Here is a 56487-nt window from a genome sequence, read left to right as displayed (position 1 = left end):
AACCAGTCGCGGCCATTCGCCAGGTTGATGCCGAAGTCGCCGCCGCCGACGCCGTCTTCATGCGCATATTCGGTGCTGGCGATCACATGCACCGTGTCGTTGAGCAAGCTGGTGCCGCCCGCCAACTGGATCAGCACCTGCTGATCGTCGCCATAGGTGGTGACGCCGCCCTGGATATTGCCCTTGATCCCCTTGAACCGGGTATCGGTGATGAAGTTGACCACGCCGCCGACCGCGTCCGAGCCGTAGGAGGCCGAGGCACCGCCATTGACCACATCGACCCGCTTGATCAGCAGCTGGGGGAACAGGCTGATATCGGGAACGCCGGTCACGTTCGCGCCGACGACACGCTGGCCGTCGAGCAGGGTCAGCGTGCGGATCGCGCCGACGCCACGCAGCGAGAAGGAACTGAGCCCCTGCTGGCCGCTCGACGTGCTGAACGTGTTCGTCGCGGTGCCGGTCGACCCCTGGAGCGAGGGAAGCTGAGCGACCGTGGTGAAGACATTGGGCTGGGCGTTGGCGGCGATCTGCTCCTCGCCGATCACCGTGGTCGGGGTCGGTGCGGTAAAGCCGCCGGTGGTGATACGCGATCCGGTCACGATGATGTCGCGGGTCGCACCTTCATCGACCTGTTCGGCCGGAGGCGCGGGGGTCTGCACGGTTGCCGGATCGGATGAAGCGTCCTGCGCTGCCTGGTTCGGCGGAACCTGCGCCCAGGCCGGTGCGGCCATCATTCCGCCCGCCAGAACCATCAGGCTGGCCGCGCCCAAGGCGTGACGGCGCAGCCGCCGGGTATGCGTTCCCGTCTTCATCATGATCCTCATCCCTTTTGATTCTGTTTTATCTGGTAACGTTACCAGCACTCATTTCCTGTTTTTGCGTTCGTGTCAATGTTGCAAAATGATACGTGCGTTAGGCAGGGGCGCGTGAAGCCGCAGGCGGAGAAGCTTCCCGCCCGGACGATATTAGAAAGTGGCAACGCGCGAACCGCTGGGAAACTCCTCCCCTGCAAGGGGAGGTGGCAGGGCGAAGCCCTGACGGAGGGGTGTCACCCTCTCGATAGCGGGACACCCCTCCACCATGCTGCGCATGGTCCCGCTCCCCTCACAGGGGAGGAAAAGAAGGGGTTCAATCCTTCGGACAGTCCGCGCAGCGACCGCGCACCTCGATCACCGGACGCTCGGGGCGAAACCCTGCGCCGACGGCGGCATCGCGGACCGCGCCGGTCAGGCGGTCGTCGTCGATATGCGTGATCTGCCCGCATTTGTCGCAGACCAGGAAGATGCAGTCGTGCAGGCAGTCGGGATGCGCGTTGGCCACATAGGCATTGGCGCTCTCCACCCGCCGGGCCAGGTTCGCGCCGACGAACAGGTCGAGGATGCGATAGACGCTGTTCGCCGCCACGCGCCGCCCCTGCGACTGCGACATGACATCGGCGATGTCATAGGCCGAGGCGGGCTTGTCGAACCCGGCCAGCGCCTCGAACACGCTGGCGCGCATCGCCGTCCACTGCTCCCCGGCACGCTCCAGGGTAGCCTTGGCCGCGACGGAGAGATCGGCCCCCTGGGGCTCCTGATGGGTGTGAGCATGCGCCATGGAGGGGATTTAGGCGGTGCCGCCCCGGCGGGCAAGGTCCGGGCAGCGGGGGTCCGGGCGGCGGGGCATTCGGCCCACTATCGCGGGCGCGCGCGAAACCCTATCATGGCGTCATGCTGCAACCGAGCCCCGCCTTCATGATCACCGCCCGCCCCCGCAGCCTGGCCCGCTGGCTGTTCGCGGTCGCCGGGCTGATCGTCGCCATGGTCGTGGTCGGCGGCATCACGCGCCTGACCAATAGCGGCCTGTCGATCACCGAGTGGAAACCGATCACCGGGATCGTGCCGCCGCTGACCGACGCGCAGTGGCAGGCCGAGTTCGCCAATTACAAACGCATTCCCGAATATTGGACCTTCAACCGCGACATGACGCTGGCGGGGTTCAAGGCGATCTTCTTCTGGGAATATCTGCACCGCGTGCTGGGCCGGGTGATCGGCATGGCCTTTGCCCTGCCCCTGATCTGGTTCTGGGCGCGCAAGGCGATTCCAGTCGGCTACAAGCCCCGCCTCGTCGCGCTGCTGGCGCTGGGTGGATTGCAGGGGGCGATCGGCTGGTGGATGGTCGCCTCGGGCCTCGTCGAGCGGACCGATGTCAGCCATATCCGGCTGACCGTCCACCTGCTGACCGCCCTGTTCATCCTGGCGGGGATCGTATGGACGGCGCTCGACCTGATAGCGCTGCATCGCAACCGGCTGGCGGCGCCTGCCCGGCTGACACTGCTGGGCGCAGGCGCGGTGCTGACGCTGTTCGTCCAGCTGATGTTCGGGGCGCTGACCGCCGGGCTGGATGCAGGCTATGCCTTTTCCAGCTGGCCGCTGATGGGCGACGCGTGGTTCCCGGCGGGTACGCCGATGATGTCGCCCGCCATCGCCAACGTCTTCGACAATCCGGTCGTGGTGCAGTTCATCCATCGCTGGTTCGCCTTTGCCGCGGCGGGGCTGCTCGTCTGGATGGCCGCACGGGCGATCCGGCATGGCGCGCTTCGCGCCGGATGGCTGGTGATCGTGCTGGTCATCGTCCAGATCGGCCTCGGCATCGCGACCCTGCTGTCGGGCGTGCAGATCGACATCGCCGTCGCGCATCAGGCCAATGCCGCGCTCCTGCTGATCGCCGCGACCGCCGCCGCGCATCGCCTGGGCAGCCCCGGCCAAACCCATAAGGTATCATAATACCCGTCAGCAAAGTCCCACTTTGCTTGACATTTTGGGGCCTCTCCAGCATTGGACCCTCGTTCGCGCCGCCCGGGTTCACGGGCGGCGTGTTGCATTTCAAACCGAAAGGTCTCACGCCCATGAAGGCGCTCATGAAGACCACCAAGGCGGCCAAGCCGCACGAGGTGGAGAAGAAGTGGCATATCGTCGACGCCGACGGTCTGGTTGTCGGCCGTGCCGCCACCATCATCGCGAACATCCTGCGCGGCAAGCACAAGACGTCGTTCACCCCGCACGTCGATTGCGGTGACAATGTCATCGTCATCAATGCGGACAAGGTGCGCTTCACCGGCAACAAGCTGGGTCAGAAGGTGTACTACAAGCACACCGGTTATGCCGGTGGTATCAAGGGCATCACCGCCGCCAAGGTCCTGGAAGGCCGCTTCCCCGAGCGCGTCCTGGAAAAGGCCGTCGAGCGTATGATCCCGCGTGGCCCGCTGGGCCGTCAGCAGATGCGCAACCTGCGCATCTTCGCCGGCACCGAGCATCCGCACGCCGCTCAGAACCCCGAAGTCCTCGACATCGCGTCGATGAACCGCAAGAACAAGGTGGGCGCATAATGTCCGATAACCGCCAGTCGCTCGCCGATCTCGGCGCCACCCTGAACCAGCAGGCCGCTGCCGCTCCGGCGCAGACCGCCGCTGCCGGCGAAGCGCCTGCCGCTCCCGCCGAGCGCGTCAGCACCACCCCGCTGCGTCAGCAGGAGCTGGACAAGTTCGGCCGCGCCTATGCGACCGGCCGTCGTAAGGACGCGGTCGCTCGCGTCTGGCTGAAGCCGGGTTCGGGCAAGATCACGATCAACGGTCGTGACCAGGAAGTGTATTTCGCACGTCCGACGCTGCGTCTCGTCATCAACCAGGTGTTCGGCATCACCGAGCGCGAAGGTCAGTATGACGTGATCTGCACCGTCAAGGGCGGCGGTCTGTCGGGCCAGGCCGGTGCGGTCAAGCACGGCATCAGCCAGGCGCTGACCAAGTTCGAGCCGGTTCTGCGCGCTCCGGTCAAGGCCGCTGGCTTCCTGACCCGCGACAGCCGTACCGTCGAGCGTAAGAAGTATGGCCGCGCCAAGGCGCGTCGCAGCTTCCAGTTCTCGAAGCGCTAAAATGCGGGCCGCCTTGGATGGCCCAAGCCATCCAAGGACAGGCCACGGCGGGCGGCAGGAACGGCAAAGCCGTTCATGTCCGACGGCGTGGCAGCACGAAGCACGAAGGAGCGGTCCGGCAACGGGCCGCTCTTTTCGTTTGGGGCGGACTTCATGCGCCCGACAGGACGAACGCACCCATGACGAACCCCTTGTGGATTCCCGCCACCATCGCCGCCGCGACCTTTCAGGTCGGTCGCAATGCCCTGCAACGCGGGGTCATGGCGTCCTCTGGTCCTTGGGGCGCCACGCTGGTGCGGTTCCTGTTCGGCCTGCCCTTCTCGATCCTGTTCGTCACGCTCGCCCATTTCGTCATGCCGGGGGCCGATCTTCACTGGAGCGGGGCCTTTTGGCTGTCGGCCATCGTGGGTGCCGCGTCGCAGGTTCTGGCGACGGCCGCGCTGCTCGATGCGATGCAGCGGTCCGGCTTTGCGGTCGGCACCGCGCTTCAACAAAGCTCGCTGCCGCTGGCCGCGCTGCTCGGCCTGATCGTCTATCATGACCGGATCAGCGGCGTGGCCTGGATCGGCGTCGCCATCACCACCGCCGGACTCGTCGCCCTGTCCTGGCCGCCGCCCGAGCAGCGCCGCGCCTCGCTGATCGGCGCAGCGATGGGGCTGGCCTCGGGGCTGTTCTTCGGCTTCTCGCTCAATGCGTTCCGCCATGCCGCACTGGCGCTCGACCCTGTCCACCCGGTCTTCGCCGCGCTGGTCTGCGTCGCCGTCGTTCAGGCGATGCAGACGGTCGCGCTGGGCCTGATCCTTGCTTGGCGCGACCCGGCGACGCTGGTCGAGGTGGCGCGCCGCTGGCGGCCTTCGCTGGGCGCGGGGCTGTGCGGCGCCTGTGCTTCGGCGGGATGGTTCGTAGCACTCGCTTTGTCTCCCGCCGCGCCGGTTCGCGCGCTGGGCATCATCGAGGCGCCCATCGCCGCCATGGCCGGGCACCGGCTGTTCCGCGAGCGACTGGGCGCGCGGCAAATCCTGTCGGGAGTCGCGATCATCGGCGGGGTATTACTGACGACGCTGTTCTGACCCGTGCGTTCCGGCAGCGATGTCATGGCGGCTTCATAAGACAGCCATTTGCGCCGCCCCATGTTGGTTCGATCAGGCTCGTGGAGGAAGGGACATGCAGGTTCGTTTCGCAACCCGTCATTTGCTGCTGGTCTTGGCGAGCTTGGCGCTACCGGCCGCCACCTCTCCGCCGCCGCCTGTAGACCTGTCCGGTCTCGCCCCCGGCTGGCGGCTTGTGGCGACCCAGGGCGCGGATGAAGAAGACCCCGGCGGCAATACCGCACCGGGCAGGCTCCACCTCTGCCTCACACGCGACGGCGGCAAGACTTGCCGCCCTGCGCTCGACGACCTGCTGATCAGATCCGGCCAGCCGAGCGCGTTCGACGAGGCGCATTATCTGGAAGCGGCCCGGATCGTCCGCCCTCGTGCCGACCAAGCCTTGCTCTGGGTGCAGGTGGCCAGTGTCCATGGCGGCAATGGCGACCAATGGGTCGGCCGCATGGCACTGTCCTATGACCGGGCAACGGACCGCTTCGTGCCGGTGTTCCGCCAGCAGACGGGGCGCAACAACAATCAGGAGGTGCGGTTCATCGAGCAAGGTCCGTTGCGTGGCGCGATCGTCTCTGCCGTGCCGACCTCCGACGCACCGTTCGGCTTCTGGATTACCGTGAACCGCATGAATGCGGGCGGTCGCTATGCCCCGGTCCTGCACTATCGCAGCGGGACGCGTTATGGCGACGGCAATCAGTTGGCGGCCATCGACTCGGAGATGCCCGAGACCCTGCGCCGGTTGAAGCTGTGGCAACCCGGCCAACCGCTTCCCCTGCCCGATCACGCCTGCCCCAAACCCCGGCTGATCGCGCAAGTTCTGTGGTGCACCGATCCGCCCGCTTCGGCACCGCGCTAGAGCCGGACGATGGCGGTGGCGATCCGCTCGGCTTCCTCCGGGTCATGCGTGACCATCAGGATCGGGATGCCGCTCCGGTCGCGCACCGCCTCCAGCGCGTTGAGGATATCCCCCCGCCGCGCCCGGTCGAGCGATGATAGCGGCTCGTCGAGCAGCAGCACGCGCGGATTGCTGAGCAGGGCCCGCCCGATCGCCACGCGTCGTGCTTCGCCGCCGGACAGGCTGCGCGGCCAACGGTCGAGCAGATGGCCGATGCCCAGCATCGCGATGACGCCGTCCCAATCGCTGCCGCCCCGGCCCATGCCATAGCGTAGATTGGCCGCGACCCGCCGATGCGGGAACAGGCGCGGTTCCTGAAAGACATAGCCGATACGCCGATGCTCGGGGCGGACATCGATCCGGGCAGCGGCATCGAACAGCGTCTCGCCCGCGACCCGGACATGGCCCGTATCCGGCCGGACGAGCCCGGCCACCATTTGCAGGATCGTGGTCTTGCCGACTCCCGACGGCCCGAACAGCACGGTCGCGCCCGGCCCGGTGGCGAAGCAGGCCGCGATCTGCCCCTCGCCACGCCGCACCGTGACGTCGACGTCAAAGGACATGCAACCCCCGCCCCATCCGCCGCGCCAGCCATTCGGAGGCGACCAGCGCGACCAGCGACAGCACGACCGACACGCTGGCCAGTCGCCATACCATCTCCTCGCCGCCCGGCCGCTGAAGCGCGGAATAGATAGCGAGCGGCAGGGTCGCCGTCTCTCCGGGTACGTTGGAGACGAAGGTGATCGTCGCCCCGAATTCCCCGATCGAGCGCGCAAAGCCCAGCACCAGCCCCGCCAGGACACCGGGCGCACAGAGCGGCAGGGTAATGGTGGCGAAGACCCGCATCCGCCCCGCCCCCAATGTCCGGGCGGCCTGTTCCAGCCGGGGGTCGACCGCCTCGATCGACAGGCGAATGGCGCGCACGACCAGTGGCAGCGCCATGACCCCCGCCGCGATCGCCGCCCCGGTCCAGCGGAACAGCACGCTTACCCCGAACCACTCCGCGAGCCAGCGCCCGACGGGACCCTCCGGCCCGAAGGCGAGCAGCAGTACCCAGCCGGTGACGACCGGCGGCACGACCAGCGGCAGATGGACAATACCGTCGAGCAATACCCGCCCCGGAAACCGCCACCGCGCCAGGGCCCAGGCCAGGACGAACGCGATCGGCAGCGTCACGAGCATCGCCGTGCCGCCGACCAGCAGCGACAGGCGAACGATCCCCCATTCCTCGGCCGACAGCATCAGGCCGTCATCGCGTGGCGAAACCGTAGCGGCGGAAGATCGCCTTGCCTTCGCCCGACAGCAGGAAGCGGCGAAAGCCCTCGCCCTCCGGGTTGGTCGAGGCTTTCAGCCGGGCGAGCGGATAGGTGATCGGCGGATGGCTTGCCACGGGAAACATGCCCGCCACGCGGACGCGCGACGAGGCCTTGGCGTCGGTGGCGTAGACGATGCCATAAGGGGCCGCGCCCCGCTCGACGAGGGCGAGTGCCGCGCGGACATTCTCGGCACGCACGACATGGGGTTCGACCATGGTCCAGGCGCCCAGCTTTTCGAGCGCCGCCTTGCCATATTTGCCCGCAGGCACGCTGTCGGTGTCCGCCATGGCCAGCGGCCCGGCGGACAGCGTCCTGCCGAGCGTGCGCGTCGTCACCTGTCCGCCCTTGCCCAGGAGCGCGATGACGACCAGGCGGTTGCCCAGAAACGCGGTGCGGGTCTTGTCGGCGAGCAGGCCGTCCTTTTGCAGGACGTCCATCCATTCCTCATCGGCCGAGGCGAACAGATCAGCCTTGCCCCCCGCCTGCACCTGCCGCGCCAGTGCCGAGGAAGCGGCGAACGAGATGATCGGGCGGGGATGGCCCTTCTTCGCCCAGGCATCGGCGGCGGCGGTCATCGATTCCTGAAGGCTGGCGGCAGCGAGGACCAAGGGCGCGCGGTTCTGAGCGAGAACTGGCGCCGACACGCACAAGGCGCCGACCAACGCGGCAAATCGCAATCCCATCATCGGCGTCCCCTTTTCGCCTTGATGGCGTCGATGGGCTGCAACGCACAAGGAACGAATTTTATTCCTCTGATTTCCCCCAAATTCCTCCCCTGCAAGGGGAGGTGTCAGGCTGCAAGCCTGACGGAGGGGTGTAACGGCCAGTGAGTATTCCCTCATGAGCCGCGACACCCCTCCACCATCCTTCGGATGGTCCCCCTCCCCTTGCAGGGGAGGAATACCAGATTACGCCTCGTCGCCCATACGGAGCGCGGCGATGAAGGCTTCCTGCGGGATGCTGACGGAGCCATATTCACGCATCTTCGCCTTACCCTTTTTCTGCTTTTCCAGCAGCTTGCGCTTACGCGTTGCGTCGCCGCCATAACACTTCGCGGTCACGTCCTTGCGCATCGCGCTGATCGTCTCGCGCGCGATCACCTTGCCGCCGATCGCCGCCTGGATCGGGATCTTGAACAGGTGGCGTGGGATCAGTTCCTTCAGCCGCTCGCACATGCCGCGACCGCGCGTCTCGGCGGTGCCACGGTGGACGATCATCGACAGCGCGTCGACCGGCTCTTCATTGACCAGGATCGACATCTTCACGAGGTCGCCCTCGCGATAGCCGATCTGGTGATAGTCGAAGCTGGCATAACCCTTGGACAGCGACTTCAACCGGTCGTAGAAATCGAACACCACCTCGTTGAGCGGCAGTTCATAGGTCGCCTGCGCGCGCCCGCCGACATAGGTCAGGTTCTTCTGGATGCCGCGCCGGTCCTGGCACAGCTTCAGGATCGAACCGAGATATTCGTCGGGGACATAGATGGTCGCCTCGATCCACGGCTCGCTGATCGACGCGATCTTGTTGGGATCGGGCATGTCGGCCGGATTGTGCAGGTCGATCTGGCCGCCGTCATGGCTCAGCTCGATCTGATAGACCACCGACGGCGCGGTGGTGATCAGGTCGAGGTCGTACTCGCGAGTCAGACGCTCCTGAATGATCTCCAGATGGAGCAGACCCAGGAAGCCGCAACGGAAGCCGAAGCCCAATGCAGCCGAGGTTTCCATCTCAAAGCTGAACGAGGCGTCGTTCAGCCGCAGCTTGCTGATCGACTCGCGCAGCTTTTCGAAGTCGTTGGCGTCGACCGGGAACAGGCCGCAGAACACCACCGGCTGGACTTCCTTGAAGCCCGGCAACGCCTGCTCGGTCGGCTTCTTGGCGTCGGTCAGCGTATCGCCGACCCGTGCCTGCGCCACGTCCTTGATCTGCGCGGTGATGAAACCGATCTCGCCCACGCCCAGCTCGGTCAGCTGCTCGATCTTGGGCCGGAAACAGCCGACGCGGTCGATCAGATGGGTGGTGCCCGCCTGCATGAACTTGATCTGCTGCCCCTTTTTCAGGGTGCCTTCCATCACGCGGACGAGGATGACGACGCCCAGATAGGGGTCGTACCAGCTGTCGACCAGCATCGCCTTGAGCGGCGCGGTCGCATCGCCCTTGGGTGCGGGGATGTTCTTGACGATCGCTTCCAGGATGTCGCCGATGCCGATGCCCGACTTGGCGCTGGCCAGCACCGCGCCCGAGGCGTCGATGCCGATCACGTCCTCGATCTCGGCGCGAACCTTTTCGGGTTCGGCGGCGGGAAGATCGATCTTATTGATGACGGGCACGATCTCATGGTCGTGCTCGATCGACTGATAGACATTGGCCAGCGTCTGCGCCTCGACGCCCTGCGCGGCGTCGACGACCAGCAACGCGCCTTCGCAGGCGGCCAGCGACCGGCTGACCTCATAGGCGAAGTCGACATGGCCCGGCGTGTCCATCAGGTTCAGCGTATAGGTCTCGCCGTCCTGTGCCTTGTACGCCAGGCGCACGGTCTGCGCCTTGATGGTGATGCCGCGTTCCTTCTCGATCTCCATGTTATCGAGAACCTGTTCGCTCATCTCGCGGTCGGTCAGGCCGCCGGTGAACTGGATCAGGCGATCGGCGAGCGTCGACTTGCCATGGTCGATATGCGCGATGATGGAGAAGTTGCGGATCTTGTCGAGCGGCGTGGACACGGGGGGAATGGTTTCCTGAAAAGCTATTCGATCACGCCACTAGCAAAGATGCGGGCGGATGCCAAAGTGCTCTAGCGCGGCGATGCAATTTGCATAGCGGCTTTCGCCCTGCCCCTCGATCAGGGCGTATCGAACGCCGCGCCGATCCAGTTCGGCCCGCGACCATTCGAAGAAGCGCTGCCGCTCCGCCAGTGTGCCGAACAGCCGGGTGCCGTCCTCTATCCAGGGCAAATCAGGCGCGAAGAGCAGATAGATGTCGGACAGCCGGTCCCACCGGGCGAACCACGGATCGCGCGTCCCGAACAGCATGTCGGCCCAGACGGCGGTCATCAGCGGATCGGTATCGGTCACGACCGGCCAGGGCCCGTCCGCCATCGCGCGGGCCAGCATCGCGTCATGCCCCTGCCCGATCGCCACCAGATCGGCCATGGTGAAGTCCGTGCCATGCGCCTCGGCATAGTCGCGGCCATATTCGGGCAGATACCGGCCGCACAGAGCCTGGGCCAGGCGTGGCCCGACGGTCGACTTGCCGGTGCTCTCCGGCCCGTGAAGACAGATGCTGGTCACGCCCGCTGCCGCCATTCGCGATACCCCCACAGGCTCAATCCCAGGAAGATGACGTAGAGGATCGCGGTCAATGTCAGCCCCTTTACCGCGTAAAGCACGACGGACGAGAGATCGACGACGATCCACAGCAGCCAATTCTCCAGCCGCCGCCGCGCCAGCAAGATCTGCGCCGCGACGCTGGTGACGGCATTGGCCGCATCCCAGAACGGCATCGCCGCATCGGTCCAGTGCGCCATCACCGCGCCCCAGCCGAGCGCGGCGACCGCGATACCCGCGAGCCACCCGCCACGCTCAGGCGCGGACAGCCTGTCGACCGTCACCTCACCCGCCTGCGTCACGCTGCGCCGCCAGACGATCCAGCCATAGAGGTTGAGCGCGAAGAAGAAGAGCTGCAACGCGGCGTCGCTGTACAATCGCTCGCGCCAGAACAGCAGCGCATAGAGCGACACCATCACCAGCGCGACGGGATAGTTCCACAGGCTGCGCCGCACGACCAGCGTGACGTTCGCGACACCGAGGATGAAGGCGATGGATTCGAGCCAGGTCATGCCACCCGGTCGAGCCGGGGCGCCCTGTCAGGGGCGGTTCGCTATCGATGGACTGGACCGCGTCAGGCGGTGAAATGGTCGGGGAGAGAGGATTCGAACCTCCGGCCCCTGCCTCCCGAAGGCAGTGCTCTACCAGGCTGAGCTACTCCCCGACTAGAGAGTACGGACCGCTTTCGAAGCCTTTCGGGAAGGCCGATCCGTGCTGGAGGCGCGCCAATAGCCAGCGGCTCGGATGGGTGCAAGAGGTTTTTTATCCGTCGCCTGATTTATTACAGATTCCGCCCCAGCCGCCCCGCCAGATCGACGATATATTGCCATGCCACGCGCCCCGAACGGCTGCCCCGGCGGGTGGCCCAGTTGACCGCCTCATGCCCGTCGAACGGCAGGTCATGGCGTGCTGCATAGGCGCGCACGATCGCCAGATACCCATCCTGATCGAGGGCGTGGAAACCCAGGCTCAGCCCGAACCGGTCGGCGAGTGCCAGCTGGTCGTCGACCACGTCGCGCGGATTGATCGCGCTGTCCTGCTCGCTCAGGTCGCGAGGCAACAGATGGCGGCGATTGGCGGTGACGAGCAGTCGGACATGCGCAGGCCGCGCCTCCGCCCCGCCATCGAGCAGCGAACGCAGCTTGCGCGCCTCGCCCGCTTCGTCGAAGCCCAGATCGTCGATGAAGACGGCAAAGGCGCGGTCGACGCCCTCCAGCATCGCGAACATATCTGGCAGGCTATCGAGCGTATCGACCGACACCAGGGCCAGCCGCCCCGGACGATCCGCCTGGACGGCGGCGACGCCCGCCTTGACCAGCGCCGACTTGCCGGTGCCGCGCGCGCCCCAAAGCAGCACGTCCTGTGCCGCATGCCCGTCGGCCAGACGGACCAGATTGGCGAGCAGGGCCTCGCGCTGCTGGTGCAACCCCTGCAACAGATCGAGCGGCACCGGCGCGAAACTGCGCGCGGCATGCAGCGCCCTGCCGCGCCAGATATAAGCGGGGTGCGCCAGCGGATCGGCGGACGGCGCGGGCGGCGGGGCCAGACGCTCAAGAGCAGCGGCAATACGTTCCAGGACGGGGCTGGCTGGAAAGGGGCTGGCGAGATCGGTCATGGCGCCGCTGGTACGGCACCCCTCCCCTCCTGCCAAGCGCGCGGCGTCAGAGCTGGGCGCGGTGCGCCAGGATCATGGGGTTGCCCGGTGCAAGGGCCAGCGCCTTGTCGAACAGCTGCCGAGCGCCCACGGGCTCGCCCGCCACGGCCAGCGCGCGGCCATAGGCATCGGCCACCCCCGCATTCATCGGCGCTAGCCGATAGGCCGCTGCGGCGTAACGCCGCGCAACCACCCCATCCCCCGCCTCGGCATAGGCAATGGCGAGATCGTGGAGCAGCGCCACGTCCCGCACACCGAGCTGGGTGCGCAGCCCCTCCAGCGTCTCGATCGCGTCATCCCATCGCCCGGCGGCCATCTGCCACTGGGCGAGCAGGCGGCGGGCGGGCACGCTCTGCGGATTCTGCGAAAGATACAGGCCCAGGCTGACCGCCGCATTACGGGCGCGCCCGGTTCGCTGATAGCCATCGACCAGCCGCAACATGGTCGGCTCGTCGAAGGTCAGGTCCGCCGCCCTGGCATAAGGGCCCAGCGCGGCGGCATGTTGCCCGGCGGTGGCCAGGGCATCGCCATAAGCCAGCTGCGCCGCCGGAGCACCGGGGCTCGCGCGGACCAGAGACTGGGCGACCCGGATCGCCCCCGCGCGATCGCCCTGACTTTCCAGCCCCCGGATCAGGCCCAGCGCATAGGTCGGATCGGTCGGAGAATCCGCCGCCGCCATCTTCAATTCGCCGACCGGGCGATCGGGCCGGAAGATCGCGGCGTCGCCCCGCTGCCCGGAGGCGACTCGGTCGCTCAGCACCGATGCGTTCTCGGGGTCGGCCATCATGCCGAGCCGCAGCGCATATCCATCCGCATCGGCCCGCGTCAGGATCGGGCGCAGCGTCGCCAGTGCGGCGGGTCGGTCCCCCGCGCCCAGTTGCGCCGCCGCCAGCAGTTCGCGTGCCGCCACGTTCATGGGCTGCATCGTCACCAGCCGCGCCCAGGCGCGCGCGGCCCGCTGCGGCCGTCCCTGCGCATAGGCGATGGCGCCCTCCAGCATCGCCGTGCCGGGCCGCATCCGCAGCGCGCCGCCGGTGAGCTGGAGCAGTTGTTGCGCCAGCGCATAACGCCCCGCCCGCGCCGCGATGACCGCCTGGAGATAGAAGGCGTCGGGGTTGCCGGGCTGCGACACCAGCGCCGATCGGGTCGCCGCCAGTGCGTCGCTCGCCCGCCCCAGATCGCCGAGCGTCGCGGCATATTGGATCAGGGCCCGTAAATGATAGGCATCCCGTGCCAACGCCGCCCGGAACCAGGGCAGCCCCGCCGCCAGGCCGTAGCGAGCGCGCAGCACCTCGCCCTGCAGGGTCAGTGCATCGGGATCGGCCGGAGCCAGCGCCGCCGCTCGCGCCGCCGCCCGGGACGCTCCGTCCATATCGCCCGCGCCAAAGCGGCTGCGCCCCAGATCGGTCCAGACGCGCGCATCATCGGGATAGAGGGTGACCAAGCCCTGCAGCGCCTGTCGCAGGGGAACGCCGCCATCCTCCTGCGCCGCCACCTGTGCCGCGATTCGCGCCATCGCCGCGTCTCGCTCGGCAGGCATATGGTCGACCGCATCCTGCGCACCCGCCAGATCGCCCTGGAGAAACCGCGCCTCGGCCCGCGCCGCCAGCGTCTGGGCCAGCGGCACGCCGTCCTTCAGCGCGCGGTCGAGTGCGGCATCCGCCGTCACACCCTCGCCCAGCAACAGGCTTGTCCGCGCCAGCATCATCTGCGCCGCCTGCGATCGGGGAGCCGCTTCGGCCGCCTGCCGGGCCTGGTCATGCGCCGCGTGGTAATTGCCCGCTTCCAGCGCGGCCGTGGCACGCCGCAGCGCCTGCGCCGGATCGACCGGCGGCTTGCCGGTATAGACGAGCGCCAGCAACCCGGCCACGGCCAGACCGATGACACCCAGCACGGCCAGGATACGGAGACGCCGCTGGATCGAACGCCGCCACCAGATACGCCGCTTGCGTCGCATCATCGGATAGGGATGCAACCGCCGCCGGTCACGCCCCCTCGGTATCGCCCTCCTGTCCTCGCTCACGATCAGCGCGCGCCCGAGGGCCAGAGGATCACCCGCAACGTCTGAAGAAGGATCAGCGCATCGAGAAAAGGCGAATAATTCTTGGCGTAATACAGGTCATATTCCAGCTTGTGCCGCGCATCGTCGATCGACGCGCCATAGGGATAGTTCAGCTGTGCCCAGCCGGTGATACCCGGCTTCACCATATGACGCTCGGCATAGAAAGGGATTTGCTGTTCGAGCTGCTCGACGAATTGCGGGCGCTCCGGGCGCGGACCTACGAAGCTCATCTCACCCATCAGTACCGACCATATCTGCGGCAGCTCATCGATCCGTACCTTGCGGATGAAACGTCCGACACGGGTGATACGCGGATCGTCCTTCTCTGCCCAGACTGCCTGCCCGGCCAGTTCGGCATCCTGCCGCATCGAACGCAGCTTGGGAATGTCGAAGGGCTGGTTGAACAGGCCGACGCGCCGCTGTCGATAGAAAGCGGGCCCGCGCGATTCCAGCCGGATCAAGATCGCCGTGACCAGGATCACCGGCACCGCGAAGACGAGCAGGATCAGGCTGACCGAAATATCGAAGGCGCGCTTGGCCATGGCCGACCACATGCGGCCCGATGCAAAGCCATCGGAGAAGATCAGCCAGCTGTGGCTGACCGAGGCCAGGTCGATACGGCCCGTCTGCTGCTCCAGAAAAGTCGAAATTTCCGATACATGGACCCCGGTCGTGCGAACGCGCAGCAAGTCCTGATAGGGTAGCGCGCCGCGTCGCTCCTGAAGCGCCAGCACCACCTCGCCCGCTTCGCGTTCGAGCACGAAGGCCGACAGGCTCGGGATGGCGGAACGCGGCACGGCGCGCGGCACCGCATCCTCGTCCGGGCGCATCGCGATCGCGCCGGCGATCACGAAATTCGATCCCGGCTGTTCCGCCAGCGCGGCGATCTGTGCCGCCCGCGCGCCTGCACCGATCAGGACCACCCGCCGCTTGAACCGGTCGCCGCCCAGATATCGCCCCAATATACCACGGACCACGACCAGCAGCACGGACGCGAAGACCATCGAAAAGAACAGGCTGGACCGCCAATAGCTGACGCTGGGAAAGAAGAAGAAGATCAGTGACAGGAAAATCACGCCCAGCGAGATCGCCACCATCAACCGCGCCGCCGCAAACCGCAGCGACAGGAAGGACGCCGCCGTATAAGCCCCCACGGCGAGCAGCGAAATCTGAAGCGGGATCGCGAAGCTAAGCACCTGGGGCAGCCGCTCGATCAAACTGCCGACCGGATAGTCGATCTGATGCGCGCGCAGCACCCAGCCCAGCTCGGCCGCGACCATCAGCAGCAGGAAGTCGACCAGGCCGAGCAGCAGCGCCGCATGGGGGACATAATGTTTGAACAGGCGGATCATCTACCGGACCGACTTCCCCAACGCACCCTAAGCCCCGCTATTGGAGCGACTTTCCATATTTTTGCAGACAATGACAAACGAACCGTGAAGATATGCGTTATGCAGGCGTTACAACCGACCGCTCCACCATGTCATTCCCGGGTGGCGCGAACATTCCTGAGGGGCATTCATGCATAATCCGATCGTGCCGGTCATCCTTTCCGGTGGCTCCGGCACACGCCTTTGGCCCATGTCCAAACCGGAAATGCCCAAGCAGCTTCTGCCGCTGACGTCCGAAGAGACGATGTTGCAGCTTACTGCACAGCGCACCAATTCCAACGACTTCGCCGCGCCCATCGTCGTCGCCGGACAGCGCCACGCCGATATCGTCGAAGCGCAGCTGACCCAAGCGGGCACGCCGCCCCAGGCGTTGATCCTGGAACCGGTGGCGCGCAACACCGCTCCCGCGATCGCGCTGGCTGCCCTGGCCGCCAAGCCCGAGGACGTGCTGCTGGTCATGCCGTCGGATCATGTCATCGCCGATCTCGACGCCTTCCACGCCGCCATCCGCTCCGCGCTGCCGATGGTGTCGCAGGGCTGGCTCGCCACCTTCGGCATCGCCGCCGACAAACCGGAAACCGGCTATGGCTGGATCCAGGTCGGTCGCGAGATCGCACCGGGCGTGCATCAGGTCGCCCGCTTCGTCGAGAAGCCCCGGCTGGAGCGTGCGGAGGCCATGCTGGCGCGCGGCGACTATGCCTGGAACGGCGGCATCTTCCTGTTCCGCGCCGACCGGTTTCTGGAGGAACTGGGGCAGCACGCCCCCGAAATGCTGGTCGCCGCCGAAAAGGCGATGCGCGCCGCCAACCATGAGGGCAAGCGCATCTGCCCGAACGAAACCGAATTCGCCGCCTGTCCGTCGGACTCGATCGACTATGCCGTGATGGAACGCGCCGACCGTGTCGCGGTCGTGCCCGTCGCCATGGGCTGGAACGATGTCGGCAGCTGGGACGCGCTGCACGCGATCAGCGAGCTGGACGGGTTCGGCAACGCCCACCGCGGCGAAGTGCTGGCGATCGATACCAAGAACTGCCTGATCCGCACCGATCGCGTCCGGGTGGCGGCGGTCGATGTGCAGGACCTGATCGTCGTGGCGAGCGGGGACGATATCCTGATCCTGCCGCGCGGCCGCAGCCAGGACGTCAAGAAGCTGATCGAAGCGATGAAGCGCTGATCCCGGCGACCGGGCTGCCCCTCGCCGGCAGCCCGGTCACCCGGTAACGGCTAGGATCTCGTCGATGGTCGTCGCGGTCACACCAAGTCTGGCCAGCCGCTCGAAGACCCTATCCCACCACCGATCGAACATCGCCCGATCGCGGGCATCGCGGACATAGGGCGTATGCCCCGGCTCGAGCGTCGGCGAGTGGAAGGAAAAGGTCAGCAGCCGCACATCATCGTCCACCGCCCGGTCGATCCCCGACAGCGCGTCGGCTATGCTTACCCCCTCGGGTGTCAGGGGAATACGGTTCAGCAGCCCGGCCCGTGCGAGGATACCGTGCCCGCGCGGCCAGCACCCAGCCCGGCGGTACAGCGCTGCCCCGCCCCGCCGGAGCCATCCGGTATAGACGCTGGTCAAGGGCAGTTCGACCATCCCCTCGCGGCGGAAACCATGCGCGTCGATGGCGCTGAAATCCATGCCGCCGCCTGGCCCGTAATCATGGCGGGCCCGCATCGAGCTGTCGATCCGATAGCCCCGCGATGCCAGCAACGAAAGCGAGGCCGGACCCAAGCCGTAACGACCCGACCGGAAAAAACGCGGCCGCGTACCGAAGGCCTCGGCGAGCGTGTCCGTCAACGTGTCGAGCTTGGCGGCCTCCCATTCGATCGGCAGATTGCCCGCATGGCTGGTGAAGGGATCGACGACCTCATGATAGGGCGGCGTCACCCAGCCATGCAGCTGCGCCCCGATCTCGGACCGGCCATCGCCCAGACATTCCGACAATATGTCCACGGCGACGGGGTCCACCACGACCGGATAGTCCACCATGCAGGCCAGACCGACACCGGCCTCGGCAAAGCGGCGATGGGCCGGACCGAAAGCCCGCATCGCCTTGGTCGCGCGATGACGCCGGTCGAGCGGCGCGGTCCAGTCGAACTCCTCCTCGACATCGACCGTCACCAGGAACCGCCGCCCAAAGGCATCGGGCCAGACGATCCGCTCGGCGGCGGAGGCGGCCTCGTGGCGCCGTGGACGAGCGGCGCTGGGCACGATCAGGCGCTCGACGCCTGCCCTGCGCGCCGATCCTCGGCGATGGGCAGGGCCAGTACGACCCGGTGCAGACCGATGGTCAGGCCGCCGCCCATTTCGGCCCCCAGCTTGTCGATCAGGCGCAGCGAAAAGCCCGTGCCCAGCAGCGGCGCGCCGTCACGCTGTTCCTCATCCCCCGCCTCGCTGAGCAGCGCGGCATCTGCCTCGACCGTCAGCGCAAGCGGGCGATCGATCCGCAGCGCCGCCATGCCCTGATCGATCGACAGGCTGGCCGACAAACGCTCGCCGACGACGCAATTGGACAGGAGCACCGAGAACAGACGGGTCAGCAGCCGCTCGCATGCCCGGTCGTCGGCAAGCGCCGAGAGGTTCGCGGAAGACGGATCGAAACGGATTTCGGCACGGCGCAGTTCGGCCAGCGGCCCCAGTTCTCCCAGCACCCGCTGGATCAGCGGCGCGAGCGGAACGATGGTCGGCCGCAACTCCAGCACATGCCCCTCGATCCGTGCGGCGGTGTCGAGATCCTCGACCGAGGCGAGCAGGTCGGCGGCCATCGCGCGGATGGCGCTGGCCCGGTCGCGATAGACGGGCGCCACCGGCCCCAGCAATTCGCTTTCGATCAGCTCGGCAAAGCCCGCGACCGCGTTGGCGGGCGTGCGGAGTTCATGGACCAGCTGGCGCAGCGAATCGGACGAGGATGTTTCGGGCGCCGCCTCGACCACATTGGCCATCTCGTCCCGGCGCGGACGACGGCCGCTGCCGCGATAGCCCGCATAGCGACCCGACGCGGGATCGAAAAAGGGCATGGCCGACACCCGCCACGATCCCGCCGCCGCCGAACTGCCGCCGATCTCCAGCCGCGCGTCCCGGAAACCGGAGCGGCGACGAAAGGCCCCCATCGCCACGCCGTCGAACTGCGCCAGCCCCTGCATCGCGGTCTCGGCGATACTCACGCCGACCAGCGGGCCGCGCGTGACGCCCTCGACGCCCAGGATCAGGCCGTTGGCGTCGGTCTCGAAATCGAAATGGGCGGGCCCGGCATCATTCTGCGTCGCGCCCGTCACTTCCTCGCGCCGCTGGTTGAAGGCGTCGATACGCGCGACGAGATCGGCGATCTCATAGCGGGGCGGGGCGGCGGGGGGCGGAGCGTGGCGCATCGCCTCGGCCATGAAGGGCAGGCTGCGCGCGACCTGGCCCAGCGCGACGAAAGGCGTCGCCGCCTGGGTCGGCAGCGGTTCGAGCAGGATCGATACCGGCGCGGCTTCGGGTTCTTCCACGGGCTCCGGAACCCTTAGCGGCTCTTCCCGGACGGGCGCGGTACGGACCGGTTCCGCCAAGGGTTCGGCCGCGGCTTCCAGCGGCACGGCCGCTGCTTGCGGCGCTGGCTCGGCCGCGCCGGCGATATGCGGCAGGACGAAATCGACCGGACCGAAACTCTCCAGCCCGCGAATCACCATATCGGACAGATCGCGACGGTGCCGCAGGACCGAACGGGTTCGCGGGTTCAGCGCGGGGAGGATGGCCAACCAATCCTCATCCGCCAGTTGCACGCTGCGCAACACGGTCGCGGCGACGGGCAACGTATCCTGGGCGAAGAAAGACACCAGCGTGATGGGCGGGCGGCTGGTGCTCAACATGCGCGCGCTGGCGATGCGAACGCCTTCGGCCACCTTGTCACGCAATTCGGCGAGCCGCTCCAGCATCGGCGGATCGGCGGGCACGCGCCCACGGCTCATCAGGTCGATCAGCTGCCGCCAGGCAGTCTGCGCGCCGAAAGGCGTCGCAGTGTCGGCCGATAAAATCGTTGCCAGACTATCGTCGAACCGCACTGAGCTCCCTTCACGCGTGGCCGGTCGGCCTTCCTGCCGCTTCTATAACGTCCTTATCCTTCCAACTGGTAACCTGCAAATATCCTTATCGGTGCCGTTGCAATGCCCGAGAATTACGGTAGTGCGTAATTTTCTTATAGTACGCCGTCAAAGAGCATAGGGATTCGGCAGTTTATGTGGAGTATCGTGTAATGGCGCTCGATCGCATCGATCGGCAGATCCTGGCGCTGTTGCAGGCCGATGGCCGTATGACCAATGTGGAGCTGGCCGAACGCGTCGGATTGACCGCGCCGCCCTGTCTGCGTCGCGTCCGCGCGCTAGAGGAAGCCGGGGCCATTCGTGGCTATCACGCCGACCTCGACGCCGCACGCCTGGGCTTCCCGATCACCGTCTTCGCGATGGTGTCGCTGCGCAGCCAGGCCGAGCATGATCTGGCCGCCTTCGAGGCGCATGTCGCGGGCATCCCCGAGGTGCGCGAATGCCACATGCTCAACGGCGAGATCGACTTCATCCTGAAGATCGTCGCGTCGGACCTGAAGAGCTTCCAGGAAATTTTGACCGGCCATCTGACGCCCGCGCCGAACGTGGCCAGCGTCAAGACGTCGCTGACCATCCGGACGGCCAAGCAGGTTTCGGGGATACCGATCGAAGCCGATTGATCCGGTTTCGGAGGCGATAAAAAGGCCGGTTCTCCGTGGCGGAGGACCGGCCTTTTTAGTTGGAGGACGTCGCGTAGCCTTCGACTTCGCTCAGGCTGAACGGACGTGGGGATTGTCGGAAGACGCAAGTCCGGCCTGACAGCCGTTCAGCCCGAGCGAAGTCGAAGGCCACGCCCCGCGCTCCGCCAAGAACGGCAAAGGCCCGCGCCCTTTCGAGCGCGGGCCCCATTCCTTACGCCTGGGTCGAGAGCCAGGTGTTCCAGAAGCTCGCCAGATCGGCACGCGGAGCACCCTTGACGGTATCGAAGGCAGCCTTCGCGCCCGCCTTGTCGCCGCTGGCGGCCAGCGCGATGCCGAGGCGGGTATTCACCTCATTGGCGTCGACGCCACCCTTTTGCAGCGCCAGGCGATACAGCTCGGCCGCCTTGGCGTTGTTGCCCTGGCCGTAATAGGCCTCGGCGGTCAGCGCGGCGAGCTTGCCGTCGGCGGCCGACTTGGCGCGCGCCTCGGTCGGGGCGAGCGAGCCTTCCTGGCGGTTCTTGGTCTCGGCGGCGGTCAGCATCGCCTTAGCCGTGGCATTGCCAGCCGGGATCTTGCCGGTCGCCATGCCTTCCTTCAGCACGGTCGCGGCTTCGGCGGGCAGGCCCTTGTCCGTCGCGTACTGCGCGTATTCCATATAGTCGTTCTGGTCGGCCAGCGACTTGGACGCGCGCATCAGGCGGAACAGGTCGAGCTTCTGGTTCTTGTCCAGCGTCGCCAGCGAACCCTGCTGCAGGCCATAGATGACCAGCGCGTTGCGCCAGTTCTGCGGGGTCGGGTAGGCCGCGATCCACTTGCGCATCCAGCCGAGCGTCTCGGGAACCATCTTGGCCTTGTTGGCGCGACCGATGGCGAACTTGTAATAGTCCTCCGGCGCCTTCTGGCCCGAGGCGTTCATCTGGTCGATCACCGACGACAGCTCGGCATTGCCGCCCGCCACGTCGCCCATCTCGATCTTCGACTTGACGATCAGCATCGGCAGGTTGGGATCGTTATAGCCCAGCTGCTTGGCCTGCTGGAAATATTGCAGCGCGATCGGATACTGCTTGCCGTTGAAGGCCAGCGCACCGCGACGATAGACATAGCGCGGCTTGTCGGCCGCCGGGGTCGACGGGCTGTTGATCAGCGCGTCGAGCGGCTTCGCCAGCACCGCCTCGTCGACCGGGGCGTTCGGATTGGCCTGCTGGGCCGCGAACAGCTTGCCCGATTCGAGCTCGTAGCGCATCGCCGCGGCGATATACTTGTCGTCTTCGGTCTTGGCGGCAGCCTCGACCGCGGCGACCAGCGGATCGGCGGCGGCATAATTCTTCTGCTGCAGCACCGGCTGCGCGGCCTGGGCCGCCTTCAGCGCCTCGGGGCTCAACTTCAGGCCACCGGCCGCTTCTTCCTTCTTCTTCTGCGCAGACAGCGGCGCGGTCAGCACGACGCTGCCCATGCCCGTCGCGAGCGCGGCCGCCAGCGCGAGCTTCGGTAGGATTTTCATGCGAATTCTCTCCAAGAATACAGCCGGTCGGTCCGGGATCGTCGATGGCAGGCTTGATAGGGACAGCGCGCGTCCCGTTCAAGCAAAGCGATTGGTGGATGTCCCCTCTATCCAACAACCGCTGAACGCGGATTGAACGCGAACGCTCCCGGCGCTAGCCCGCGCGGCATGATCGCCGTCATCTCCCCCGCCAAGACGCTCGACTATCAGAGCCCCCTGCCCGACCTCGCGCCGACCGCGCCCCATTTCGCCGACGAGGCGCAGACGCTGGCCAAGGCGGCCTCCGGATTGGGCGAGGAGAAGCTCGCCTCGCTGATGCGAATCTCGCCCGCGCTGGCGCAGTTGAATGCCGAACGCTTCCGCGATTTCGCCACTGCGCTGGAGCGGCCCGCCATGTTCGCATTCGCAGGCGACGTCTATTCCGGGCTGGAAGCCAAGTCGCTCGACATGCCCGCAGTCCTGTTCGCGCAAGGCCATCTTCGGATGCTTTCGGGCCTGTACGGCCTGCTCCGTCCGCTCGATGCCATGCGCCCCTATCGGCTGGAGATGGGTACGCGCTGGGCGCCGGGTGGTGGCAAGCTGACCGACTGGTGGGGAGACCGCATCGCCGAGCGACTGACCCAAGAGGTCGAGGCAGAGGGTTCCGGCACCATCCTGAACCTCGCCAGCCAGGAATATTGGCACGCGGTCGAGGGCAAGCTGCCCGCCGCCATCCGGGTCATCGCGGTCGATTTCCGCGAGGGCGACCGTTTCATAAGTTTCCATGCGAAGAAGGCGCGCGGCGCCATGGCCCGCTGGATGATCGAACATCACGTCACCGATACCGATGCGATGCGCGGTTTCGATAGCGACGGTTATGCGTTCGATGCCGAGGCGAGCACGCCGACCCTTTGGAGATTCGTGCGATGAGCGAGTGGAAGCAGGCGGTCGTCATCGGTGCCTCGGGCGGGATCGGCCAGGCGATGGCCGATGCGTTGGAGGAAGAGGGTGTCCGCGTCACCCGCCTCGCCCGCTCGATGCCGGGTGACGGCCACATCGATATCGAGGACGAAGCAAGCATCGCCGCCGCCGCCGAACGCATCGCCAAGGGCCCTGCCCCCGATCTGGTGATCGTCGCCACCGGCCTGCTGCATGACGGAGAACGGGGGCCGGAAAAGGCGCTCGACCAGCTTTCACCCGAATGGCTGGCACGCAATTTCGCGGTGAACGCGATCGGCCCGGCGCTGGTCGCCAAGCACCTGCTGCCGTTGATGCCGCGCACGGGCAAGACGCTGTTCGCGGTTCTTTCAGCGCGGGTCGGGTCGATCTCCGACAATCGCATGGGCGGCTGGTACGGCTATCGCGCGTCCAAGGCCGCGCTCAACCAGTTCGTTCGGACGCTGGCGATCGAGCACAAGCGTCGCAACGACCGCTCGATCGTCGTCGCGCTGCACCCCGGCACGGTCGACACCGCGCTGTCCAGGCCGTTCCAGGGCAATGTCCGCCCTGGTGGCCTGTTCGCGCCCGACCGCGCGGCGGTGCAACTGCTCGACGTGATCGACGGGCTGAAGGCTCCCGACAGCGGCAAGCTGTTCGACTGGGAAGGCAAAGAGGTTCAGCCTTAACCATTCCTCCCCTGCAAGGGGAGGAATAGCCTATGCCCCTGATTATCATTCAGATTACAGCATTGTAACATTTGCGACATCCAGCCGAAACCACTGAAATTCCATAAGACCCTTGCTGGCCGCTGTTTACTCCCGTCGGCGGCCAGCGCCTCCAAAGTCCCGCGAACCTGCTGCCGAGGGGGGGGAGCATATTCCGTCGGGCCTGCCCCCGCCGCCTCGTTCCGCGCAGTCACCGTTCCTCCCAAACGGCTGCTCGCGAATGGGTCGCGCGGGGGTGGTCAGGCGGCTCACGCTCGGCTAGTACCTTCGGTTCCCATCTGACCATCAAGCCGGAAAGCAACAGACTTTGGCCGACGAGACGACCCTCGCGGAACCTTCCGATATTTCGACGATCTCCATCGTCGACGAGATGAAGTCGAGCTATCTCGACTATGCGATGAGCGTGATCGTGGCGCGTGCGCTGCCCGACGTGCGCGACGGCCTGAAGCCCGTCCATCGCCGTATCCTCTATTCGGCCGCCGAAAGCGGCTTCGTCGCGGGCAAGCCCTATCGCAAGTCTGCGCGCATCGTCGGCGACGTGATGGGTAAATACCATCCGCACGGCGACAGCGCGATCTATGACGCCCTGGCCCGCATGGCGCAGGACTGGTCGATGCGCGTGCCGCTGATCGACGGTCAGGGCAATTTCGGCTCGATGGACCCCGATCCGCCCGCCGCGATGCGTTACACCGAAGCGCGTCTGGCGAAGGTCGCCAATTCGCTGCTCGACGATCTCGACAAGGACACGGTCGACTTCCAGCCGAACTATGACGGCTCGGAACGCGAACCCTCGGTGCTGCCCGCCCAGTACCCGAACCTGCTGGTCAACGGCGCAGGCGGTATCGCGGTCGGCATGGCGACCAACATCCCGCCGCATAATCTGGGCGAGGTGGTCAACGCCTGTCTCGCATACATGGAAAACGGCGCGATCACGGTCGAGGAACTGAACGAGATCGTCCCCGCCCCCGATTTCCCGACGGGCGCGCTGATCCTGGGCCGTTCGGGCGCACGCTCGGCGTACCAGACGGGGCGCGGTTCGATCATCGTGCGCTCGCGCCACGAGATCGAGGAGATGCGCGGCGACCGCCGGGCCATCGTCCTCACCGAAATCCCCTATCAGCAGGGCAAGAACGCGCTCGTTGAAAAGATCGCCGAGGCTGCCAAGGAAAAGCGGATCGAGGGGATCAGCGACATTCGTGACGAATCGAACCGCGAAGGCGTTCGCATCGTTATCGACCTGAAGCGCGACGCGACCCCGGAAGTCGTGCTCAACCAGCTGTGGCGCCATACCCCCGCCCAGACCAGCTTCCCGGCCAATATGCTCGCCATTCGCGGCGGTCGGCCCGAGCTGCTGAACCTGCGCGACATCATCCAGGCCTTCGTCCAGTTCCGCGAGCAGGTCATCACCCGCCGCTCCAAGTTCGAACTGGCCAAGGCGCGCGAGCGGGCGCACATCTTGCTGGGCCTCGTCATCGCCGTGACGAACCTGGACGAAGTGGTGCGGATCATCCGTGGCTCGGCCTCGCCGGTCGCCGCGCGCGAGGCTTTGCTCGCCCGCGAATGGCCGATCGCCGAGATCGCGCAATATATCCGCCTGGTCGAAGCGGTCGAGCATGAGGGTTTCGGCGACACCTATCGCCTGTCGGAGACCCAGGTTCGCGCCATCCTCGACCTGCGCCTGCATCGCCTGACCGCGCTCGGCCGTGACGAGATCGGCGACGAGTTGAAGGGTCTGGCGGACTCGATCACCGAGCTGCTCGAAATCCTCGCCAACCGTGTGAAGCTCTATGAGGTCATGCGCGGCGAGCTCGTGGCGATCCGCGACCAGTTCGCGACCCCGCGCCGCTCGGAAATCGCCGCCGCCGCCGACGGCATCGACGACGAGGACCTGATCGAGCGCGAGGACATGGTCGTCACCGTGACCATGCAGGGCTATATCAAGCGCACCCCGCTCGATGCCTTCCGCGCGCAGAACCGGGGCGGCAAGGGTCGCTCGGGTATGGCGACCAAGGACGAGGACGTCGTCACCGAGCTGTTCGTGACCAGCACGCACACGCCGGTCCTGTTCTTCTCGAACCATGGCAAAGTCTATCGCTATAAGGTCTGGCGCCTGCCCGAGGGTGGACCTGCCACGCGTGGACGGCCGATGGTCAACCTGTTGCCGCTGGCACCGGGCGAGGTCATCTCGACCGTGCTGCCGCTGCCCGAGGACGAGGCGGAGTGGGGCAAGCTCCACGTCATGTTCGCCACCGCCAAGGGCGCGGTGCGCCGCAATTCGATGGATGCATTCACCAACGTGCCCTCGAACGGCAAGATCGCGATGCGCTTCGAAGAGGGCAGCGAGGACCGGCTGATCGGCGTCGCGCTGCTCGGTGCGGAAGACGATGTGCTGCTCGCCACCCGTTGCGGCCGCGCGATCCGCTTCGCCGCCGACGATGTCCGCGAGTTCCAGAGCCGTACCTCGACCGGCGTTCGTGGCATCGCGCTGAAGGGTGAGGACGAGGTCATCTCGCTCTCGGTCTTGCACCGCGTCGGCACCACCCAGGAGGAGCGCGAGGCTTATCTGCGCTTCGCCCCCTGGAAGGGTGAGAAGGAAGGCGAGCCCGAATTGTCGGTCGAACGCTTCGAGGAGCTGCGCAATTGCGAGCAGTTCATCCTGACCGTTTGCGCCAATGGCTATGGCAAGCTGTCCTCGGCCTATGAATATCGCCGCACGGGTCGCGGTGGTCAGGGCATCACCAATATCGACAATATCGCCCGCAACGGCGATGTCGTCGCCAGCTTCCCGGCGGCCAAGGGGCATCAGCTGATGCTCGTGACCGACCAGGCCAAGCTGATCCGCATGTCGCTGGCGAGCTTGCGCGTCATCGGGCGCGGCTCGGCGGGTCTGCGGCTCTTCAACGTCGCACCGGGCGAGCATGTCGTCTCGGCCGCGCGCATCGAGGAGACCGAGGAGGATGCCGAGATGAACCTGGCCGACGGCACCCCCGAGATCGCGCCCGAGCCGGATGCGGTCGTCGGCGAGAACCTGGCCGCCGGACCGGAGGACGGCGAATGACCCTTCCCGCCACCGCCTATAAGGTGCTGACCGCCGATCAGATGACGGTATTGGAGCAGGAGGGCGTCTTTGCGGGCGCCCCGGTGGATCTGGCCGATGGCTATATCCACCTCTCCACCGCCGCCCAGCTGACCGAGACGGTGGACAAGCACTTCGCCGGACAGAGTGACCTGCACATCGCGGCCGTCGATCTGGAGGCGATGGGCGAGGCGGTGAAATGGGAGGAGAGCCGTGGTGGCCAACTCTTCCCGCATCTTTATGCCGATTTGCCGCTGACGGCGGTGATCGCCTATGGCCCGATGAAGCGGGACGAGGACGGCACGGTCCGTCTGCCGGTGGCGGGCTAATCCCCCCACCGGCATCGGTCGATTCCGTTTCGTCATCGACACGTCACAGAATCATCACATCGCGTTTACGGTCCTGTCGTACGGCGGATCGTGATGAAGCCGCCCGCCTTCTCCTCCTGGTCCGCAACTATGGAAAACCCGGTCATCGCGGCGGATGCATCGCTGATCGACGCCATCGCGCTGTTTCGGCAGAGCCCGGACATGCGGCTGCTGCCGGTCCTGGATGCCGAACGACGGCCGGTCGGGGCGATCGTCGAACGCGATGTGAAGGGGTTGCTCTACAACCCGTTCGGCCATGCGCTGCTTCACAACCCCGATTTCGGCGCCAGCCTGACCGCCTATGTCCGCTCGCATCCCAGTTGTGAGGAGGACGCGCCGCTGGCCGAAAAGCTGGCGCTTCATGCCGATTGGGGTGCCCCCGACGCGCTGATCCTGACCAGTAAGGGCGTGTTCACCGGCCTGCTCGACGCAGCCCGGATCGCCCGACTGGCGGCCGACGCACAGATGGCCCTGGCGCAGGAGCGCATGGTGCGGGCGCGGCGCATCGACGAGGCCGCGCGATCCTTCACCGCCGACATCGCCGCCCTGTCCGCGGATCTTCTGCGTGCCACCGCCGATATGGGCGGCATGGCCAGCACCCTCGCCCGCTACGCCGGGGAGACGCAGGGCAGCGCGGATCGCATGACCGAGGCGATGGCCGATACCGGCCACGCGCTCAGCGATATCGCCGCGCGCGGCCATGGTCTGGCCGACGCCTTTGCCGCCATCACCCGCGACATGGACCAGTCGCGCACCATTCGCGAGGTCGTCCGCCACCGGATCGCCGCCACCGACCAGCGGGCGGATGCGCTGACCGCAAGCGCGACGACGATCGACACCCTGCTGACACTGATCGAAACCGTCGCGGCGCGCACCAATTTGCTCGCACTGAACGCCGCGATCGAGGCGGCGCGCGCAGGCGATGCCGGGCGGGGCTTCGCCGTCGTCGCACATGAGGTGAAGGCGCTGGCCGGGCAGACCCGCGAAGCCGCACGCGACGCCGCGCGCAATATTGGCGAGGTCACCGCCAATCTCCACGCGCTGGTCGCTGAACAGGCGCAGCTCAACCGCGCGGTCGACACGATCGGCGCCATCTCGCAATCGATCGACGAGGCGGTGGCGGCACAGGGCTTCGCCACGACCGGCATCGCCGCCAGCGTCGACCAGTCGGTCGCCTCCGCGCACCGCGTCGGCCAGCAGGTCCATCAATTGCAGCAGGATGCCAACCGGATCGACCAGGACGCCGGATCGCTGCTGACCCTGGCCCAGGCGCTGGAAAGGAATATCGGGATGCTGCGCGACCGCACCGACGCCTTCGTCGCGTCCGTTCTCTGACGGATCAGACGTATAGATCGACGACGGTCATCCCCTGCCCCACCGCCTCCAGCAACAGCGTCCGGTGGCAGTGACAGGGGTCCCGCTCGAAGCATAGCAGCGCACTCGGTTTCTCGCCCGCCAGATCGAGCATCCGCGCGGCTGCGGCCTGCGCTTCGGGCAGGGCCAGCTGGTCGTCATAGACCTCGCGCAGGGTGCCGACATCGCCCTTCTTGGCCGCATCGCGTCCGCGCTTAGGGGTGCCCAGATCCTTCAGATGGACATAGTCGATGCCGACCTCCTTCAGCGCGGCGGCCAGCGGCGACTTGGAAAATCCCGGACGCCGGGACAGCGGCAACGCGCGAACGTCGATCAGCCGTTCGACCCCGGCCGATTTCAACGTCGCGAGGAAGCCGTCGACGGTCGCGCCCTCGTAACCGATGGTGAAGATGGTGGTCATGTCACCGACTTGGGGAGCCGGGTCCCACACGCCAAGTCCTTCCAACCGGGGCCGTCCGGGTTTAAGGCGGCGCGATGACCTATGACATTCATGTGATCGGCGGCGGGCTCGCGGGCTCGGAAGCCGCGTGGCAGCTCGCCGAGGCGGGGCTGAAGGTGCGCCTGTCCGAAATGCGCGGGGGCGCGGACACCACCCCTGCCCATCATGGCGGCGACCTGGCGGAGCTGGTCTGCTCCAACTCCTTCCGTTCGGACGATGCGACCTCCAACGCGGTCGGGCTGCTGCATCAGGAAATGCGCGCGCTCGGCTCGATCATCATGGCCAAGGGCGACACCCATGCGGTGCCCGCCGGGTCCGCGCTGGCGGTCGATCGCGACGGTTTTTCGGGCGGTGTGACCGCGGCGCTCGAGGCCCATCCCAACATCACCATCGTGCGCGAACGGATCGATGCATTGCCGGACGGCCCCGCGATCATCGCGACCGGCCCGCTGACCGCGCCGTCGCTGGCGGGCGGCATCGGCGAGGCGACCGGCGCGGAGGCGCTGGCCTTTTTCGATGCGATCGCGCCCATCGTCCACCGCGAGTCGATCGACATGGACGTCGCCTGGTTCCAGAGCCGCTGGAACAAGGGCACCGGCAAGGATTACATCAACTGCCCGATGGACAAGGAGCAATATTACGCCTTCCATCAGGCGCTGCTCGACGGTGAGAAGACCGAGTTTCGCGAGTGGGAAAAGAACACGCCCTATTTCGACGGCTGCATGCCGGTCGAGGTGATGGCCGAGCGCGGGGTCGAGACGCTGCGCTTCGGGCCGATGAAGGGCGTCGGGCTGGATGATCCGCGCACCGGGCGCTGGCCCTATGCGGTGGTCCAGCTGCGCCAGGACAATGCGGCGGGCACGCTGTGGAACATCGTCGGTTTTCAGACCAAGCTGAAATATGCCGAGCAGATCCGCATCTTCCGCACCATTCCGGGCCTGGAAAAGGCCGAGTTCGCGCGGCTGGGCGGCCTGCACCGCAACACCTTCATCCGCTCGCCCGAGTTGCTCGATGCGACGCTGCGGCTGAAGTCACGGCCGAACCTGCGCTTCGCGGGCCAGATCACGGGGTGCGAGGGCTATATCGAGAGCGCGGCGATCGGCCTGCTCGCCGGACGTTTCGCTGCCGCCGAACTGACCGGCAAGACGATCGCGCCACCGCCGGTCGAGACCGCCTTGGGAGCGCTGCTCGGCCATATCACCGGGCTGGCGGAGGCCGAGACCTATCAGCCGATGAACGTCAATTTCGGCCTGTTCCCGCCCATTCCCGGCCGGACGAAAAAGGCCGACCGCAAGCGGATGTATACCGACCGCGCGCGCGAGGCGCTGCCCGGCTGGCTCAATTCTCTTCCGCCTGGCCCGCCTCCGGTGCCTCAGCCGGTGCCGTTCGCGCCGGAGGACAGTCCCGCCGAGCAGCCGGTCGACGCTTGACGGCGGTGGTGGCGAACTCGGCCGCGTTCATCGTGCCCGATTTGTCATGGTCGGCGGTGGCGAACTTGGTCGTGGCCTTGATCGCCCACTCGTCGAAGGACAGCTTGCCGTCGCCGTCGCGGTCCAGCTTGGCATAGGCCTTGCGACGCGCGGCGAGATATTCCTCGCGGGTGATCGTGCCGTCGCGGTCCTTGTCGTAGCGGTCGAAGCGCTTCTGTTCACGCGTGCGGGCGGAGGCTTCGGGTAAGGGTACGTCGTCGGCGGCGGTTTGGGGGGAAGCCCCCGTTGCGGCACTTGCGGCGGGGAGCGGGGACGGTGTGTCGGGTCGGCTGCCCCATAGGAACAGCCCTGCCCCCACCAGCACGAGCGTGCCCAACCCACCGGCCAGATAGCGCCACATCGGTTCCGTCTCCCCCCGTTCGACGGGGTCATGGTTAACCGGGGTTAGGCCTGGGCGACAAGGCGATTCCCTTGGCCTTCGACTTCGGTCAGGCTGAACGGGGTTGCTGGCCCCTGCCGCACCTCGGGCGTACTCCGGCGAAGGCCGGAGTCCAGTTTCTCTGCCTTATCGACGGCGCAGGCATTTGCTTCTTCGCCTATCCATGGCGCGCCATAAGCCGCGTAGTAACTGGACCCCGGCCTTCGCCGGGGTACGGCTCCGTCGCGAGAATAGGGGCGTCAGCGCCCCGTCAGGCCGTGCCACGCCAATCGCGCGGCGCGCATCGGGTGGCCGGGCAGACGGTCCGGGTGGCGCAGGCTTTCGCGGGCCAAGATGGCCAATCCACTCAAACCCCGAACCGGCTTGGGTGATTTCGACGCCAGTATCGCGTCCAAATCCAACAAAGCCGCAGCCCCGATTCGCGTGCGGGACGCTTCATCGGAAACATGCTGCGCCAGATCGGCCTTCGCCCATCCCTCCCCCAGCGGCGCCGTCCCCGATTGCCCCAGCAACCGTCCGACGCTCGCAAACAACACGCCCCCGCGCGCCTCGGCATGACGCGCAATCCGCTCGTTATCCAGCGCCTCGCCATCATCGAGCAGCGCCTCCCACCCCTCGATCATCGGCGCCAGATCAGCCCCCCGGACGCCACCGGGCAGGACCGAGTCCGCCAGCCGCTGCAACACCGGATGCGCGGGGGCGGGCTCGTGGTCGAGCTTTTCCAGCGCCTCATACCACCAGGTCAGCCGCATCTGACCGATCATCGGCTCGGTCGTGCTTTGCAGGATCGAGGCGAGTTGGTGGTCGAGATCGAGCAGCGCCGCAAACCCCTCGCGTGCCGACGCGGGTGCATAACCCACCGCCAGCGCCTGTTCGCGCATCACCGCTTCGATGGCGGGCGGGGGCGTGGCGGATGCGGGAGCGTCGGTCATTCCCTGCCCTTCGCACAGGTCGCGCGCATGAAAAAGGGCCTCCCGGTTTCCCGGAAGGCCCCTTTCAACCAACAGGTTACTTCACGGCTTAGCCGCGATAGGTCACCTTCTTGACCGCCGCGACGACCTTGTTCGCGTCGACCAGCGCCAGCTTTTCGAGGTTGGCGGCATAAGGCAGCGGCACGTCCTCGTTGGTCACGCGCAGCACCGGCGCGTCGAGGTCGTCGAAGCCTTCTTCCATCACGACGGCGGTGATTTCCGACGCGATCGAGCAGGTCGGCCAGCCTTCCTCGACCACGACCAGACGGTTGGTCTTGGCGAGCGACTTCAGCACCGTCTTGGTGTCGAGCGGACGCAGCGTGCGCAGGTCGATGACCTCCGCATCGATGCCCTCGGCGGCCAGCTTCTCGGCGGCTTCGAGCGCGACGCCCACGCCGATCGAGTAGGAGACCAAGGTCACGTCCTTGCCCTCGCGCATGATCCGCGCCTTGCCGATCGGCAGAACGAAATCGTCGAGCTTGGGCACATCGAACGAACGGCCGTACATCAGCTCGTTCTCGAGGAACACGACCGGGTCTTCCGAACGGATCGCCGCCTTCAGCAGGCCCTTGGCATCGGCCGCGTCATAGGGCGCGATCACGATCAGGCCGGGGACCGAAGCGTACCACGGACCATAGTTCTGCGAGTGCTGCGCTCCGACGCGGCTGGCGGCACCGTTGGGACCACGGAACACGATCGGGCAGCGCATCTGGCCGCCGGACATATAGTTGGTCTTGGCGGCCGAGTTGATGATGTGGTCGATCGCCTGCATGGCGAAGTTGAACGTCATGAACTCGATGACCGGGCGCAGGCCGCCCATGGCCGCACCCGTGCCGACACCGGCAAAGCCATATTCGGTGATCGGCGTGTCGATGACGCGACGGTCGCCGAACTCGTCCAGCAGCCCTTGCGTGACCTTGTACGCGCCCTGATACTGGGCGACTTCCTCGCCCATCACGAAGACGCGGTCGTCGGCGCGCATTTCCTCGGCCATCGCGTCGCGCAGCGCTTCGCGGACGGTGAGCTTCACCATCTCGGTGCCTTCCGGAATCTCCGGCGAGGCGGGCGCTTCCTGCTCGGCCGCGGCGACCAGCTTCTGCGTGCCGCTTTCCTGCTCGGCGGCGGCGGCGCCTTCCGGCATCGGCGGCGCGTTGTGGTCGGTCGCCTCGTTCTTCGGCGCGGCATTGGCGGCATCGCCCGAACGCGAACCCGAAGCGGCGGCGGACGCGACGTCCTCGCCTTCTTCGGCCAGCAGCGCAATGGCGGTGCCGACCTTCACATTGTCGGTGCCCTCGACCACCAAGATCTTGGCGATCACGCCTTCATCCACAGCCTCGAATTCCATCGTCGCCTTGTCGGTCTCGATCTCGGCCATGATGTCGCCGGACTTGACCGTATCGCCTTCCTTCACGAGCCACTTGGCGAGCGTGCCCTCTTCCATGGTCGGGGAAAGGGCCGGCATCTTGATCTCGATCGCCATCTTAGTAACGCTCCACCAGCACTTCAGTGTAGAGTTCAGCCACGTCGGGCTCGGGGGTCTGCTCGGCGAAGTCCGCCGCCTCGTTGACCTGCTTGCGGATATCCTGCTCCAGGACCTTCAGATCGGCCTCGGTCACGCCCTGCTCTTCGAGCAGTCGCTTCACGTGATCGATCGGATCGGACTTGTCGCGCACGCCCTGCACTTCCTCGCGGCTGCGATACTTGGCGGGGTCGGACATTGAGTGACCGCGATAGCGATAGGTCTTCATCTCGAGGATGACCGGGCCCTTGCCCGCGCGGACCCAGGCCAGCGCCTCTTCGGCCGCACCGCGACAGGCCAACACGTCCATGCCGTCGACCTGGATGCCGGGGATGCGGAAGCTTTCGCCACGGCGATACAGCTGGTCCTCGGACGAAGCGCGGTTGACCGCGGTGCCCATGGCGTACTGGTTGTTCTCGATCACGAAGATGATCGGGAGCTTCCACAGCTCGGCCATGTTGAAGCTCTCGTACACCTGGCCCTGATTGGCCGCGCCGTCGCCGAAATAGGCGAGGCAGACGCCGCCGTCATTGCTGTACTTGTGCCCGAACGCCAGACCGGTGCCCAGCGACACCTGCGCGCCCACGATGCCGTGGCCGCCGTAAAACTTATGCTCGGTCGAGAACATGTGCATCGACCCGCCCTTGCCCTTGGAGATGCCGGCGGCACGCCCCGTAAGCTCGGCCATGATGACCTTGGGATCGATGCCATAGGCGAGCATGTGGCCATGGTCGCGATAGCCGGTGATGACCGAATCCTTGTCGCCGTCGAGCGCCGACTGGAGACCCACCGCCACGGCTTCCTGGCCGATATACAGGTGGCAGAAACCGCCGATCAGGCCCAGGCCATAAAGCTGACCCGCCTTTTCTTCGAAGCGGCGGATCAGGAGCATCTGCTTGTAGAAATCCAGCAACTGTTCCTTGGTAGCCTGGAACGGTTGCGGTTCGGCGGGACGCTCCCGATTGGGAATGGGGGGCTCGCTGGTACGGCTTGGAGCTTTTGCCACAGTCGGGAACACCTTTGTTTCCGTTAGGGAAGGATGGACGCCTATTGGCGTGCTTTGTCATGAAACTCAATTCCCCCTCTTAATTCCCATCAGGACAGCGGGAATTTAGCGGGGAATAGCTTTGCCTCGGTTGCCTTGTCGGCGAACCGCAGCCTACAACGCTGGCCGATTATGGATAGACCCGTTCACCCGTTCCGCATCGCCAATTTCCGCAGCTACTGGCTGTCGCGGTTCAGCGGTACCATCGCCGTTTCCGCCATGTCGATCGTCATCGGGTGGCAGGTGTACAATCTGGCGCGCGAGACGATGGACGTGCGCCAAGCCGCCTTCATGCTGGGCATGATCGGCTTTGCGCAGTTCGTGCCGCTGTTCCTCTTGACCCCGATCACCGGGCTGGTCGCCGACAGCGTCGACCGGCGCTGGATCGTGCGGGCGACGACGACTCTGCTGGTTCTCACCGCCGCGACGCTCTGGCTGCTCACCTGGTCGGGGCATCTCACGCTGGGTGCGCTGTTCACCGCCGCCGTCGCCTTCGGCATCGCGCGGGCCTTTTCGGGACCGGCCTATTCGTCGCTTGCCCCCAATCTGGTGCCGCGCGAGAGCCTGCCGACCGCCATCGCGGTCAGTTCGATCGCGTGGCAGGTCGGCACCATCGCGGGGCCGAGCGTCGGTGGCCTGCTCTATGCGGTGCATCCCGAATTCGCCTACGGCGTTGCGACCCTGTTGTTCGCCGTCGCCCTGTTCTGCATCTTCCTGATCGGCCCGGTGCCGCAGCCCCCGGCGCAGACCGACCGCCGCCCGCTGACCCGAATCGTCGAGGGGTTCAGCTATGTCCGCCGCAACCGGTTGGTGCAGGCGGCGATCACGCTCGATCTGTTCGCGGTGCTGCTGGCGGGCGCGACCTCGCTGTTGCCGGTCTATGCGCGCGACATATTGCATGTCGGGTCGCAGGGCCTGGGCGTGCTGGCGGCGGGGATGGGAATCGGGGCGGCGACCACCGCGATCTGGTTCTCGTTCAAGCCGATGACGCAGAATGTCGGGGTGAAGATGCTGATCGCGGTCGTCGTGTTCGGCCTGTCGATCCTGACCTTCGGTATCGCCAGCCATATCACCGGCGCGCTGGGTCTGGACACGGGGACGTTGGCGGTGAACGGCTTCAACATCTTCATCCATCCCGCCTTCCTGCTCAGCCTGATCGCACTGATCTGCGCGGGTGGCGCCGACATGGTGTCGGTCTATGTCCGCCAGTCGCTGATCCAGCTTCACACGCCCGACGAAATGCGCGGACGGGTGAGCGCGGTGTCGCAGCTGACCATCTCGGCCTCCAACGAGCTTGGCGAGTTCGAGAGCGGGGTCATGGCCTCGATCCTCGGCCCGGTCGGCGCGGTGGTGTTCGGCGGACTGGGCGCGATCGGCGTCACCCTGCTCTGGTCGCGACTGTTCCCGGAACTCCGACGCGCGCGAACCTTTGATCCGCCTGAAATCCTTGCAACCGAACCTAGCCACGGAGAAGCCAAGCCATGAAGGCCAACACCATCCTGGAAACGATCGGCAATACGCCGCACATCAAGCTCCAGCGGCTGTTCCCCGGATCGGAGGTCTGGATCAAGTCGGAACGCTCCAATCCCGGCGGGTCGATCAAGGACCGTATCGCCCTGGCAATGGTTGAGGCGGCCGAGGCCAAGGGCGAGTTGAAGCCCGGCGGCACCATCGTCGAGCCGACCAGCGGCAACACCGGCGTCGGCCTGGCGATGGTCGCGGCGGTCAAGGGTTACAAGCTGATCCTGGTCATGCCCGAATCCATGTCGATCGAGCGCCGCCGCCTGATGCTGGCCTATGGGGCGACCTTCGATCTGACGCCGCGTGAAAAGGGCATGAAGGGCGCGATCGAACGCGCGCTGGAGATCGTGCGCGAGACGCCCGGCGCGTGGATGCCGCAGCAGTTCGAGAACCCGGCGAACATCGACGTGCATGTCCGCACGACGGCGCAGGAAATCCTGAACGACTTCCGCGATTCGCCCATCGACGTCATTATCACCGGCGTCGGCACCGGCGGCCATATCACCGGCGTCGCCGAGACGCTGAAGAAGGAATGGCCGGGCCTCAAGGTCTATGCGGTCGAGCCCGCCGCCTCGCCGGTCATCCAGGGCGGCCAGCCGGGCCCGCACCCGATCCAGGGCATCGGCGCAGGCTTCATCCCCGCCAATCTCCACACCCAGGCGATCGACGGCGTGATCGAGGTCGATGCCAATGTCGCCAAGGACATGGCACGCCGATCGGCCACCGAAGAGGGGCTGCTGGTCGGCATCTCGTCGGGCGCGACGCTGGCAGCGATCCTGCAGAAGCTGCCCGACCTGCCCGATGGCACGCGCGTGCTCGGCTTCAACTATGACACGGGCGAGCGTTATCTGTCGGTGCCGGACTTCCTGCCCGAACAGTGAGCGATGTGTCCCAGCCGCGCGGCGGCCTCCGCGCGGCCCTGTTCGCACCCCTGATCGTGATCGCCGGTACGGCCAGCGTCGTACCGGCTTTGCTCGTAGCGAATGCGCCCGACATGCCCCGGACCCAGCACAGGTCGGCCCAGCGGGCTCGCCCCGCGCCGCGCGTCGTCCCGCCCGCCGAACTGCCCCCGGTCGAGCCGGTCGCGTTCGTCGATATGAGCCCGGACGAGGCGCGCGCCTATAATGCGGGCATACCGTTCTCGGCCGATCCCAACCCGGCCGCCCGGCCCTTCCTCTATCGCGGATCGGCGGAGGACAAGGCGCGGGCGATAGACTGTCTGGCGGCGGGTGTGCTGTACGAAGCGGGTGACGACGCCAAGGGTGAGCAGGCGGTGGCGCAGGTCGTGCTCAACCGGCTCCGCCATCCCGCCTTCCCCAAAACGGTGTGCGGCGTGGTGTTCGAAGGTCAGGAGCGCAGCACAGGCTGCCAGTTCACCTTCACCTGCGACGGGGCGCTGACCAAGTGGCAGCCGCCCGAAGCCGCCTGGACCCGCGCACGCCAGGTCGCGGCGATGGCGCTGAACGGCAAGGTCTTCCCGGCGGTCGGCCATTCGACCCATTATCATACCGATTGGGTCGTGCCCTATTGGCAGGCGAGCCTGGACAAGGTGGCGCGGGTCGGCAGCCATCTGTTCTTCCGTTGGTCCGGCTGGTGGGGCACGCCGCCCGCCTTCAACCGGCATATGCTGGCGGGGGAGCCGGTCATCACCCAGCTCGCCCCCTTCTCGCCCGCGCACCGGGCGGGGACCGATGCCAGCGACGATGCCGGAGCCGCGCTGGCCGAAGGGGCCGCCGCGACGGGGGCCATGGCACCGCTGGCCAGCGAGCCCGACACGTTCCTGATCACCCTGCCCGCCGGGCTTTCGCCGGACGGCTTCCCGGCGCTGGCGACGACCCTGTGCGGGCCGCGCAAGCATTGCACGGTCATGGCGTGGCGCGATGCCGCCGCGACCGCCTTCTCGGTGCCGCTCAATCAGGTCCAGATGGAGACGATGGCGTTCAGCTATTTCCGCGATGCGGGCATCGGGCTGGAGCGGACCCTGTGGAATTGCGGCGTCTATCCGGCGTTCAAGGGCCCGCGCTGCATGAAACGCATGTCGATGACCATCGTCCCGTTGACCGCTCCCACGCCGCAGCCCAGCCCGACGCCGACTCCCACCGGCGAGTTGTCCGGCGTCCGTCGCGCCAGCACGCCACCAGCCGAGCCAAAAGCAAAGATTCCTTCCCTGTAAGGGGAGGTGGCAGGCCGGAGGCCTGACGGAGGGGTGTTATGGCCGGAGCAGGTGGACCATCGCTACCGGCGACACCCCTCCACCATTCTTCGGATGGTCCCCCTCCCCTTACAGGGGAGGAATATCGTCGATTAATCCCGGTGCGATTCGACCAGTGCGACGAATTCGGTCAACTCGGCGATGGCTGCGTCGATATCCCGCTTCTGCGCCTGGAGCGCCTCGATCTTGGCGGTGCAGCGTTCCAGCGTCACCTCACGCTGGAGGCGGCGGCCATCGCCTAGATCGTACAGGTCGATCATCTCGCGAATATCGGCCAGGCTGAACCCGACCCGCTTGCCGCGCAGGATCCAGGCGAGCCGCGCGCGATCCCGTTGCGAATAGATACGCTGCGTGCCCCGCCGCTGCGGCGAGATCAGCCCCTCATCCTCGTAGAAGCGGAGTGCCCGCGCGGTGACGCCGAACTCGGAGCACAGCTCGGTGATCGAATAATCGTCGCGATCGGCGCTGGGCAGCGGTTCGGCGGAGGCGGCGACCTGGATCATGGCGCCTGATGCTAAATGCCCTTTACGTGAACGTCAATCAGCACAAAGCGCGGTGCCGTTCGCACTGCGCAAGGCCCGCGCCTCGGCGACCGAAGCGCTGATGCGTTCGACATTCAGTGCCGAGAGCGTCGCCCGGCCCGTGCAGAACGCATTGCAGGTAGAGGGCAATGTCGCGGGGAACTGGATGGCGTCTCCGTCGAACCGCGCGGTGAAGCGACACGCACCCAGCGTCAGCTTCAACGCCGCACCCGATCGCTCCATGGTGCCGATGGCGGTGCAGCCCTGGCCTTCGCCATAATCCAGCATCACGCCGACCCGGCGGGCCGGACCCGTTCCGGCCGGCAGGATGCACATGCGATCCGTGTCCCGCGACCAGATGCCGTCCAGCGGTGCGGCGGCCGGATCGGCGACCAGCCCCACGGCGATGCTCGCCGCCTCCAGCCTTTCGCCCGCCTTGTCGTCCCCGCCCTGACCCGCCTGCCCACAGGCAGCCAGCAGCAACAGGGACGCCAGCGCGATCCCTCGAATCACGCGACCGGCGCCAGCCCGTCGCCCTCGATCCGACGATAGAAGCAACTGCGCGCGCCGGTGTGACAGGCGGGGCCGGCCGGATCGCAGATCAGCCAGATCGCGTCCTGATCGCAGTCGATCCGCATCTCGACCACACGCAGCACATTGTTCGAGCTTTCGCCCTTCTTCCAGAGCCGCTCGCGGCTGCGCGACCAGAAATGCGCGTCGCCCGTGGTCCGCGTGGCCTCCAGCGCCTCGGCATTCATATGCGCCACCATCAGCAACTCGCCGGATGCCCGATCGGTCGCGATCGCGGTCAGCAAGCCATGGGCGTCGAATTTCGGGTCGAGCGTCAGCCCGGTGTCGCGTTGGTCGGCCATGAAGCGGGGTTAGAACGGAACCACGACCAAGTCACCCATTACGGGCAGGCTCCCCCGCCCCTCCACCACCGCTTCGCGGCGGTCCCCCTCCCGAAGCAAGCTTGGGGAGGATTGAGAATAGGCGACCAATTCCTCCCCAAGCCTGCTTGGGGAGGGGGACCATCCGAATGATGGTGGAGGGGCCGACAACGCCAGCGAGCTTAGCCGTGCCCGCGAATCGCCTCGATCAGTTCGCCTTTGCCCATCTTCGAACGCCCTTCGATGCCGATCTTGCGTGCCTCGGCCAGCAGGTCGTCCTTGGTCCGATCCTCCAGATGGGTGGCTTTGTGGTCCAGGCTGCCCTTCGCCTTGGCATTGGCGATGCGCGCCGCCTTTTCCTTGGACTGGCCCTGCTTGCGCAATTCCTCGTACAGGGCGTCATCCTTGATTTGGGTGCCGTGATCGCGTGCCATATGGCATCTCCTGCTTTCGGTTCCGAAACGCAGTCTTGGCGAAAATGATCCCGCGGATGATGACAAACAGGCGACAAACGCGGACGACGTTCCTATATGCGCCCCGTCTGCCCCTTAGTTGCGAACGTTGCGAGCGCCTCTCCCATGCTGACCACCAACCCCTTCGACGACGATAAACTCCGCGAGGAATGCGGTATTTTCGGTGTGACCGGCGCCGACGGCGCGGCTGCGCTGACCGCGCTCGGCCTGCACGCGCTCCAGCATCGCGGGCAGGAAGCGGCGGGCATCACCAGCTTCGACGGCACGCTGTTCCATACCCATCGCGCGATGGGGCATGTCGCGGGCAATTTCGACCGTGACGACGTGATCCGTGGCCTGCCGGGCGAAGTCGCCTGCGGCCATGTCCGCTATTCGACGACCGGCGACACCTCGCTGCGCAACGTCCAGCCGCTTTATGCCGACCTGTCGACCGGCGGCTTCGCCATCGCGCATAACGGCAATATTTCCAATGCGATGAAGCTGCGTCGCGAACTGGTGCGTCGCGGTTCGATCTTCCAGTCGACCAGCGATACCGAGACGATCATCCATCTGGTCGCGACCTCCAACTACCGCACCCTGCTCGACCGGTTCATCGACGCGCTGAAGCAGGTCGAGGGCGGCTATGCGCTGATCGTGATGACGCCCGAGGGCATGATCGCCTGCCGCGATCCGCTGGGCATTCGTCCGCTGGTCATGGGTCGCCTGGACGGCGCGGTGATCTTCGCGTCGGAGACGGTGGCGCTCGACGTGTGCGGCGCGACCTTCGAGCGTGCCGTCGAGCCGGGCGAACTGGTCATCGTGCAGGGCACCGAGATCCGTTCGATCCGCCCCTTCCAGGCGGTCGATCCGCGTCCCTGCATCTTCGAATGGGTTTATTTCAGCCGCCCCGATTCGATCGCGGGCGACCAGTCGGTCTATTCGGTGCGCAAGGAAATCGGTGCGCAGTTGGCGCATGAGTCGCCGGTTGAAGCCGATCTGGTCATCCCGGTCCCCGATTCGGGCGTCCCCGCCGCGATCGGCTATGCGCAGGCCTCGGGCATTCCGTTCGAACTGGGCATCATCCGCTCGCACTATGTCGGCCGCACCTTCATCCAGCCGGGCGACAAGGTCCGCCATCTGGGCGTCAAGTTGAAGCACAATGCCAATCGCGCGCTGATCCAGGGCAAGCGGATCATCCTGGTCGACGATTCGATCGTGCGCGGCACCACCAGCCTCAAGATCGTGCAGATGATGCGCGAGGCGGGCGCGGCCGAGGTGCATATGCGCATCGCGTCGCCGCCCACGCGCCATTCCTGCTTCTACGGCGTCGACACGCCCGAGCGCGCCAAGCTGCTCGCGGCCAAGCTGGACCTGGGCGGCATGACCGACTTCATCCATGCCGACAGCCTGTCCTTCGTGTCGATCGAGGGGCTGTACAAGGCGCTGAACGCGTCGCGCGGCGACAAGCCGAGCTATTGCGACGCCTGCTTCACCGGTGACTATCCGACGACGCTGACCGACCATGACGAGACCGCGTCGGTCGACCAGTTCGCGATGCTGGCTGAGCGGGTCGCCTGATGGCGGGTGCGCTCGACGGCAAGCTGGCGCTGGTCACGGGTGCCAGCCGGGGTATCGGCGCGGCGACCGCCATCGCGCTGGGCGCGGCGGGCGCGCATGTCGTCCTGACCGCGCGCACGCCGAAAGGGTTGGAGGAGGTCGAGGAGACCATCTTCAACGCCGGGGGATCGGCCACCATCGCTCCGCTCGACCTGGCCGAGAACGAGTCGATCGGCCGCCTTGCCGGTGCCATCGGCGAGCGCTGGAAGGCGCTGGACGTGCTGGTCCTGAACGCCGGGATGCTGGGTTCGCTGGCCGCCGTGCCCGCGATCGACGCGAAGGAGTTCGCACGCGTCCTGACCCTGAACGTCAGCGCGCAGGCGGCGATGATCGCGGCCTTCGACCCGATGCTCCGCCGTTCGAGCGGCGCGCGGGTGATCGGCGTCACCTCCTCGGTCGGGCGCAAGCCGCGGGCGTATTGGGGCGCGTACGGCGCGTCCAAGGCGGCATTCGAGACGCTGCTCGGCGCCTATGGTGACGAGACGTCCGAGATCAGCGCGATCCGCACCGCCATCGTCGATCCCGGCGCGACCCGGACCCAGATGCGCGCCAAGGCCTATCCGGGCGAAGACCCCGCCTCGGTGAAGGCGCCGGAAGTGGTGGCCGAACGGATCACCGCGCTGGCCATCGAGGGCTTCGCGCCGGGGCATTTCGAGCGGGTGGGTCTGTAAGGGCTGTTTGGCTGGCGGTGGGGCGTGGCCTTCGACTTCGCTCAGGCTGAGCGGGGTTAGGGAATTGGACCTGCCCCCCAAGCCCGTTCAGGCTGAGCGAAGTCGAAGCCCACGCCCCGCCCTCGCCCAAACCTCTCACCGCAACGTCGCGATGATCCCCGCCATCTCGAACACCGTCCCCTGCGCGTCGAGCGACAGCGCGCGCGCCGCCCCGGCCAGATCCTGCGCCGCCGCATAGGCATCCAGCGCCACCTTCAGCCCCGGCCCCGACCGCCCGCGTGCACGGCTCGCGATAAAGGCTGGCACCCGGTCCAGAAACGCCTCGTACCGCGCCTGCGACGCCTTGCCCGCCAGCGACTTGGCGAGCTTCACCCGCTCGGCATTGCCAGGATCGCCCGTCTCCGCGATCCGCGCAATGGCACTGTCCAGCCCCGCGATGTCGAGCCCGGCAAAGCGCAGCGCCCGGCCCGGTGCACCATCGGCCACCGCGACCAGCGAGGCGATCTCGTCCTCGTCCGCCTCGGGCAGTTGCTGGCGCAACACCCGAGCGACATCGGCGTCGGACAGTCGCTCGAACTGCAGCAACCGGCAACGCGAACGGATCGTCGGCAGCAACCGCCCCGGCGCATGGCTGACCAGCAGGAACACCGTGCCGGCAGGCGGCTCTTCCAGATTTTTCAGCAGCGCATTGGCCCCGCCGCGCTCCAGATCGTCGATCGCGTCGATCAGGACGACCCGCGCCGGGCCCATGGCAGGCGCGGTCGCGAACATCGGCTGGAGCGTGCGGACCTGCGCAATGGTGATCGACCGCGCCAGGTCCTGATCCGGCTTGTCGGCATCCTTTGGTAGCCGCGCCATCACCCGGAAATCGGGATGCGACCCCGCCGCCATCAGCTTGGCGGTCGGATGGTCCTCCGGCACTGACAGGCCGGGCGGCAAGGCCCCCGCCCCGCTCGCCCGCGCCAGCAGTCGCGTGGCCGCCGCGCGCGCGAAGCTGGCCTTGCCCACACCCTCCGGCCCGGCGATCAGCCAGGCATGGTGCAGCTTGGCCCCGCCCAGCGCGGCGGCGAAGGCAGCCTGGCCCGCATCATTGCCGACCGGCAGCATCAGCCTGCGATCAACCGAAGAGCGAGGTCAGCCCGGACCAGGCGCGACCGAAAAAGCCCGCTTCGTCGACATCCTTGTCCGCGACCAGCGGCAGGCGCTGCGCGGGCATGTCGGGCGAGCTGACGACCAGATCGGCGATATGCTGGCCCGCCTTGATCGGCGCCTTGATCGGGCCCTGATAGACGACCTTGGCGCTGATCGCGGGGTCGAGACCTGCGGGCAGCGTCACGGTCAGCTGGCGCGGCGCGACAAGGCCGACGCTGCTCGACGATCCCATCTGGACCTCGGCATCCGCCACCTTCTTGCCCTTGGCCACGACCGGCTTGGCCTGCCATGCGCGGAAGCCCCAGTTCATGAACTTCACCGACTCCTCGGCGCGCGCGTTCGAGCTGTTCAGCCCGGCCATCACCATCACCAGACGGCGACCATTCTGCTCGGCCGAGCCGGTGAAGCCGTAACCCGCCTCTTCGGTATGGCCGGTCTTCAGGCCATCGGCACCGGCGACGCGGCCCAGCAACGGATCACGGTTCGCCTGGGTGATGGCGTTGCCGCCCATCGTCTTGCCCCAGGTGAAATCCCGCTTCGAATAGAATTGCTTATAGAGCTGCGGGAAGTCCTGGATCGTGTGATCGGCCAGATCGCCCAGGTCCCGCGCGGTGACATAGGTCACGCCGCCGTCGGGCCAGCCGTTCGACGTGCCGAAATGGCTGTTGTTCAGGCCGATCTGCTTGGCGGTGCGGTTCATCCGCTCGACGAAATTCTGCTCGGTGCCCGCGATATGCTCGGCCAGCACGACGCACGCGTCGTTGCCCGACAGGGTGACGATGCCATAGAGAAGGTTGGCGACGCTGACCTGTTCGTTCGGCGACAGGAACATGGTCGAACCCGCCTGCGGGCCGTGCCACTTCTTCCACGTCTCCGGCTGCACCGTGACCATGTCGTTCAGCTTCAGCTGGCCCTTCTTGACCAGGTCGAAGGCGACATAGACCGTCATCATCTTCGCCATCGAGGCGGGCGGCATCCGGCGATCGGCATCCCGCTGGAACAGGATCGCGCCCGAGGACAGGTCCTTCATGAAGGCGACCGGCGCGGGCGTGTCGAACTGCGGCGCGGCCGCGATCGAGGGATAGGCCAGCGCGACGAGAGCGAGCGGGGCGGCGAACGTTGCGTACAGGGTCTTCATGGGTGTTCCGTGACCAAAGGGAGCCGGGAGGTCAATCCTGATGCAGGATGCGGGCGTCGTCATAACCCGCCTCTGCCGCCGCGTCACGCAGCGCTTTGGCGGAATCGGCATTCATTCCGGCGCGTTCGACCCGCCAGACGCGCCCTGCGGGGATCGCCCGTGCGGCGAAGCGCAGGGCCAGCGCCTGGGCGCGGGCCTGGCTGGAAAAACTGGCGATCTGCACGCGGTAGCGGGCCTGGGGATCGAGCGCGATCGGGCGGGCGACCGGCGGAACGGCACTCGCCCCCGCCAGGATCAGGCCCGGCCTGTCGCTGCCCGGCGACAGCGCCCGCACCCGGATATGCGCGACGGCACGCCGGTTGGTGCCCAGCAGCTTGGCCGCGCCCAGCGACAGGTCGGCCACCCGGTCGGCACGCCCCGGTCCCCGGTCCCCGACCCGCGCGACGATCGCCCGGCCGGTATCGACGTCCGTCACCTCGACCATCGACTCGAGCGGCAGGGTACGGTGCGCGATCATCACATCGTCCGGATCGAAGCGCTTGCCCGTCGCGGTGCGCCGCCCGGCCAGCTCATGCCCGTACCAGCTCGCCTGGCCGGTGGCGTCATACTTGCCGTAACGCACCGGCGACGCGTCTTCTGCGGGAGCAGCAGCAGCAGGCGCGGCAAAAGCCAACGCCAGCAGGGCGATCGCCTCAGTCCGCGATCGCATCGGCGAGCAACCCGACAGACAGCGCGTAGAAGTTCGAGCAATTGTAATCCAGAATGACCCGGTAATTGCCGGTCAGCAGATAGGCGGTCGCCCCCTGCCCGTCCGGCTCCATCAGCGTCGCCAGCACCTGGTCGTTCGGCCAGGCCGCGCCCTGCGGCACGATGCCCAGCGCGCGCCACTCGGCGATCGTCCGCCAGCCGCTATGTCGCTCGAACACGCGCGGGCAGCGCGGGCTGACCAGCCGGTTGCGCACCATCGAACGGTCGAACCCGGCGGGCACCGTCACCGCAAAGCCCCAGGGCTGGCCCGCGCGCCATCCGGCATTGACGAAATAATTGCCGATCGAGGCCAGCGTATCCGCCTCGCTGTTCCAGATGTCCGCGCGCCCGTCGCCATCGCCGTCGCGGGCCAGGCGCAGATAGATGGAGGGCAGGAATTGCGGATTGCCGGTCGCGCCGGCCCAACTGCCCTTCAGCTGGTCGCGGGTCACGCCCCGGTCCATCATCTTCAGCGCGGCGATGAACTCGCCCTCGAACAGCGGCCGCCGCCGTCCCTCATAGGCCAGGCTCGCCAGCGAGCGCAGCAGATCGAAATTGCCGGTATAGGACCCGTAATTCGTCTCATGCCCCCAGATCGCGACCATGATCGATTCCGGCACGCCCGTCTCGCGCTCGATCCGCGACAGGCGCGGGCGCTGCGCCAGATATTTGGTTCGCCCCCGCCCGATGCGCGCGGCATCGACATGCGCGGCCTTATAGGGAGCAAAGGGGCTGAACCCGCTATTGGCCGGGCCGCCGGGCTGGCGCCGGTCCAGCTCGATCACGCGCGAATTCAGCGTCAGCGTCGGCAGCACCGAGTCCAGCGTCGCCCGGCTGACGCCTTGCGCCGTCGCGGTGCCGCGCACCTGTTGCAGATAGGTCTGGAACCCGGCCTCGTCCTGCGCGCAGGCGGGTGCCGCGCTGACCGAAGCCGCAAAGATCGACACGATGGCGAGGCGCTTCAGGCGCCGGGTAATGTCCCCCCACATGCAAGCCTATGTGCCATAGCCGGGCCGAAGCCGGAACCTCGCACCACCGCAAGGCGGGCACGCCCAGCCGCGCCGCCCGCCCTAAAATCGACAGTGGATTCAGCCCGCAGCTTGGCGTACAGGCCCCTCCCACCGCGATCCCGGAAGAGTGGCCGAGCGGTTTAAGGCACCGGTCTTGAAAACCGGCGATGGTGCAAGCCATCCGTGGGTTCGAATCCCACCTCTTCCGCCAGATCTAATTGTTTTTAATGTATTATTTTCGTTTTAATCGGATGATGCCCACTTTCGCGCCCCTTTTTTGATCAGGTTTTTGGCGAGCACTGACGGTCGTCGATGAACCGGAGCATGTGAGCTAATGCGATGCGTCGCGCCGCATCGCCCCCCCTGTGAAGAATTTTTCGCTACAGGTGACGTCAGATTGGCTCTGAACAACGTGCAGCAGCCGGCGGAATTGCAAGCTGGCCCGCCGACGGGCGCTCCCCGATGCATGGGCCCGCCTCTTCCGTGATTATCCCCACCTGGGCTACGCACCGAGCCGTATACGCCAGCGCCATCACACACTCACGTCATCCCAAGACTGACTGACTGTCTTCAAACTTTGTGTTGGGCCATACGGCGCAACCATGAGTTTTTGCAGTTTGCCACAAAGGCAGCGGCAGATGCATTTTCAGAGGGGGCGGTCAATTCCGCCCCCTTTTCCTCTACGCAGCGCTGCCGCTCAAATGCGCCTGCGCCGCTGCCTTGGCAGCTGCGACCGAGTTGCCCTTGCGTGAGTTTTTAGCGGCTTCCGGCTTGGCGACCTGTGCAGCCTTGGGGCTTTGTCCCGGCTTACGACCCAGGCCAATCCGCTTGGCCATGGCGCGACGGCTCTCCGAATAGCTTTCCGCCACCATGGGGTAGTCGGCCTTCAGATTGTAGCGGGCACGGTATTCCTCCGGCGTGAGGCCGTGCGTGGCCAAGTGACGGCGCAGCGTCTTGTAAGGCTTGCCGTCGATCATCGAAATGATGTGATCCCGTGACGCAAGCGACTTCCGCGCGGTGACCGCCGCCACATATTCAGCCGGCGTCTCGGTCTCGGCAGTCGACGTGGCTCCACCGCCCAGCAGCGCAGACACCGTTTCGTGCATCTTCCGCAAAAATGCGGGCACTTCGTCAGCAGGCGAGCGGGTGTTGGGGTTTGCCAGCCACGCGATGGTCAGGTCCGTCGCCAGTTCCGTGGCATTGGTGTTTGCGGTGTCGTTGGTCATGAAGTCTCCTGATGCGCGCGTCATATCTGACATAGGGGTTACGATAGCGCGAACCAACGAATTCCATGGGCTACCCCGACCTGCCGCCATTAACGGCAGCCTGATAATCAGCCACGCTCCACGGTTTAGCGGAATCGAATTTCCGGACAAAACTCTGGTGGAAGCACGAACCCGCTGCGCGGGAGGGGCGTGCGGGGCGCGGTTGAGGTGACATCGCGGGTGTAGCGCGCCGGTTGAGCGCTGCGGGCGGCAGGCAGAGCATCGGGGTTCCACGAAGGAGCCCTGTCATGACTATCCTTATCCCGGTTGTTGCCGTCAGCCCGCTACGCCAGCGTCTCATCGACGAAATGGATATACGGCGCTTTGGTCCTGAAACGCAGCGCAATTACATCCGCGACGTCGGGCGGTTTGCGACGTTTCTGGGGCGTCCGCCTGACACGGCAACGGCGGAGGATGTGCGGCGCTTCCAGATCGAGCAGTGTGACCTGGCCATGCCGGCGCCGACCATGAACGCCATCGTGTCTGCGCTGCGGTTCTTTTTCATCCAGACGCTCGACCGGCCGGATCTGGCGCGCAAGCTGGTCCGGATGCGGTACGAGCACAAGCTGCCGGTGGTGCTGAGCCAAGATGAGGCGACGCGGCTGCTGGAGGCGACCATGTGCCTGAAGCATCAGGCGGCGCTGTCGGTCGCCTATGGTGCGGGTCTGCGCGCAGCTGAGGTCGCCGCGCTCAAGGTGCGCGACATCGACGGCGAGCGCATGCTGCTGCGGGTCGAGCGAGGCAAGGGCGGGCGGTATCGCAACGCGATGCTCCCGGTCGGGCTGCTGGCGCTGCTGCGGGAATGGTGGCGGGTCGGCCGGCGCGAGGGCGTGCTGCACGTCGACGGCTGGCTGTTCCCAGGCCAGCACTACCTCAAGCCGATCAGCACGCGGCAGATCTACCGGGTAGTGGTCGAAGCGGGACAGGCTGCAGGCATCGGCAAGCGGGTTGGGCCGCACACGCTACGGCACTGTTTCGCCACCCACCTGCTTGAGGACGGGATCGATGTTCGCATCATCCAGGCGCTGCTGGGGCATGCAAAACTGGAGACCACCGCCTATTACACGCAGGTCGCCACCCGGGTGCTGCGCAATGTCACCAGCCCGTTCGACCGGCTTGCCACGGCCGCCAGAGAAGCGAGAACGTCCAGCGGCTGAGCAGCCATGCGCGCCTCCATCGAGGTCGCCGACATCTTCTGCTCTGCCGGTCCTGCGTACCGGACCGCCTATACAGGGCACCTGAGTCTCGACCAGCTCAAGGTCATGTCGGCGATAGAAACCTGCCGCACCGCCAACATGGGCGGGCACGTCGAGGCCTGTACCGACTGCGGGCACTGGCGGGTTGCCTACAACTCCTGCCGTAACCAGCACTGTCCGCGGTGCCAGGGCGCAGCGGCACGCATGTGGCTCGCCGAGCGCGAGACCGACCTGCTTCCGGTCGGTTACTTCCATGTCGTCTTCACGCTGCCGGCCGAGGTTGCCGATGTCGCGTGGCAGAACAAGGCGACGGTCTATGGCCTGCTGTTCACGGGGCCGGGCGCCTCGCCTTCTTCGGCCGCTTCGCGCATCTCGCCGACCGGCGTGCGTTTCTGCGGCATCTGTCGCCGGTCCGGAAGAAGCGCTGGGTGGTTTATGCCAAACCGCCGTTCGCCGGGCCAGAGACGGTGCTCGCCTATCTGTCGCGCTACACCCACCGGGTCGCGATCTCGAACAGCCGCCTCCTGCGCTTCGACGAGACCGGCGTCACCTTCCGCTTTAAGGATTACCGCCGCGGCGGTGCCGACCGCCAGCAGGTCATGACGCTCGCCGCCGACGAGTTCATTCGTCGGTTCCTGCTCCACGTCCTGCCCAAGGGTTTCCATCGCATCCGCCACTATGGCCTGCTCGCCGGTGCCACCCGCAAGGCGCATCTCGAACGTGCCCGCGAACTGCTCGGCGTCGCACCGCCCGCTGCTCCCGATGCGTCTGTCGAACCGGACGACATCAGGCCGCCATGCCCATGCTGCGGCGGGCGCATGGTCGTCGTCGAAACCTTCGAGCGCCGGTGCCAGCCCCGCGCACCACCGGCTCGTGCACCACTATCCGGGATGCAGGCGTCGTGACCCGGCACGGCCCGAGGGCAACATACCCCGCAACGCCGGTGCTTGCGGAGACGATGTCATACGCGCCGACCGCCGCCAGAGGGGCAATCACAACCAGCAGAGCCCAGCTACCCGCACTGGCGAACCCGTCACGCCCGCCTGGAATCGGCCAGTCCGCACTCAGGCTCGCGCCCGCGTCCGCCGTGTCGCTGGCCATCGCAGCCGGACGAAAACCGAAAACCCCATAGCGCACCGCCTGTGGCCCGCGGGTTCGGGCTTCCAAGACTTTCGTACGCCTGCCGGCATCCAAAACTCTTCAGGAAAGCGGCCCGTCCGCTTTTGACCGGCGATTTTAACTAGCATTACAGTTGCGTTCTTGATCGGACATGCGCGCGTCGAGCGGCAGCTTGATGGGCGCGTCGCCAGCATGACCATGCGATGACGTGACGAGGCGCGATGCGCCGCTGTGCCAGCCTGATGACGATACGGCGGATTTCCTGGACGGACCAGCGGATCAGCTCCGTGGTATCGTCCAGGGTCTTTTTGGGGGCGCGGCATTGGCGCGGGTGCGGATGGCCGCCAGCATCGCGAAGGCCAGCATGACGAGCGAGACGTGCCGGTGCCAGCCATGCCAGGAGCGGGTTTCGTTATGGTCGAGGCCGAGTTCGTTCTTCGCCGTCTCGAAGCTGTCTTCGATGGCCCAACGATGCCCTTCCACCCCGACGAGGGTTTCGATGGTCGTGCCGGCCGGGCACCAGGTGGTGAAGAAGGCGAGGTCGTCACCGGCGACGTGGCGGCGGATCAGCAGACCCCTGGTCCATGTCCCGATTGCGCCATCGACGTACTCGTCGGCTTCGAGGTCGGCGAGTTCGAAATAGGCCCAGTCGTGAAAGCGATCGCCCTTGGTGCCCTGACCCGCGGACAGACGCTGCCATGCAGCAGGATCGAGTTCGCCCGCGATCTGCGCGGCGGTGCCCGCGACGACCGGCTTGTCGCCCCATGAGCCGAAGCGATGGTCGCCCTTCACGCCCAGCACATAGCCTTTGCCGGCACGGCGCAAGGTCTGCTCGATGTCGCCGACGCCGTAGACCGCATCCGCCGCGACCCAGTCAAACGGCATGTCGGCAGCGATCGCGCGCTCGATCATTTGCACCGCCAGCGCCGGCTTGGTGGCGAATGCCGTGCCCTCCGGCACATGCGCGGCCGCCAGACGGGCCGGGTCAGCCGTCCAGCTCCTGGGCAGGTAAAGCGCCCGGTCAACGAAAGCATGGCCCCTGGTCGAGACATAAGCGGCGAATACGCCGATCTGGCAGTTGGTCACCTTGCCGGCCGACCCAGTGTACTGGCGCCCCACGCCGCATGACGCCTTGCCCTGTTTCAGGAACCCGGTCTCGTCGATGACCAGCACCGCATCATCGGTGCCAAGATGTTCGACGGCATAGTCGCGCACGATGTCGCGCAGCGCATCCGCATCCCACCGCCCGCGCCCCAGGATCGCCTGCTGCCGCCATGGCCCGGCATCGCCCGCCGCCTCGGCGCGCATCCACCCGGTCTTGCGGCGCTCGTCGCCCAGCAAGCCATCCAGGAAGCTGTTCGCCGATGCTGCCACACGTGTCTGGCTGAACAAGGGCCGCATTCGCGCCTTCACCTCGCGCAACGATGATGTCCAAAGCTCCAGCGTCGCCTCGATCGATGCCCCCGTCACCACGACCTCCCTCGTCATGGTCACCCATTGATTCAGAACATGATCAAGAACGCAACTGTAATGCTAGCCGGATGCGGCGGTGAAGGGGGTTCCGGAAGCGGCAGCATTCCGATCGTGAGCGGATCTCCGACCCCTTCGCCCAGTCCCACGTCCACATCCACGCCCGCCCCGGCCAACACGGCGCCGGTCGCCAATCCCGGCGCCAATCAGAACGTCTTGACCAAAACCGCCGTGACGCTCGATGCCAGCGCCAGCGTCGACGCCAATGGCGACGCGCTGACCTACAAATGGGCGCTGAAATCGCGCCCGTCGGGCAGCGTGGCCGCCCTGTCGTCGGCGATCGACGCGAAGCCCACCTTTACCGCCGATGTCGCCGGCACCTATGTCGCCACGCTGATCGTCAATGACGGCAAGGTGGACAGCGCGCCGGTCGACGTGACGATTATCGCCACGGTGGCCAACGCCGCCCCGGTCGCCAATGCAGGCCCGGACCAGAATGTCAGCAACGGTACTCGCGTCACGCTGGATGGCAGCAAGAGCAGCGATGCCAATGGCGATGCCCTGACCTATCAGTGGACGATGGACTCCCGTCCGTCGGGCAGCACGGCCGCCCTGTCGTCGGCAACGGTCGTCAATCCGACGTTCACGCCGGACGTCGCGGGCAGCTATACCCTGTCGCTCGTCGTCAGTGACGGTACGCTGAAGAGTGTCGCCGACAGCGTGACGATCACGGCGAGCCGGGCGAACTCCGCACCCGTCGCCAATGCGGGCAAGGACCAGAACGTTCTCACGCGATCGGTCGTCACCCTGGACGGACGCGGCAGCAGCGACGCCAATGGCGATACGCTCAAATATGACTGGAATCTGACCTCGAAACCTGCGGGAAGCAGCGCTTCGCTGTCGTCGAACACCCAGGCGACGACGAACTTCACCGCCGATGTCGCGGGTACCTATGTCGCCACGCTGGTGGTCAATGACGGCACGGTGGACAGCGCGCCTGTCACGGTGGCGATCACGGCCGTGGCGCCGACGCTGAACCTGTACCAGATCAGCAGCAGCTTTTTCGGGGAGCAGCAGCAGCTCGTGAAGCTTCCCTATACCACCTCCGCATCGTCGCAGATTTCGCAGATCTGCTCGGGTTCCGGCTGTTCGACGACGGTCACGCTCGACAAGTTCAAGCTCAGCGCGAATGGCGGCAGCTTTACCATCCAGGATCTCACCGCGGTCAATCTGACGACCGGGTCGAGCGTTGCCGCATCGTTCAAGGGCCTGAACAACGGCACGGTCATCGCGAACGGGCAGAGCGTCAGCTTCAGCCTGGAATCCGGCTTCACGCGTAACCAGAGCGTCAACCTCCGCTATGGTTTCACGATCAAGGAGACGGGTGATAAATTCTCCTACACTGTAGAACTCAGGACGAACTGAGGTCTGAATGGCGTGGGGTAAAGGCGGATGAACGGCCTTTACCCCTTGCCTTTGCCCGTAAAGCGACCCACCCGCGCATGGCATGAGGATGGGACAGGAACGGGGGCAGGGCGGCATCCTGCTGGTACTGACGCTGGTCGCGCTGGTGGTGCGGGCGCGGACGTTCGGGAATCCGGTGATCGGGTTCGACGAGCAATTCTATCTGNCGGGGGCAGGGCGGCATCCTGCTGGTACTGACGCTGGTCGCGCTGGTGGTGCGGGCGCGGACGTTCGGGAATCCGGTGATCGGGTTCGACGAGCAATTCTATCTGCTGGTCGGCGACCGGATGCTGCACGGCGCCTGGCCCTATGTCGACATCTTCGATCGCAAGCCGATCGGGTTGTTCCTGCTCTATGCGGGCGCGCGTTTGCTGGGGGGAGACGGGTTCCTCGCCTATAAGCTGGTTGCGACCGGCTTCGTCATCGCGACCGCCTTCGGCATTCAGCGGGTAGCGCGTGCGTTCGCCGGGCCGGGCGCGGGCCTCGTGGCGGCGATCCTCTATATCCTCTGGCTGAACCTGATGGAGGGAGAAGGGGGCCAGTCCCCGGTCTTCTACAATGCGCTGATGCTGGTCGCCGGCACTGCCGTCTTGCGCGTCGTCGAGCGGCGGGGGCGGCTGTTCCCCTGCGGCGCGGTCGCGATGGCGGCGGTCGGGGTCGCGCTCCAGATCAAATATTCGGTGCTGCCCGAAGGGTTTGCCTTTGGCTGCGTGCTGTTGTGGCAAGGCTGGCGCGCGCGGGTGCCGGTGGAGCGACTGGCGGGCATGGCGCTGGCCTGGGTCGCGCTGGCGGTGTTGCCGACCTTGATGGTTTACGCGACCTATGCCGCGGTGGGGCACGGTCAAGCCTGGCTCTTCGCCAATTTCCTTTCGGTCGGCGGGCAGGCAGCACGGCCGTTCGCCGATGAGCTGGAAGGCCTGGCGACCTGTCTCGGCATCCTGTCGCCGCTGTTGCTGGTGATCGGGTTCGGGCGGCCTTGGCGTTATGTCCCAGCCGAACGGCGCGACGGCTTCCGCTTCCTGCTACTCTGGCTGGCGGTCGCGGGGGCGGCGGTGCTGTTCTATGGGCGGTTCGGCAGCCCGCATTATGCGTTGCCCATCGTGCTCCCCGGCGTGCTGGTCGCCGCGCCTGCGCTGGCCCGCTGGCGGCGGGGCGGGATTGCGGCGTTCGTGCTGGCGATCTTCGCGGCGGGGCAGATCGTGCTGGCCTTGAGCGAGCGAACCAAGGGCGGTGCGGCCGAGGCGCGCGCGGTGGCGCGGGCGGCGAGACCGGCGCAGGGTTGCCTTTATGTCTATGACGGCTACCCGGCGCTGTACCTGCTGACGCAGAGCTGCCTGCCGTCGAAATGGGTCTTTCCCGGCCATCTCAATACGCAGGACGAGGCGAGCGCGGAGGCRATCGGYGTCGATCCGGTYRCSGAGATYCGCCGCATCYTGGCSRCSCGGCCMGGRGCSATCGTCGACGATTATCCGCGCTTCGCCTTCGGCAACCGSGCGACGCGGGGCGTGCTGCGCGAGGCACTGGCCCGCGACTATCACCTCGCCGCCTGTGTGCCCACGGGGCCGAGCCGGGTCCGGCTGGTCTATCGGCCGGGGCAGGGGCCGGGGCCGGTTCCGGCTGGGTGCCCGAGCGCCGAGGCGCTGGCCGTGATCCCATAAAAAATCCCCGCCGGCATCGCCGACGGGGACARGCATRTCATCGGGTCTCGGATCAGAAGTTGGTCGTGATCGAGAACTGGATGTAGCGGCCGTAGATGTCGTAGAAATTGACCGGCGAATTCTGCCAGCCGTTGATCGAATAGGTGTTGTTGCCACCCCGCGCCGGAATGATCGGCGGATCCTTGTCGAGCAGGTTGTTGATCGTCACGCCCAGCGTCATCCGCTTGGCGATGTTCACATTCGCCGCCAGGTCGAAATAGCTGTAGTTGGGGATGCGYGCGAAGGTRTTCTGCGTCGTGCGGCGCAGCGTGCCGCTCTGCGTKGCCGAGATGTAGCGCCAGTTCAGCGAGAGCTGGAACAGCCCTTCCGCACCCGTGAAGGTGCCGCGCAGATTGTGCCGCCACTTCGGAACGGGATTGCCCACGCCGTCGCCGAAATAGCCGACGCGACCCGACTGGTTGCTGAGCGAGGCCGCGCTGGTSACCAGACCGCCGTTGAAGTCGGTGGCGAAGGTKCCGCTGCCCACCGGCAGGTCGTAATGCGCCTGGAAGTCATAGCCGGTCGTGCCGATCTGGTTGGGCACGTTCAGCACCAGCGAGCTGAGATAGCCCGAGCTGGGGTTGTTGATGTTGCCGTACAGCGTGCCGTTGCCGTTGCGGACGAACTGCTGGCACGAGATGCGGTTCAACGCGCTCGGATCGGTCGCATAGTTGATGCAGTTGTTGACGATCGTGTCCTGRTCSAGGCTCGAGATCTGGTTGTTGTAGCGGATCTCGTAATGATCCACCGAGAAGCTGAAGCGCGGCAGGAAGCTGGGCGTCAGCACCAGGCCATAGGTCAGGGTGTTGGCGGTCTGCGGCCCCAGGGCCGGATCGACCGCGCCGTTGCGATAGATACAGCCCGCCTCGGGGCAGCGGATCGTCGTGCTGCCATAGCTGGCCGGGTTGAAGCCGGGCTGRAGCTGGCACGAGGCGAGGCTGGCGAGCGGCGCGCCACCGGCTGCGGTCGAGGCGCCGCAGATGTCGACGAAGTTCAGGCTACGCGCGAAATTGATGTTCTGCGTCGCCTCGAAGACATTGGGTGCGCGCGAGGCGAAGTTGCGCGCCACGCGGAAGCGGATGTCGCGGATCGGCGCCCAGGTGCCCTCCAGCTTCCAGGTGCTGAAGAAGGTGCGCGACGAGGTGTCGTAGTTGGACGCGCGATAGCCACCGCTGAAGCCCAGCAGRTGCGTCCAGGACTGGTCCTGGATCAGCGGCAGCTGRAGCTCGGCGGCCAGTTCCTTGGCGGTCTGCGTGCCCCGYGCGAAGGAGGACGGGTTCGGCGTGCCCTGGATGATGGTGTTATAGTCGGCGCTGGTRAAGTTGTTCGCGATGTCGCGACGCARCTCGGCCCCCAGGCTGATCTGCGCGCCATCGGTCGCCAGCGGCGAGCGGATGCCGTAATGGCCCAGGTCGCCGCTGATATTGGCCTGCACGTCGAAGAAATAGCCGACATTGCGRCGCGGCCCGTTCGGCGCATAGGCGAAGATRTAGTTATAGGCRGCCGGATCGGCGGAATCRCCGCGGAAGATATCGAGCGGCACGCAGTTCGGGTCGGTGCCGTTGATCTTSGCSACGCAGGTCGGCACGCCGTTGACGTTCACGACGTTCAGCGCGCGGGCGATATTCTGGCCCGACGGTGCCCAGTTGCGGTTGATCGCGCTCTTGGTCAGATTGTTGGCCCAGACGCCCCCGACATCATAATGCCAGGCCGAGGCGAAATCGCCGCGTATGCCCAGGGTGGCGCGATGATAGACCTGCTCATAGTCGATCGCGCGCGTCGGATATTGCTGGAACCGATAGCCGAAGTCGATCGGCACGGTCCCGGCTGTGCCCGCCAGCGCGCCGCACAGCACCTGCGCCTGCTGCGCCGACATCAGCGGGTTGTTGCAGTTCAGCTGATAGCCGCCCGCGCCATTGACCTGTTCGCCGATCGTAGCGGGCAGGTACGTCCCCTGGCTGGTGTTGCGGGTGAACATGTAGCTGCCGTAGAATTCGGCCCAGTCGGCCGCCTTGAACGACAGGAAGCCGCCCGCATTGTACCGCTCATTGGCGCGCAGCATCTGATAGCTGTCGTCCATGCGGTTCTGGCGGTCGGTGGTCGCATCCTGGGTGTTGCGATAGGGGCGGAAGACGCGACGAGGTCAATCTGGTCCTCGCCGCCGGGCAATTG

51 protein-coding genes, 2 tRNA genes and 1 pseudogene (1 of these 54 only partly in view) are annotated in these 56487 nt (G+C 66.5%); 23 read left to right on the top strand and 31 right to left on the bottom strand.

From position 1 onward, the window contains the following. Together ASF14_RS06185 and ASF14_RS06180 are read right to left on the bottom strand one after the other, a co-directional pair. Window positions 1-815, bottom strand: partial view of a TonB-dependent receptor domain-containing protein gene (locus tag ASF14_RS06185; RefSeq protein WP_156361057.1) — the beginning only. Its footprint begins 2176 nt before the window's first position; 815 of the gene's 2991 nt are visible here — the first part of the coding sequence; the start codon lies at window positions 813-815; the stop codon falls past the left edge of the window. A gap of 313 nt (window positions 816-1128) precedes the next feature. Then, window positions 1129-1596, bottom strand: a complete 468-nt coding sequence (locus ASF14_RS06180) for a Fur family transcriptional regulator (RefSeq protein WP_056432966.1) — start codon at window positions 1594-1596, stop codon at window positions 1129-1131. A gap of 113 nt (window positions 1597-1709) precedes the next feature. Here ASF14_RS06180 and ASF14_RS06175 point away from each other — a divergent pair, with 113 nt between their 5' ends. From ASF14_RS06175 to ASF14_RS06155, 5 genes are all read left to right on the top strand, one after another. Then, on the top strand, window positions 1710-2765 hold the full coding sequence (locus ASF14_RS06175) for a COX15/CtaA family protein (protein ID WP_236696951.1): 1056 nt from the start codon (window positions 1710-1712) through the stop codon (window positions 2763-2765). 122 nt (window positions 2766-2887) lie between these two features. Further along, complete coding sequence (gene rplM, locus ASF14_RS06170; RefSeq protein WP_042488064.1) at window positions 2888-3367, top strand: 50S ribosomal protein L13; 480 nt, start codon at window positions 2888-2890, stop codon at window positions 3365-3367. Then, on the top strand, window positions 3367-3909 hold the full coding sequence (gene rpsI / locus ASF14_RS06165) for a 30S ribosomal protein S9 (RefSeq protein ID WP_061778995.1): 543 nt from the start codon (window positions 3367-3369) through the stop codon (window positions 3907-3909). Before rplM ends, rpsI begins: the two co-directional genes overlap by 1 nt. A gap of 179 nt (window positions 3910-4088) precedes the next feature. Continuing rightward, on the top strand, window positions 4089-4979 hold the full coding sequence (locus ASF14_RS06160; RefSeq protein WP_056432963.1) for a DMT family transporter: 891 nt from the start codon (window positions 4089-4091) through the stop codon (window positions 4977-4979). A 94-nt stretch (window positions 4980-5073) separates the two neighbouring features. Further along, window positions 5074-5865: a hypothetical protein gene (locus tag ASF14_RS06155; protein ID WP_056432961.1), complete on the top strand. Its 792-nt coding sequence runs from the start codon at window positions 5074-5076 to the stop codon at window positions 5863-5865. Here ASF14_RS06155 and ASF14_RS06150 read toward each other — a convergent pair. The 10 genes from ASF14_RS06150 to ASF14_RS06105 all read right to left on the bottom strand — a co-directional run bounded on the left by ASF14_RS06150 (window position 5862) and on the right by ASF14_RS06105 (window position 15611). Beyond that, window positions 5862-6467: an ATP-binding cassette domain-containing protein gene (locus ASF14_RS06150; protein WP_056432958.1), complete on the bottom strand. Its 606-nt coding sequence runs from the start codon at window positions 6465-6467 to the stop codon at window positions 5862-5864. The two genes, ASF14_RS06155 and ASF14_RS06150, sit on opposite strands and share 4 nt — an antisense overlap. Next, the gene (gene modB / locus ASF14_RS06145; protein ID WP_056432955.1) at window positions 6457-7146 is read right to left on the bottom strand and encodes a molybdate ABC transporter permease subunit; all 690 of its coding nucleotides are present in this window, start codon (window positions 7144-7146) and stop codon (window positions 6457-6459) included. The genes ASF14_RS06150 and modB overlap by 11 nt, the downstream gene beginning before the upstream one ends. 7 nt (window positions 7147-7153) lie before the next feature. Then, window positions 7154-7906 carry a molybdate ABC transporter substrate-binding protein gene (modA, locus tag ASF14_RS06140; RefSeq protein ID WP_056432952.1) on the bottom strand — a complete coding sequence of 251 codons (753 nt, stop codon included), beginning with the start codon at window positions 7904-7906 and terminating at the stop codon, window positions 7154-7156. Between the two features lie 222 nt (window positions 7907-8128). Then, the gene (gene lepA / locus ASF14_RS06135; RefSeq protein ID WP_056432949.1) at window positions 8129-9940 is read right to left on the bottom strand and encodes a translation elongation factor 4; all 1812 of its coding nucleotides are present in this window, start codon (window positions 9938-9940) and stop codon (window positions 8129-8131) included. Between the two features lie 39 nt (window positions 9941-9979). Further along, window positions 9980-10522, bottom strand: a complete 543-nt coding sequence (locus tag ASF14_RS06130) for an AAA family ATPase (protein WP_056432946.1) — start codon at window positions 10520-10522, stop codon at window positions 9980-9982. After that, window positions 10504-11055 (bottom strand): nicotinamide riboside transporter PnuC, encoded by a 552-nt coding sequence (pnuC, locus tag ASF14_RS06125; protein ID WP_056432943.1) that lies wholly within the window; start codon window positions 11053-11055, stop codon window positions 10504-10506. The genes ASF14_RS06130 and pnuC overlap by 19 nt, the downstream gene beginning before the upstream one ends. A 75-nt stretch (window positions 11056-11130) precedes the next feature. Further along, a tRNA-Pro gene (locus ASF14_RS06120) sits at window positions 11131-11207 on the bottom strand. A gap of 117 nt (window positions 11208-11324) precedes the next feature. Then, window positions 11325-12158, bottom strand: a complete 834-nt coding sequence (locus tag ASF14_RS06115; protein ID WP_056432940.1) for an ATP-binding protein — start codon at window positions 12156-12158, stop codon at window positions 11325-11327. Between the two features lie 46 nt (window positions 12159-12204). Beyond that, entirely contained in the window at window positions 12205-14157 is a 1953-nt protein-coding gene (locus ASF14_RS06110; RefSeq protein WP_056432937.1) for a tetratricopeptide repeat protein, read from the bottom strand. Between the two features lie 65 nt (window positions 14158-14222). Further along, entirely contained in the window at window positions 14223-15611 is a 1389-nt protein-coding gene (locus ASF14_RS06105) for a TIGR03013 family XrtA/PEP-CTERM system glycosyltransferase (protein WP_056432935.1), read from the bottom strand. A gap of 169 nt (window positions 15612-15780) precedes the next feature. Here ASF14_RS06105 and ASF14_RS06100 point away from each other — a divergent pair, with 169 nt between their 5' ends. Continuing rightward, window positions 15781-16824 (top strand): mannose-1-phosphate guanylyltransferase/mannose-6-phosphate isomerase, encoded by a 1044-nt coding sequence (locus tag ASF14_RS06100; protein ID WP_082442103.1) that lies wholly within the window; start codon window positions 15781-15783, stop codon window positions 16822-16824. A gap of 36 nt (window positions 16825-16860) precedes the next feature. Here the strand turns inward: ASF14_RS06100 and ASF14_RS06095 are convergent, their stop codons facing one another. Together ASF14_RS06095 and ASF14_RS06090 are read right to left on the bottom strand one after the other, a co-directional pair. Further along, complete coding sequence (locus ASF14_RS06095) at window positions 16861-17859, bottom strand: WalW protein (protein WP_201780549.1); 999 nt, start codon at window positions 17857-17859, stop codon at window positions 16861-16863. 2 nt (window positions 17860-17861) lie between these two features. After that, window positions 17862-19688, bottom strand: coding sequence for a sensor histidine kinase (locus ASF14_RS06090; protein WP_056432929.1), 1827 nt, complete (start codon window positions 19686-19688; stop codon window positions 17862-17864). Window positions 19689-19879: 191 nt separating this feature from the next. Between ASF14_RS06090 and ASF14_RS06085 the strand changes: the two genes are divergently transcribed. Then, entirely contained in the window at window positions 19880-20347 is a 468-nt protein-coding gene (locus ASF14_RS06085) for an Lrp/AsnC family transcriptional regulator (protein WP_042487895.1), read from the top strand. A gap of 232 nt (window positions 20348-20579) precedes the next feature. On the opposite strand, the gene ASF14_RS06080 is transcribed toward ASF14_RS06085, so the two are convergent. Further along, window positions 20580-21869, bottom strand: a complete 1290-nt coding sequence (locus tag ASF14_RS06080; RefSeq protein WP_056432928.1) for a hypothetical protein — start codon at window positions 21867-21869, stop codon at window positions 20580-20582. Window positions 21870-22037: 168 nt separating this feature from the next. Between ASF14_RS06080 and ASF14_RS06075 the strand changes: the two genes are divergently transcribed. The 5 genes from ASF14_RS06075 (at window position 22038) to ASF14_RS06055 (ending at window position 28291) form a co-directional block, all read left to right on the top strand. After that, window positions 22038-22778, top strand: a complete 741-nt coding sequence (locus ASF14_RS06075; protein WP_056432925.1) for a YaaA family protein — start codon at window positions 22038-22040, stop codon at window positions 22776-22778. Continuing rightward, a complete protein-coding gene (locus tag ASF14_RS06070; RefSeq protein WP_056432922.1) occupies window positions 22775-23473 on the top strand; it encodes an SDR family NAD(P)-dependent oxidoreductase in 699 nt (232 codons plus the stop codon). The genes ASF14_RS06075 and ASF14_RS06070 overlap by 4 nt, the downstream gene beginning before the upstream one ends. A 346-nt stretch (window positions 23474-23819) precedes the next feature. Continuing rightward, on the top strand, window positions 23820-26570 hold the full coding sequence (gene gyrA / locus ASF14_RS06065; RefSeq protein ID WP_056432920.1) for a DNA gyrase subunit A: 2751 nt from the start codon (window positions 23820-23822) through the stop codon (window positions 26568-26570). Next, window positions 26567-26917, top strand: coding sequence for a DUF952 domain-containing protein (locus tag ASF14_RS06060; RefSeq protein WP_056432917.1), 351 nt, complete (start codon window positions 26567-26569; stop codon window positions 26915-26917). The genes gyrA and ASF14_RS06060 overlap by 4 nt, the downstream gene beginning before the upstream one ends. Window positions 26918-27010: 93 nt before the next feature. After that, window positions 27011-28291, top strand: coding sequence for a methyl-accepting chemotaxis protein (locus ASF14_RS06055; protein ID WP_082442102.1), 1281 nt, complete (start codon window positions 27011-27013; stop codon window positions 28289-28291). A gap of 4 nt (window positions 28292-28295) precedes the next feature. On the opposite strand, the gene ASF14_RS06050 is transcribed toward ASF14_RS06055, so the two are convergent. After that, window positions 28296-28730 (bottom strand): DUF488 domain-containing protein, encoded by a 435-nt coding sequence (locus ASF14_RS06050; RefSeq protein WP_056432911.1) that lies wholly within the window; start codon window positions 28728-28730, stop codon window positions 28296-28298. A gap of 74 nt (window positions 28731-28804) precedes the next feature. Between ASF14_RS06050 and trmFO the strand changes: the two genes are divergently transcribed. Next, a complete protein-coding gene (trmFO, locus tag ASF14_RS06045; protein WP_056432909.1) occupies window positions 28805-30199 on the top strand; it encodes a methylenetetrahydrofolate--tRNA-(uracil(54)-C(5))-methyltransferase (FADH(2)-oxidizing) TrmFO in 1395 nt (464 codons plus the stop codon). Here the strand turns inward: trmFO and ASF14_RS06040 are convergent. The 4 genes from ASF14_RS06040 to pdhA form a co-directional block, all read right to left on the bottom strand. After that, window positions 30108-30599, bottom strand: coding sequence for an EF-hand domain-containing protein (locus ASF14_RS06040; protein ID WP_056432906.1), 492 nt, complete (start codon window positions 30597-30599; stop codon window positions 30108-30110). The two genes, trmFO and ASF14_RS06040, sit on opposite strands and share 92 nt — an antisense overlap. Before the next feature lie 278 nt (window positions 30600-30877). Further along, window positions 30878-31570: a squalene/phytoene synthase family protein gene (locus tag ASF14_RS06035; protein WP_056432901.1), complete on the bottom strand. Its 693-nt coding sequence runs from the start codon at window positions 31568-31570 to the stop codon at window positions 30878-30880. An 88-nt stretch (window positions 31571-31658) separates the two neighbouring features. Next, the gene (locus ASF14_RS06030; protein WP_056432899.1) at window positions 31659-33089 is read right to left on the bottom strand and encodes a pyruvate dehydrogenase complex E1 component subunit beta; all 1431 of its coding nucleotides are present in this window, start codon (window positions 33087-33089) and stop codon (window positions 31659-31661) included. Between the two features lies 1 nt (window position 33090). After that, entirely contained in the window at window positions 33091-34134 is a 1044-nt protein-coding gene (pdhA, locus tag ASF14_RS06025) for a pyruvate dehydrogenase (acetyl-transferring) E1 component subunit alpha (protein WP_056432896.1), read from the bottom strand. 171 nt (window positions 34135-34305) lie between these two features. On the opposite strand from pdhA, the gene ASF14_RS06020 reads away from it, so the two are divergent. From ASF14_RS06020 to ASF14_RS06010, 3 genes are read left to right on the top strand one after another with little or no spacing between them, the layout of a single operon-like run. Beyond that, window positions 34306-35658, top strand: coding sequence for an MFS transporter (locus tag ASF14_RS06020; RefSeq protein WP_056432894.1), 1353 nt, complete (start codon window positions 34306-34308; stop codon window positions 35656-35658). Continuing rightward, on the top strand, window positions 35655-36575 hold the full coding sequence (gene cysK / locus ASF14_RS06015) for a cysteine synthase A (protein ID WP_056432893.1): 921 nt from the start codon (window positions 35655-35657) through the stop codon (window positions 36573-36575). Before ASF14_RS06020 ends, cysK begins: the two co-directional genes overlap by 4 nt. Further along, window positions 36572-37867: a cell wall hydrolase gene (locus ASF14_RS06010; RefSeq protein ID WP_056432890.1), complete on the top strand. Its 1296-nt coding sequence runs from the start codon at window positions 36572-36574 to the stop codon at window positions 37865-37867. Before cysK ends, ASF14_RS06010 begins: the two co-directional genes overlap by 4 nt. Window positions 37868-37998: 131 nt before the next feature. Here ASF14_RS06010 and ASF14_RS06005 read toward each other — a convergent pair whose 3' ends face one another. From ASF14_RS06005 to ASF14_RS05990, 4 genes are all read right to left on the bottom strand, one after another. Further along, entirely contained in the window at window positions 37999-38409 is a 411-nt protein-coding gene (locus ASF14_RS06005; RefSeq protein WP_056432887.1) for a MerR family transcriptional regulator, read from the bottom strand. Window positions 38410-38442: 33 nt separating this feature from the next. Next, window positions 38443-38940 (bottom strand): hypothetical protein, encoded by a 498-nt coding sequence (locus tag ASF14_RS06000; RefSeq protein ID WP_236696950.1) that lies wholly within the window; start codon window positions 38938-38940, stop codon window positions 38443-38445. After that, on the bottom strand, window positions 38937-39299 hold the full coding sequence (hisI, locus tag ASF14_RS05995) for a phosphoribosyl-AMP cyclohydrolase (protein ID WP_056432882.1): 363 nt from the start codon (window positions 39297-39299) through the stop codon (window positions 38937-38939). The genes ASF14_RS06000 and hisI overlap by 4 nt, the downstream gene beginning before the upstream one ends. Before the next feature lie 200 nt (window positions 39300-39499). Beyond that, window positions 39500-39751 carry a DUF7218 family protein gene (locus tag ASF14_RS05990; protein WP_056432880.1) on the bottom strand — a complete coding sequence of 84 codons (252 nt, stop codon included), beginning with the start codon at window positions 39749-39751 and terminating at the stop codon, window positions 39500-39502. A gap of 144 nt (window positions 39752-39895) precedes the next feature. On the opposite strand from ASF14_RS05990, the gene purF reads away from it, so the two are divergent. Further along, window positions 39896-41347: an amidophosphoribosyltransferase gene (gene purF / locus ASF14_RS05985; protein ID WP_172839649.1), complete on the top strand. Its 1452-nt coding sequence runs from the start codon at window positions 39896-39898 to the stop codon at window positions 41345-41347. After that, entirely contained in the window at window positions 41347-42057 is a 711-nt protein-coding gene (locus ASF14_RS05980; protein WP_056432876.1) for an SDR family NAD(P)-dependent oxidoreductase, read from the top strand. Before purF ends, ASF14_RS05980 begins: the two co-directional genes overlap by 1 nt. A gap of 135 nt (window positions 42058-42192) precedes the next feature. On the opposite strand, the gene ASF14_RS05975 is transcribed toward ASF14_RS05980, so the two are convergent. The 4 genes from ASF14_RS05975 to ASF14_RS05960 are packed head-to-tail and all read right to left on the bottom strand — an operon-like array spanning window position 42193 to window position 46083. After that, on the bottom strand, window positions 42193-43164 hold the full coding sequence (locus ASF14_RS05975) for an AAA family ATPase (RefSeq protein ID WP_056432873.1): 972 nt from the start codon (window positions 43162-43164) through the stop codon (window positions 42193-42195). Between the two features lie 10 nt (window positions 43165-43174). Next, the gene (locus ASF14_RS05970; RefSeq protein WP_056432870.1) at window positions 43175-44347 is read right to left on the bottom strand and encodes a D-alanyl-D-alanine carboxypeptidase family protein; all 1173 of its coding nucleotides are present in this window, start codon (window positions 44345-44347) and stop codon (window positions 43175-43177) included. 31 nt (window positions 44348-44378) lie between these two features. After that, window positions 44379-45056: a septal ring lytic transglycosylase RlpA family protein gene (locus ASF14_RS21310; protein WP_056432867.1), complete on the bottom strand. Its 678-nt coding sequence runs from the start codon at window positions 45054-45056 to the stop codon at window positions 44379-44381. Further along, window positions 45040-46083, bottom strand: coding sequence for a lytic murein transglycosylase (locus tag ASF14_RS05960; protein WP_056432865.1), 1044 nt, complete (start codon window positions 46081-46083; stop codon window positions 45040-45042). The genes ASF14_RS21310 and ASF14_RS05960 overlap by 17 nt, the downstream gene beginning before the upstream one ends. A gap of 142 nt (window positions 46084-46225) precedes the next feature. Between ASF14_RS05960 and ASF14_RS05955 the strand changes: the two genes are divergently transcribed. Continuing rightward, window positions 46226-46315: transfer RNA gene (locus ASF14_RS05955), tRNA-Ser, on the top strand. A 469-nt stretch (window positions 46316-46784) separates the two neighbouring features. Here the strand turns inward: ASF14_RS05955 and ASF14_RS05950 are convergent. Further along, window positions 46785-47330, bottom strand: coding sequence for a MucR family transcriptional regulator (locus tag ASF14_RS05950; RefSeq protein WP_056432862.1), 546 nt, complete (start codon window positions 47328-47330; stop codon window positions 46785-46787). A gap of 287 nt (window positions 47331-47617) precedes the next feature. Here ASF14_RS05950 and ASF14_RS05945 point away from each other — a divergent pair, with 287 nt between their 5' ends. Both ASF14_RS05945 and ASF14_RS05940 read left to right on the top strand, forming a co-directional pair. Continuing rightward, on the top strand, window positions 47618-48526 hold the full coding sequence (locus ASF14_RS05945) for a tyrosine-type recombinase/integrase (protein WP_056432859.1): 909 nt from the start codon (window positions 47618-47620) through the stop codon (window positions 48524-48526). A 6-nt stretch (window positions 48527-48532) separates the two neighbouring features. After that, window positions 48533-49470 (top strand): annotated as a pseudogene (locus ASF14_RS05940) (IS91 family transposase). A 493-nt stretch (window positions 49471-49963) separates the two neighbouring features. Here ASF14_RS05940 and ASF14_RS05935 read toward each other — a convergent pair. After that, a complete protein-coding gene (locus ASF14_RS05935) occupies window positions 49964-51172 on the bottom strand; it encodes an IS701 family transposase (protein ID WP_082442107.1) in 1209 nt (402 codons plus the stop codon). Between the two features lie 21 nt (window positions 51173-51193). On the opposite strand from ASF14_RS05935, the gene ASF14_RS05930 reads away from it, so the two are divergent. Both ASF14_RS05930 and ASF14_RS05925 read left to right on the top strand, forming a co-directional pair. After that, window positions 51194-52579 carry a PKD domain-containing protein gene (locus ASF14_RS05930; RefSeq protein WP_330218775.1) on the top strand — a complete coding sequence of 462 codons (1386 nt, stop codon included), beginning with the start codon at window positions 51194-51196 and terminating at the stop codon, window positions 52577-52579. Between the two features lie 206 nt (window positions 52580-52785). Further along, on the top strand, window positions 52786-54276 hold a 1491-nt coding region (locus ASF14_RS05925; protein ID WP_236696949.1), incomplete at its 5' end, for a hypothetical protein. Between the two features lie 52 nt (window positions 54277-54328). Here ASF14_RS05925 and ASF14_RS05920 read toward each other — a convergent pair. Next, on the bottom strand, window positions 54329-56395 hold the full coding sequence (locus tag ASF14_RS05920; protein WP_056432850.1) for a TonB-dependent receptor domain-containing protein: 2067 nt from the start codon (window positions 56393-56395) through the stop codon (window positions 54329-54331). Window positions 56396-56487: the final 92 nt, after the last annotated feature.

Source organism: Sphingomonas sp. Leaf257 (genome assembly GCF_001422185.1).
GTDB lineage: Bacteria > Pseudomonadota > Alphaproteobacteria > Sphingomonadales > Sphingomonadaceae > Sphingomonas > Sphingomonas yabuuchiae.
Note: the sequence above shows the minus strand (reverse complement) of the source record. Positions and strands in the feature narration are given on the sequence as shown.

Excerpts from the sequence above, each read along its gene's own strand:
- ASF14_RS06180 (WP_056432966.1), bottom strand. The coding sequence starts at position 1,596 with ATGGCGCATGCTCACACCCATCAGGAGCCCCAGGGGGCCGATCTCTCC.
- ASF14_RS06175 (WP_236696951.1), top strand. The coding sequence starts at position 1,710 with ATGCTGCAACCGAGCCCCGCCTTCATGATCACCGCCCGCCCCCGCAGC.
- rplM (WP_042488064.1), top strand. The coding sequence starts at position 2,888 with ATGAAGGCGCTCATGAAGACCACCAAGGCGGCCAAGCCGCACGAGGTG.
- rpsI (WP_061778995.1), top strand. The coding sequence starts at position 3,367 with ATGTCCGATAACCGCCAGTCGCTCGCCGATCTCGGCGCCACCCTGAAC.
- ASF14_RS06160 (WP_056432963.1), top strand. The coding sequence starts at position 4,089 with ATGACGAACCCCTTGTGGATTCCCGCCACCATCGCCGCCGCGACCTTT.
- ASF14_RS06155 (WP_056432961.1), top strand. The coding sequence starts at position 5,074 with ATGCAGGTTCGTTTCGCAACCCGTCATTTGCTGCTGGTCTTGGCGAGC.
- ASF14_RS06150 (WP_056432958.1), bottom strand. The coding sequence starts at position 6,467 with ATGTCCTTTGACGTCGACGTCACGGTGCGGCGTGGCGAGGGGCAGATC.
- modB (WP_056432955.1), bottom strand. The coding sequence starts at position 7,146 with ATGCTGTCGGCCGAGGAATGGGGGATCGTTCGCCTGTCGCTGCTGGTC.
- modA (WP_056432952.1), bottom strand. The coding sequence starts at position 7,906 with ATGATGGGATTGCGATTTGCCGCGTTGGTCGGCGCCTTGTGCGTGTCG.
- ASF14_RS06130 (WP_056432946.1), bottom strand. The coding sequence starts at position 10,522 with ATGGCGGCAGCGGGCGTGACCAGCATCTGTCTTCACGGGCCGGAGAGC.
- pnuC (WP_056432943.1), bottom strand. The coding sequence starts at position 11,055 with ATGACCTGGCTCGAATCCATCGCCTTCATCCTCGGTGTCGCGAACGTC.
- ASF14_RS06115 (WP_056432940.1), bottom strand. The coding sequence starts at position 12,158 with ATGACCGATCTCGCCAGCCCCTTTCCAGCCAGCCCCGTCCTGGAACGT.
- ASF14_RS06110 (WP_056432937.1), bottom strand. The coding sequence starts at position 14,157 with ATGATGCGACGCAAGCGGCGTATCTGGTGGCGGCGTTCGATCCAGCGG.
- ASF14_RS06105 (WP_056432935.1), bottom strand. The coding sequence starts at position 15,611 with ATGATCCGCCTGTTCAAACATTATGTCCCCCATGCGGCGCTGCTGCTC.
- ASF14_RS06100 (WP_082442103.1), top strand. The coding sequence starts at position 15,781 with ATGCATAATCCGATCGTGCCGGTCATCCTTTCCGGTGGCTCCGGCACA.
- ASF14_RS06085 (WP_042487895.1), top strand. The coding sequence starts at position 19,880 with ATGGCGCTCGATCGCATCGATCGGCAGATCCTGGCGCTGTTGCAGGCC.
- ASF14_RS06080 (WP_056432928.1), bottom strand. The coding sequence starts at position 21,869 with ATGAAAATCCTACCGAAGCTCGCGCTGGCGGCCGCGCTCGCGACGGGC.
- ASF14_RS06075 (WP_056432925.1), top strand. The coding sequence starts at position 22,038 with ATGATCGCCGTCATCTCCCCCGCCAAGACGCTCGACTATCAGAGCCCC.
- ASF14_RS06070 (WP_056432922.1), top strand. The coding sequence starts at position 22,775 with ATGAGCGAGTGGAAGCAGGCGGTCGTCATCGGTGCCTCGGGCGGGATC.
- ASF14_RS06060 (WP_056432917.1), top strand. The coding sequence starts at position 26,567 with ATGACCCTTCCCGCCACCGCCTATAAGGTGCTGACCGCCGATCAGATG.
- ASF14_RS06055 (WP_082442102.1), top strand. The coding sequence starts at position 27,011 with ATGAAGCCGCCCGCCTTCTCCTCCTGGTCCGCAACTATGGAAAACCCG.
- ASF14_RS06050 (WP_056432911.1), bottom strand. The coding sequence starts at position 28,730 with ATGACCACCATCTTCACCATCGGTTACGAGGGCGCGACCGTCGACGGC.
- trmFO (WP_056432909.1), top strand. The coding sequence starts at position 28,805 with ATGACCTATGACATTCATGTGATCGGCGGCGGGCTCGCGGGCTCGGAA.
- ASF14_RS06040 (WP_056432906.1), bottom strand. The coding sequence starts at position 30,599 with ATGTGGCGCTATCTGGCCGGTGGGTTGGGCACGCTCGTGCTGGTGGGG.
- ASF14_RS06035 (WP_056432901.1), bottom strand. The coding sequence starts at position 31,570 with ATGACCGACGCTCCCGCATCCGCCACGCCCCCGCCCGCCATCGAAGCG.
- ASF14_RS06030 (WP_056432899.1), bottom strand. The coding sequence starts at position 33,089 with ATGGCGATCGAGATCAAGATGCCGGCCCTTTCCCCGACCATGGAAGAG.
- ASF14_RS06020 (WP_056432894.1), top strand. The coding sequence starts at position 34,306 with ATGGATAGACCCGTTCACCCGTTCCGCATCGCCAATTTCCGCAGCTAC.
- cysK (WP_056432893.1), top strand. The coding sequence starts at position 35,655 with ATGAAGGCCAACACCATCCTGGAAACGATCGGCAATACGCCGCACATC.
- ASF14_RS06005 (WP_056432887.1), bottom strand. The coding sequence starts at position 38,409 with ATGATCCAGGTCGCCGCCTCCGCCGAACCGCTGCCCAGCGCCGATCGC.
- hisI (WP_056432882.1), bottom strand. The coding sequence starts at position 39,299 with ATGGCCGACCAACGCGACACCGGGCTGACGCTCGACCCGAAATTCGAC.
- ASF14_RS05990 (WP_056432880.1), bottom strand. The coding sequence starts at position 39,751 with ATGGCACGCGATCACGGCACCCAAATCAAGGATGACGCCCTGTACGAG.
- purF (WP_172839649.1), top strand. The coding sequence starts at position 39,896 with ATGCTGACCACCAACCCCTTCGACGACGATAAACTCCGCGAGGAATGC.
- ASF14_RS05980 (WP_056432876.1), top strand. The coding sequence starts at position 41,347 with ATGGCGGGTGCGCTCGACGGCAAGCTGGCGCTGGTCACGGGTGCCAGC.
- ASF14_RS05975 (WP_056432873.1), bottom strand. The coding sequence starts at position 43,164 with ATGCTGCCGGTCGGCAATGATGCGGGCCAGGCTGCCTTCGCCGCCGCG.
- ASF14_RS05970 (WP_056432870.1), bottom strand. The coding sequence starts at position 44,347 with ATGAAGACCCTGTACGCAACGTTCGCCGCCCCGCTCGCTCTCGTCGCG.
- ASF14_RS21310 (WP_056432867.1), bottom strand. The coding sequence starts at position 45,056 with ATGCGATCGCGGACTGAGGCGATCGCCCTGCTGGCGTTGGCTTTTGCC.
- ASF14_RS05960 (WP_056432865.1), bottom strand. The coding sequence starts at position 46,083 with ATGTGGGGGGACATTACCCGGCGCCTGAAGCGCCTCGCCATCGTGTCG.
- ASF14_RS05950 (WP_056432862.1), bottom strand. The coding sequence starts at position 47,330 with ATGACCAACGACACCGCAAACACCAATGCCACGGAACTGGCGACGGAC.
- ASF14_RS05945 (WP_056432859.1), top strand. The coding sequence starts at position 47,618 with ATGACTATCCTTATCCCGGTTGTTGCCGTCAGCCCGCTACGCCAGCGT.
- ASF14_RS05935 (WP_082442107.1), bottom strand. The coding sequence starts at position 51,172 with ATGACGAGGGAGGTCGTGGTGACGGGGGCATCGATCGAGGCGACGCTG.
- ASF14_RS05930 (WP_330218775.1), top strand. The coding sequence starts at position 51,194 with ATGATCAAGAACGCAACTGTAATGCTAGCCGGATGCGGCGGTGAAGGG.